General features: G+C 71.6%; 33 protein-coding genes and 1 pseudogene (1 of these 34 running past the window's edge). 13 read left to right on the top strand and 21 right to left on the bottom strand.

The features are described from left to right. From KBX21_RS13985 to eccD, 11 genes are all read right to left on the bottom strand, one after another. Nucleotides 1–2,601: the 5' portion of a right-handed parallel beta-helix repeat-containing protein gene (locus tag KBX21_RS13985; protein ID WP_049572035.1), read on the bottom strand. 684 nt of this gene lie to the left of the window's left edge; 2,601 of the gene's 3,285 nt are visible here — the first part of the coding sequence; the start codon lies at nucleotides 2,599–2,601; its stop codon lies off the left edge, out of view. Nucleotides 2,602–2,693: 92 nt separating this feature from the next. Continuing rightward, a complete protein-coding gene (locus tag KBX21_RS13980) occupies nucleotides 2,694–4,340 on the bottom strand; it encodes a hypothetical protein (RefSeq protein WP_210842163.1) in 1,647 nt (548 codons plus the stop codon). Between the two features lie 92 nt (nucleotides 4,341–4,432). Then, the gene (locus KBX21_RS13975) at nucleotides 4,433–16,708 is read right to left on the bottom strand and encodes a hypothetical protein (RefSeq protein ID WP_374225726.1); all 12,276 of its coding nucleotides are present in this window, start codon (nucleotides 16,706–16,708) and stop codon (nucleotides 4,433–4,435) included. A gap of 11 nt (nucleotides 16,709–16,719) precedes the next feature. Continuing rightward, a complete protein-coding gene (locus KBX21_RS13970) occupies nucleotides 16,720–17,076 on the bottom strand; it encodes a hypothetical protein (protein ID WP_017544370.1) in 357 nt (118 codons plus the stop codon). Nucleotides 17,077–17,163: 87 nt separating this feature from the next. Further along, nucleotides 17,164–17,469, bottom strand: coding sequence for a YbaB/EbfC family nucleoid-associated protein (locus KBX21_RS13965; protein WP_282104548.1), 306 nt, complete (start codon nucleotides 17,467–17,469; stop codon nucleotides 17,164–17,166). Continuing rightward, a complete protein-coding gene (locus KBX21_RS26940) occupies nucleotides 17,390–20,563 on the bottom strand; it encodes a hypothetical protein (protein WP_282104545.1) in 3,174 nt (1,057 codons plus the stop codon). Before KBX21_RS26940 ends, KBX21_RS13965 begins: the two co-directional genes overlap by 80 nt. A gap of 85 nt (nucleotides 20,564–20,648) precedes the next feature. Continuing rightward, on the bottom strand, nucleotides 20,649–21,107 hold the full coding sequence (locus tag KBX21_RS13945) for a hypothetical protein (protein ID WP_049578889.1): 459 nt from the start codon (nucleotides 21,105–21,107) through the stop codon (nucleotides 20,649–20,651). A gap of 131 nt (nucleotides 21,108–21,238) precedes the next feature. Continuing rightward, nucleotides 21,239–21,541, bottom strand: coding sequence for a WXG100 family type VII secretion target (locus tag KBX21_RS13940; protein WP_110050567.1), 303 nt, complete (start codon nucleotides 21,539–21,541; stop codon nucleotides 21,239–21,241). Between the two features lie 78 nt (nucleotides 21,542–21,619). Further along, a complete protein-coding gene (locus KBX21_RS13935) occupies nucleotides 21,620–21,949 on the bottom strand; it encodes a WXG100 family type VII secretion target (protein ID WP_110050566.1) in 330 nt (109 codons plus the stop codon). Between the two features lie 25 nt (nucleotides 21,950–21,974). Next, nucleotides 21,975–23,426 (bottom strand): type VII secretion protein EccB, encoded by a 1,452-nt coding sequence (gene eccB, locus KBX21_RS13930; RefSeq protein ID WP_210842160.1) that lies wholly within the window; start codon nucleotides 23,424–23,426, stop codon nucleotides 21,975–21,977. 25 nt (nucleotides 23,427–23,451) lie between these two features. Then, the gene (eccD, locus tag KBX21_RS13925; RefSeq protein ID WP_210842159.1) at nucleotides 23,452–24,849 is read right to left on the bottom strand and encodes a type VII secretion integral membrane protein EccD; all 1,398 of its coding nucleotides are present in this window, start codon (nucleotides 24,847–24,849) and stop codon (nucleotides 23,452–23,454) included. Between the two features lie 367 nt (nucleotides 24,850–25,216). Between eccD and eccCa the strand changes: the two genes are divergently transcribed. Together eccCa and KBX21_RS13915 are read left to right on the top strand one after the other, a co-directional pair. Beyond that, on the top strand, nucleotides 25,217–29,167 hold the full coding sequence (gene eccCa / locus KBX21_RS13920) for a type VII secretion protein EccCa (RefSeq protein ID WP_210842226.1): 3,951 nt from the start codon (nucleotides 25,217–25,219) through the stop codon (nucleotides 29,165–29,167). Between the two features lie 73 nt (nucleotides 29,168–29,240). Further along, nucleotides 29,241–30,419, top strand: a complete 1,179-nt coding sequence (locus tag KBX21_RS13915) for a S8 family serine peptidase (RefSeq protein WP_210842158.1) — start codon at nucleotides 29,241–29,243, stop codon at nucleotides 30,417–30,419. 213 nt (nucleotides 30,420–30,632) lie between these two features. Here KBX21_RS13915 and KBX21_RS13910 read toward each other — a convergent pair whose 3' ends face one another. Then, entirely contained in the window at nucleotides 30,633–31,499 is an 867-nt protein-coding gene (locus KBX21_RS13910; RefSeq protein ID WP_017544360.1) for an NAD(P)H-binding protein, read from the bottom strand. Then, nucleotides 31,496–31,642, bottom strand: coding sequence for a hypothetical protein (locus tag KBX21_RS13905; protein ID WP_160167876.1), 147 nt, complete (start codon nucleotides 31,640–31,642; stop codon nucleotides 31,496–31,498). The genes KBX21_RS13910 and KBX21_RS13905 overlap by 4 nt, the downstream gene beginning before the upstream one ends. Before the next feature lie 129 nt (nucleotides 31,643–31,771). Here KBX21_RS13905 and KBX21_RS13900 point away from each other — a divergent pair, with 129 nt between their 5' ends. Next, nucleotides 31,772–32,620 (top strand): helix-turn-helix transcriptional regulator, encoded by an 849-nt coding sequence (locus KBX21_RS13900; protein WP_049578910.1) that lies wholly within the window; start codon nucleotides 31,772–31,774, stop codon nucleotides 32,618–32,620. A gap of 235 nt (nucleotides 32,621–32,855) precedes the next feature. After that, nucleotides 32,856–34,004, top strand: coding sequence for a glycerol dehydrogenase (locus KBX21_RS13895; protein WP_049578904.1), 1,149 nt, complete (start codon nucleotides 32,856–32,858; stop codon nucleotides 34,002–34,004). Nucleotides 34,005–34,052: 48 nt separating this feature from the next. On the opposite strand, the gene KBX21_RS13890 is transcribed toward KBX21_RS13895, so the two are convergent. Beyond that, entirely contained in the window at nucleotides 34,053–36,023 is a 1,971-nt protein-coding gene (locus KBX21_RS13890; protein ID WP_210842157.1) for a M3 family metallopeptidase, read from the bottom strand. A 223-nt stretch (nucleotides 36,024–36,246) separates the two neighbouring features. Between KBX21_RS13890 and KBX21_RS13885 the strand changes: the two genes are divergently transcribed. Both KBX21_RS13885 and KBX21_RS13880 read left to right on the top strand, forming a co-directional pair. After that, nucleotides 36,247–38,013: an ABC transporter ATP-binding protein gene (locus KBX21_RS13885; RefSeq protein ID WP_210842156.1), complete on the top strand. Its 1,767-nt coding sequence runs from the start codon at nucleotides 36,247–36,249 to the stop codon at nucleotides 38,011–38,013. Further along, on the top strand, nucleotides 38,010–39,755 hold the full coding sequence (locus KBX21_RS13880) for an ABC transporter ATP-binding protein (RefSeq protein WP_210842155.1): 1,746 nt from the start codon (nucleotides 38,010–38,012) through the stop codon (nucleotides 39,753–39,755). The genes KBX21_RS13885 and KBX21_RS13880 overlap by 4 nt, the downstream gene beginning before the upstream one ends. 104 nt (nucleotides 39,756–39,859) lie before the next feature. On the opposite strand, the gene KBX21_RS13875 is transcribed toward KBX21_RS13880, so the two are convergent. After that, complete coding sequence (locus KBX21_RS13875) at nucleotides 39,860–40,363, bottom strand: GNAT family N-acetyltransferase (protein WP_247665730.1); 504 nt, start codon at nucleotides 40,361–40,363, stop codon at nucleotides 39,860–39,862. 207 nt (nucleotides 40,364–40,570) lie between these two features. On the opposite strand from KBX21_RS13875, the gene KBX21_RS13870 reads away from it, so the two are divergent. Continuing rightward, the gene (locus tag KBX21_RS13870) at nucleotides 40,571–41,137 is read left to right on the top strand and encodes a DNA-3-methyladenine glycosylase I (protein ID WP_210842154.1); all 567 of its coding nucleotides are present in this window, start codon (nucleotides 40,571–40,573) and stop codon (nucleotides 41,135–41,137) included. A 44-nt stretch (nucleotides 41,138–41,181) separates the two neighbouring features. Further along, nucleotides 41,182–42,006, top strand: coding sequence for an NAD(P)H-binding protein (locus tag KBX21_RS13865; protein ID WP_210842153.1), 825 nt, complete (start codon nucleotides 41,182–41,184; stop codon nucleotides 42,004–42,006). 287 nt (nucleotides 42,007–42,293) lie between these two features. Here the strand turns inward: KBX21_RS13865 and KBX21_RS13860 are convergent. Beyond that, a pseudogene (locus KBX21_RS13860) lies at nucleotides 42,294–42,428 on the bottom strand (ABC transporter permease); the annotation flags it as partial. Nucleotides 42,429–42,742: 314 nt separating this feature from the next. Here KBX21_RS13860 and KBX21_RS13855 point away from each other — a divergent pair. Next, nucleotides 42,743–43,519 carry a TetR/AcrR family transcriptional regulator gene (locus tag KBX21_RS13855; protein ID WP_210842152.1) on the top strand — a complete coding sequence of 259 codons (777 nt, stop codon included), beginning with the start codon at nucleotides 42,743–42,745 and terminating at the stop codon, nucleotides 43,517–43,519. A 31-nt stretch (nucleotides 43,520–43,550) separates the two neighbouring features. Here KBX21_RS13855 and KBX21_RS13850 read toward each other — a convergent pair whose 3' ends face one another. The 3 genes from KBX21_RS13850 to zwf form a co-directional block, all read right to left on the bottom strand. Then, nucleotides 43,551–44,189 carry a bifunctional 4-hydroxy-2-oxoglutarate aldolase/2-dehydro-3-deoxy-phosphogluconate aldolase gene (locus KBX21_RS13850; RefSeq protein WP_049579412.1) on the bottom strand — a complete coding sequence of 213 codons (639 nt, stop codon included), beginning with the start codon at nucleotides 44,187–44,189 and terminating at the stop codon, nucleotides 43,551–43,553. A 65-nt stretch (nucleotides 44,190–44,254) separates the two neighbouring features. Beyond that, the gene (edd, locus tag KBX21_RS13845; RefSeq protein WP_049579409.1) at nucleotides 44,255–46,090 is read right to left on the bottom strand and encodes a phosphogluconate dehydratase; all 1,836 of its coding nucleotides are present in this window, start codon (nucleotides 46,088–46,090) and stop codon (nucleotides 44,255–44,257) included. After that, nucleotides 46,087–47,562, bottom strand: coding sequence for a glucose-6-phosphate dehydrogenase (gene zwf / locus KBX21_RS13840; RefSeq protein WP_210842151.1), 1,476 nt, complete (start codon nucleotides 47,560–47,562; stop codon nucleotides 46,087–46,089). The genes edd and zwf overlap by 4 nt, the downstream gene beginning before the upstream one ends. 231 nt (nucleotides 47,563–47,793) lie before the next feature. Here zwf and KBX21_RS13835 point away from each other — a divergent pair, with 231 nt between their 5' ends. The 3 genes from KBX21_RS13835 to KBX21_RS13825 all read left to right on the top strand — a co-directional run bounded on the left by KBX21_RS13835 (nucleotide 47,794) and on the right by KBX21_RS13825 (nucleotide 52,364). Beyond that, a complete protein-coding gene (locus KBX21_RS13835; protein WP_210842150.1) occupies nucleotides 47,794–48,981 on the top strand; it encodes an ROK family transcriptional regulator in 1,188 nt (395 codons plus the stop codon). Nucleotides 48,982–49,339: 358 nt separating this feature from the next. Beyond that, nucleotides 49,340–50,041: a hypothetical protein gene (locus KBX21_RS13830; protein WP_210842149.1), complete on the top strand. Its 702-nt coding sequence runs from the start codon at nucleotides 49,340–49,342 to the stop codon at nucleotides 50,039–50,041. A 499-nt stretch (nucleotides 50,042–50,540) separates the two neighbouring features. Next, complete coding sequence (locus KBX21_RS13825; protein WP_210842148.1) at nucleotides 50,541–52,364, top strand: LCP family protein; 1,824 nt, start codon at nucleotides 50,541–50,543, stop codon at nucleotides 52,362–52,364. Between the two features lie 568 nt (nucleotides 52,365–52,932). On the opposite strand, the gene KBX21_RS13820 is transcribed toward KBX21_RS13825, so the two are convergent. Then, nucleotides 52,933–54,201 carry a hypothetical protein gene (locus KBX21_RS13820; protein WP_210842147.1) on the bottom strand — a complete coding sequence of 423 codons (1,269 nt, stop codon included), beginning with the start codon at nucleotides 54,199–54,201 and terminating at the stop codon, nucleotides 52,933–52,935. Between the two features lie 376 nt (nucleotides 54,202–54,577). Continuing rightward, nucleotides 54,578–55,426 (bottom strand): hypothetical protein, encoded by an 849-nt coding sequence (locus tag KBX21_RS13815; RefSeq protein ID WP_210842146.1) that lies wholly within the window; start codon nucleotides 55,424–55,426, stop codon nucleotides 54,578–54,580. A gap of 317 nt (nucleotides 55,427–55,743) precedes the next feature. Here KBX21_RS13815 and KBX21_RS13810 point away from each other — a divergent pair, with 317 nt between their 5' ends. Further along, a complete protein-coding gene (locus KBX21_RS13810) occupies nucleotides 55,744–57,480 on the top strand; it encodes a GAF domain-containing protein (protein WP_049579749.1) in 1,737 nt (578 codons plus the stop codon). The last annotated feature ends 191 nt before the right edge of the window (nucleotides 57,481–57,671 follow it).

Genomic DNA, 57,671 nt, shown 5'->3' with positions numbered 1-57,671 from the left:
CCCGATCGCCCGCCGCCGCTCGGCGGCGACCAGCACGTTGACGAGGTCGTTGACGGTGGACTTGACCTCGGACAGGCCGGTCAGCGCGTCGAGCTGGGCGCGCAGGCCCGCGACGTCGTCCCCGCCGGGCCCGCCGGACTGTGCGGCGACGGCGCCGAGGTCGTCGGGGTTGAGCACGGTGAGTTCGGCGGGGTCGGCGGGCGGGTCCTCGCCCAGTCTGTGGGCCTGGCGGTCCACCATCTCCTCGAAGACCTTGCGGGCCTCACGGCCGTTACCGAACGCGGGCCCCTTGGGCAGGGCCTCGAAGTGCTGGAGCAGCAGCGGGCGCAGGTCCGGCGAGAGCGTGTACTGGTGGACGGCGCCGAGGCGCTCGACGATGCTCACCAGCTCTTCGGCCTGGTAGTTGGGGAACATGACGGTTCGAGCGAAACGCGAGGCCAGACCGGGGTTCGAGGACAGGAAGCCGTCCATCTCCGCCGCGTATCCGGCGACGATGACGACCACCTCGTCGCGGTGGTCCTCCATCAGCTTGACCAGGGTGTCGATGGCCTCCTGGCCGAAACCGCCGTTGTCCTCGGAGGAGAGCGTGTACGCCTCGTCGACGAACAGCACGCCGCCCCGGGCCTTCTCGAACACCTCGCTGGTCTTGATGGCGGTGGCGCCGACGTACTGGCCGACCAGGTCCGCGCGGGCGGCCTCGACGACGTGCCCGTAGCGCAGCACGTCGAGGTCGGCCAGGACCCTTCCGTAGAGCCGGGCCACGGTCGTCTTGCCGGTTCCGGGAGGACCGGCGAAGACCAGGTGTCGGGCGACGGGCGGAGAGGGCAGGCCCATCTCGGCCCGGTGCCGGGCCATCTTGTTGCGGTTGATGAGGGTCGTGACCTCGTCCTTGACGCTCTCCAGGCCGATGAGGGCCTGGAGTTCGGCCAGCGGGCCACGCTCCTCGTCGTCGTCCTCCTCGTCCTCGGAGGACGTTCCCGGCGCGGTCTCGGCGACGGCGTCGGGCCCGTACAGGTCCTCCGCGTTGTTGCCCTCGCTGACCAGCGAGTTGGCCTGGACGTTTCCTCCGGCGACGGTCTGGCGCAGCCCGGCCCGGGCGTTCGCGCGCACGGTGCAGCCCTCGAGGACGACGTCCTCGCTGCTGCCGACAAGGACCCCGTCGCCGCCGTTGCCGACCAGTTCGCAGGAGCGCAGCACCGCGCGGGCGCCCGCCGCGACCAGGACGCCGTTGCGGGTGTTCTCGTGCGAGCGCACGCGCAGCGCGGTGATCTCCCCCTCGGAGTGCGCGGCCACGCCGTCGCCGCCGCACTCGGAGGCCTCGCTGTCGCGCAGGTCGAGCACGGCACCGCCGGTGGCGGCGAGCCCGTTCTCGCGGGCGCCGATGACCCGCACCCCGCTCAGGGAGGCGCGCGCTCCGGCCGCCGCGTACACGCCGGTCCGGCGCGAGCGGGTGACCTCGAAGTCCTCCACGCGTCCGCCGCCGCCCTCCCAGCGCACGCCGTGGCTCCGGGATCCGGTGACGGTGCCGTTGCGGAGGAAGGGCGCCGCCCCGGAGAGGATCTCGACACCGGGCCCCGCTGTACGTCCCACGTTGACGCGGTCGAACTCGGCGGTGGAGTCCTCGGTGACGTGGATTCCGGCGGCCTCCGTGCCGTGCACGGTCAGACCGCTGAAGGTGGTGGAGGAGCGGCCGGTGACGCTGACACCCTCCGCGCCCGCGTCCCGGACCTCGCAGTCCCGGAGGTGTCCTCTTGCTTTGTCCTCGGCCAGGATGCCCACGCCGCCGCTGCCGGTGACGCGGACCCGCTCCACGCGGGGGTCGGTCCCGGCGCGCAGGACCAGGCCGCGGCCCGCCGCCTTCTCGACGACGAGGTCGCTGACCGTCACGGGGGACCGGGTCGAGATCACGACGCCGTCGTCGGCGACCCCGCTCACGCGCAGGTCGCTCAGGCCCGTGGCCGCGTGCTCGTCGACCACCACGGCGGCCTTGGTCGTTCCCGATACCGTGCAGTCGCTGATGTGCCCGGCGCCGCTGCCCGCCGCGTAGACGCCGTTGGCGCCCGCGTCGCGGATGGTGCACCGGCGTACCTCGGGGGCACCCTTGTCGTTGATGACGACACCGCTGGTGCCGACGTCCTCGATGACGCAGTCCTCGATGACGCTGGTCTGGGGGGAGGTGACGACGATGCCCGCCCCCGCGCTGCACCGCACGGTGCAGCCCCGGAGCGCCAGGGCTCCCTCGCCCCGGGCGAGGACGGCCGCCCAGGCGGCCCCCTCCACCTCGCAGTCGGCGAGTTCGACCTGACCGGCGGCGGCGTCCACGACCGGGGCTTCCGAGTCGCGGCCGCGCAGGACGAGGCCGGTGAGTTTGACCGCCTCGGCCACCGAGGTGACGGCGGTGCCCGAGGAGCAGAGGATCTCGACGGTTCCGGGGCCCTCGGCCGCCATCAGCGTCACCACGCGTGAGAGCACGAGTTGTTCGTCGTAGCGTCCGGGGGCCAGTGACAGTACGGCGCCGTCACTGGCGCCGGCGAGGGCTTCGCCGATGGTGCGGAACTCGGCTCCGCCGGTGGGGTCGACCGCGCGCACGTGACGGTTCATCGCCTGTCGTCTTCCTTTCTGTGCCCGCGGGCCGGTGAGGCCCGCGGGCTTGTCCAACTGCCGGTACGGGGTTACCGGCGGCTACTCTCCCGTCAGCGGCACTCGGCCTCGACCACCGACAGCGGGAGCTGCGGGGCCTCGCCGCCTTCGGGGATGGGGCCCCTGTTGCGTGCGCGCAGCGTGAACGAGTCCCCGACGTCCTGGAGCTCGGTCAGGGCCCAGTAACGGCCGTCGTCGGGCTGGGTGACCTCGAAACCGCCGCGGAAGGAACCGCCGGCGTTCTCGCCGTCGAACAGCTCGTAGTGGGTGGGGACGCCGTTCGCCCACAGCGGGTCGGGGCCGTTCTGCACGAGGATCTTGACCGTGCAGGTCGAACCGGCGCCGCCGGGCCAGAACGTCCACTCCGCGGAGGTGTTGCCACCGTCGGGGTCGCCGCTCACGGCCATGACATCGTAGCCGTCGTCACATCCGGCCCCGTCGTAGCCCGCGGGCCCCGAGCGCCAGACGCCGTCACCGTGGATCTGGTAGCGGGCCCCCTCGGAGTCACAGCCGGGACCGGCGACCGCGCGGAACGGCTCCGGCTCGGGCTCGGGCTCGGGCTCCGGCTCGGGCTCCGGCTCCGGCTCCGGCTCGGGAGCCGACTGGGGCTCCACCTCCTCGGCGGACCGGGGCTCGGGAGCGGACGTGGAACGCTGCTCCTCCGCCTCGACACCCTCGCTGAGCGGCTCCAGGCTCTGCCCGGTCTGGGCGCTGAGCGGCTCGGACCCCGCACCATCGGACGCGTCGCCCTCGGCGCCGTCGCCCTCGGTGTCGGCCTTGGAGCCGTCGCCCTTGGAGTCGTCCTCGGTGTCCTCTTCGGACCCCTTGCCCTTGCCGGACTCGGGCTCCTCGGACTTCTCCGTGTCCTCCTCGCCCTTGCTGTTGCGCTCGGTGAGCAGGGTCTCCAGCAGCGAGCCCTTCTCGACGGTCACGCCCTGGGGTTCGCCGACGCCGTCGCCGCCCCCGCCGGTGCCGTCGCCGCCGCGCTCGCCGCCGTCCTCGTCGTCATCCTCGGTCACTCCCGCGACCGGGGCGCCCGCAGGACCACCGGACGAGGGGTCCACGGGGCGTTCGGGCAGGCCTCCGCCGCCCGATCCCCCGGGGGCGCCCGCACCGGCCGAGGCCGGGTCCGGGACGGCACCGGGGTCCGCCCCGGTGTCCGCACCGGGGAGGACGGGGGCGTTCGGCTGTACCTCGGGAACGTATCCCTGGACGCCCGTCCCCGAGGCGGAGGCGGACGCGGAGGCACTGGACGGGTCCGCGAAGCTGCCGGAGGCGAGGTCGGTCTGGAGCGGCGCACCGGCCTGGTGTTCCTTGGCCGCGGAGAGGCCGAACGGGGCGGCGACGAGCATCAGACCGGCGATGGCCGCGACCGCGAGGGTCGGACGGCCCGGGCGGTAGCGCTCTTCGGCCTTCTCAGTGCCCTCGGCGTTCCGGGCGGCGCCGCCGCGCAGCGCCAGCGCCGCGAGCAGTGCGTTGCGGCCGCGTTCGGTGTCGGCCTTGGCCTCGACCGCTTCGGAGGTGGCCGCGGCCGGTACGGGGGCGGGGGTTGGAGCGGGGTGCGGCGCGGTCTGGCCTGGGCCGCGCTCGGACGGGGCCCCGATGGCGTCCCGGGCCGTGGCCTGGGGCACCTCCCCCGTCGAGCTCAGCACGGGCCCCGTGCGGTGGGGACCGCGCGGTGCCTCGGTGTTGTCGGTCATTCTTCGTTTCTTCCTTTCGGAAACCGGAGGTCCTCCGGCGTATCGGGGGCGGCCGCGAAAAGCGGCACTGGTGGGGATGGTCTGTGGGCCCGTCAGGTCGGGTTGAGGGCGGTCATGAAGTTCGCCTGCATCACCGGGTTGACGCCCGTGGTGTTGGGCGCTGGTGGCGGCGGGGGTGGCGGAGCGGGTGGCGGAGCGGGCGGACGGAAGGCGTCCCGCAGGGCCTCGAAGAAGGAGTCCAGGGAGGTCCGATGTGTGTGCAGGGCTTCGTGGAGCGCGTGGCGGCGCTCGACCAGCTCGCGCAGGGCCACCACCATCTCCTCTGACAGGTCCCGGGGAGTCCCGGCGTCGTCCCGGAGCGAGTCCAGTCCGTCCAGGGCGGCGCGGTGCTGCGCCGCGGTCACGTCAGCCGGACGGTTCCATCCGTGGTCGTCGGCTCCCGAGCCGAGGTACTCACGGATCGCCTGGACGCCGTCCACGGTCTGCTCCGACCATGACCTCGGGTTCATCTCCGGTCCGAGTGCGAGCAGGTCGGTGGCTTCCCGGGCGTGCGCACGGGAGTCGTCCGACCGGTCCAGCCCCAGCTCGTTGTCGAGCGCCGTGCCGAGCGCCTTCTCGGTGTCGGCGGCGGCGGTCTGATGCTCCGCGACAGTGTCCCACGCGGCGATGGATTCGGCACTCACGCCGGTGGCGATCTGACGGACCTGGTCCAGGCTCAGCCAGACGTCGACCGTTGAGGTGGTGCTCTCCGCCTTCGGTGGGGTACCCGACTTGGTGTCCTGCGCGACGACCAGCACATCGATGGGGAAGCGCACCAGGTACCCGGGCCCCTTCTCGGGGGCTTCCGCGCGGGTCTGCACGGTGGACACCGACTGCTTGTTGCCGCCCCCCGCGGAGCTCTTCGCTCCGGCAGTGTTGGCGCCGCCGCCGAGGAGTGCCAGGTTCTCGTCGAAGCCGGAGGCTGGCTGGTCCACACCCTTCATAACCGAGTGGTCCACCCCGGTGTTGATCGCGGTGGATCCGGCGTGGGCCACGGAGTCCTCGTCGCGGTGCGTGTCCTGGCTCTCCCTGCCGGCCCCCAGGTCCCCGACCGCCCCGATGATACGGGCGCCGTCGGGGTCGATCTGGGTGAACAACTTCGTCTCCAGGCCGGGCACGGCGAAGGGCCCCTGCTTGTCCAGGCCCACCAGGGTCGCGCCATCGCCCGTTGACGAGGAGTCGAACAGCGTGGTCAGCACCTGCTGGTCGATGGCGGCGCCGAGCATGGGCGCGCGCGATCCGGGACGCCCCTGGTGCAGGTGGTCGACGGCGTTGGAGACGTTCCGTCCGTTGGCGTCGGGCTGCCAGTCCAGGGCCCGTGCCTGGGCGATCACCGCGGCGTCCGCGATCGGGCCGCGTCCGACCGCCTCGACCGGAGGCAGGTTGGTCTGCGGGCGCCCGAGGCCGCCGAACCAGTCGTTGGAGATGGCCTGGACGTTGTTCGGCCCGGTGGCGGGCGGTGCGAACGGCTGGGAGGTGACGGGTGTCGGGGCGGGGGGCGTGGGCTGGAAGGTCCCCGCCTGGTACACCTCGGTTCGGGTCCCTACGTCGGTGTGCCCAGAGAAGACTTTGCCGTCGTCCACCGACAGGGTGAAGTCGAGCCTTGTCGGCGTGGCACCGGTGACTCCGGGGGCCTTGACCGTTCGGGTCTCCGACTCCGTGGTGGTGTCCGAGGTCAGGTGTGCCTTGGTGGTCCCGCTCTCCGCACCGGTGCCCGTGGACGGGATGAAGGACTGGTACCGGTCATTCGGGAAGGTGGCGGCCCCGCTGCTGTCGGTTCCGCTGGCCGGGACCGGGTTGACCAAGCCGTCCAGGCCGGCGGTCACACCGTGCTTCTTCTGCTCGCCCTCGGAGGCGTTGTGTTCGGTGGACTTCGAGACGGAACGCTCCGAGGACATCCCCGACTCGACCGGACCGAAGACGGGTGCGCCGTTGGGCACCAGCTTGAGCAGCAGCCACCCTCCCTCGCTGAAACGCTGTTCACCCATGAAATCGTGGCGGAACTTGACATCCAGGGCCAGGCCTCCGGACTGGTACCTGAGGTTGAGGCCCCTGGTGGTGGTGGGGGACAGGGCGGCCCTGATGACGCGCTGGCTCTGGTCGGTCAACTCGAAACCGTTCGCGCGCACCTCCCGGTTGATGCTGTCCAGGGCAGCGCGGGAGTCGATGTTGTTGAGGGCGTACCCGGAACCCTCCCGTCCGGGGATGACCCCGATGTCGTTGGGCACCGAGCGGGCGTTCGTCAATGCGGTGTCGAGACCGGCGGTGCCTGGCAGGGCCGCATTCTGGGCGAGGTCGAGGACGCGGTAACGCGCGTCGGTGTGACCGTTCGCGTCGTGGTGCGTGGGCGTGACCTGCTCCTGGACCTGCTCGCCCTGTGGGCGGTCGCGGTCGTTCCCGTCCTGGTTCTGTTCGTCCCCCGGACGGTTCTGGGTGTTCGGGGTGCGGTCGTCGTCGCCCTGCGTCCGGTTGTCCTGCGTCCGGGTGTTCGAGGTGCGGTCGTCGTCACCCTGCGTCCGATTGTCCTGCGTCCGGTTGTTCGAGGTGCGGTCGTCGTCGCCCTGCGTCCGATTGTCAGCAGGGCGGTTGCGGTCACCGGTGTCGTCACCTCCGGCAGGCCTCGTCACGACGTTGCCGTGCCCGTCGGTGGTGGTACTGAACGGCAGCGTGGCAACGGTTGCCCAGCGGGTGCGAATCGTTGTGTCCACGCTGTACCGGTCGACGGTCCTCACGTTCACGGTGCTGCCGGGCAGGGAGATCTTGTTCTCCTCGCCGAACGAGGTGGAGTCGCCCTGCGTCTGCGTCTGCTTCGTGGCGAAGGGGATGAAACCCAGGGTGCCACGCACGCGGTTGTACCTGGTGTCGCCCTGGTTGGGGGACGCTTCTCCCTTGAGGCCGATCGTCACATTGTGCGAGGAGCTCTCGCTCGTGCCCACGACCCTGTCTGACTCGGCCTTGAAGGTGAGGCCGACTTCGCTGTCGAGCAGCACTCCCGACGTGTGCACCGACACACGCTCGGCGTTGATGTTGAGCGAGAGATCGGCGCGTTTGGTCCAGGAGTCCTCGAACTGGCCCTGGAGCAGGAGGCCACCGTCGTGCACGTCCATCGAGTGGGCGGCCAGGGCCTGGGGCGAGCTGAGGACACGCCAGGTGCCCATGACGGCCTCGCCCGAGCGGGAGGCGGCGGTGAAGCCGGGAGCGGACCTCACGGAGTCCACGAGGTTGTCCCACAGGCCGGGAGACTCGGAGTGCTTGGGCGCGTGCGGCAAGCTGTCGAGATCGAGGTCCGGCCGAGGACGTGGCGTTCCGTCCCGGTTGTCGGCAGCCCGACCATCCTGGTTCTGCTGGTTGCCCTGGGCCTGATTGTCGCCCTGGGCCTGCTGATTGCCCTGGTCCCCCTGAACCGGTGCCGCGGGGGGGTTGTTCGTCGGGTTCGGTGGGCGCAGACGCGCGTCACGCTCCACGGCGAACCGGTGGTCCTCCCCCAGCCCGCGTGCCGTGGCGGCGTCGCCGTGCGTGCGCCGCTCAGTATTGCGCGCCTCGGTGAGCTCGCGCTCGCTGGCGGGAAGAGCGTCTCGGGCGTTCGTCGATGCGTTCCGGGCCCCCGTGGCGGTTTGCACGGCCTCCTGAGCCTCGTTCACCAGGGTCTGGGAATTGTCCACCTGTGTCTCTGCCCGGGTGACTTCCGCACTCAGCTCGGAGGGGGTCTGCTTGCTCAAGCGGGCCACGTTCTCCGGGTCCCTGGCAGACTCGACGGGCTTCGTGCCGCTCTCCCCCGCGGACTCGACGGGCTTCGTGCCGCTCTCCCCCGCGGACTCGATGGGCTTCTTGCCGATCTCCCCCTCGGACTTGTCGGCCTTCTTGTCCAGCTGATCGGCCCTGGTGTCGAGGTCACCCGCCTCCCGGACGGCTCTCAGGGCCCCTTCACGCTTCTCGCTGATGGCCTGGGGCGTCTCCGGCCGCGGCGGGGTACGAGCCGGATCGCTGGCGTCCGAGGGAGTCGGTTGTGTGGCCTTGTTGTAAGCCGCCTCAGCGTCCTCCAGCGCCCTGCGGGCGTCCTCTCTGGTCTCGACAGTGCGGTCCCAGTTGGCGGCAGCCGCTTCCCAGAGGCGGTTGGCGGTGGACAGATTCGTCGTCTCGGGCGTGGGCGTACCCAACGGCGTGATGAGGTCGGATGCTGCAGGCACCGTTGGTGTCGTGGCGCCGGTCGCCTCTCGGAGCGCCTTGACGTAGTCCCACATCCTCTGGACGGCGTTCGCGTTGCGATCAGCCGCCGCCTGCTGGGCGTGAGCAGCATCCAAGCGGTCCTGAACCGCCTGCTGTACCTGGGACAGCTCAAGATTCTTCTGCGTGAGGACCTCCCGGTCCTGAGCGAGTGTCTCGTTCCTGGTCTCCAGCGTCTTCTCGGCGGCGTCCAGCGTGTCCTGGTTGTTCGTGAGGGCGTCGGCGAGAGCTTTCAGACCGTCTCGCGCGGTCTCGGCAGCGGTAGCCGCCTCATGGTGCCGTCGGGCCTGATCGAGCGCCCGTTGGGCGGCGTCGCGGGCTGCTCTCTGGTCAGCCGAGCGGTCGGTGTTCGGGCCGGGACTGTCGAGTTCGCCCGGCACCGGTGTCGTCCTGGGGCCCTCCACCACGACACGGGGGCGCTGGGCGTCGGGGCCCGAGCCCTGCGGGGTGACGGAGATGGGCGCGTGGCTCCCGATCGAGGCCCGAAGGTCGAGCGCGTAGGACCAGGTCTCCAGGTCACCCTTGGCGCTGGAGGAGGCTTCGACCCCGCCCTTGCGGGTGCCGGAGAACGGCTTCGCGTTCTCGTGCTCGTAGGTGTATCCGGCACCCACTTCGAGGACGCCCTTGGGCAGACCGCCGGCCGTCGCCCCGAACCGGGCCTGGATCATGGCCGTGACCTCCGCGCCGTAGGCGATCGAGTTCTGTTCGCCAGACCCCTGGGCGGTCGAGGCGCTGAGCGCTGAACTCAGGGAGCCGCCGCCTCGCGTGCCCTCGAACCGGGCATCGCCGAACCGCCCGTCCAGCCGAACGGTGAGGAAGTCGGCGCCGTCCCGGTCGTCGGTGCGTACCGACGGCAGGAAGACACCGAGCGCGTCGCGGAGCTTCCCAGGGGCGGGCGTCAGCGCGTTGCCCAGACCGCCGGTACGCAGGATGATGTCGACGCCCCCGGTTGTCAGGCCATCGGACTCGGCGATCGCCCTCCCGGCCTGCTCGTAGATCTCCAAGGTGTTCTGTGCCCGAAGGTCCGGCCCCTTCCACACACTCCCCAAGAATCCTCGACGGTCTCCGGGGGCCCCGGAGGGGTCGTTGACCAGTTCGGGGTGAAGGTTGAAGACCTGCTGGTGGATGAGCTTGGCCGCGACGGTCATGGGCGAGTCGCCGTTGCCGTCCCTCAGACGCCCGTCTCCCCACTCGGCCCGCACCGGAACCGCCTCACCCAGGTGCTGCACGCGGTCGTTCTGGAGACCGGGAGTGGTGGGCGCGGCCGGGGGAGTCTGTGTGCCGCGGTTGTTGCCACCCGCAGCCAGGGAGACGGCGTCGGATGTCGAGACCTGGTCGAGGGTGATCAGGTCCAGGATTCCCTCCAGCACTCGTGGCTGGGGCTGGGGCTTGGACGAGCGACCACCGCGCTCCTGGTTGTTGTTACCGGTGTTGCCCGTGTTGTTGTTACCGGTGTTGTTGTTGCCGGTGTTCCCCGTGTCGGTGGAGTTCTCCGTCCTGGGCGGGGTGGGCTGCTGCTCGGTGGTCGTGACCCGGTAGATGCGTTCCACCTGATAGAAGGCGGAGTCACCCTTGGTGCCGGGCCCGAACACGCGCTCGCTGCCGTATTCGATGCTGCGCGTGTGCTTCTGTGCGCCCTTGACTCCACCACCCACCTCGGTACCGGCCCGAAGCGCCGCCCCCACAGCGGGGATGATGGTGCCGATGAATCCGATGCCTGCTCGGATCTCCTGCTTGTTGGTGCGCCCCGCACTGAACTGCGCGTTGCCGGACGACTTGTTGGTGTCGGAGAAGGACGAGTCCTTCAGCTCCGGTCCGATCCTCGTGTAGTTGACGGGGCCGCCGCTGAGCTCGACGAACTGCGCGTTCCCGGCGTCGTCCTGGTAGGGGAACCGCAGTACCTCCCCGTCGTCCGCGCGTCCCAGGTGGTCACGCAGCGTCCGCATGTCGACCGGGAACCTGTCGGGCAGTGTGCTGTCGACGACGGCCAGTGTGTGTGAGAACCGCGGGGCGCGGATCGGGATCCCGTCCCCGTCACCGTCGCGTGAGGCCGGATCGTCGGTGCGGAACTGTTGGGGCGCACGGTCGGTGGTGGTGCCCCCGTCACCGTTGTTGTCACTCAGATGACCCGCCAGGACCAAGTCGAACGCGTCGTTCAAGCGGTCGGAGAAGCTGACCCGGACCGGCGGCCCGGCGGGCTGCTGCACGCCGGTGCCCTGCTGTCCGGCGGGCTGCTGCACGCCGGTGCCCTGCTGTCCGGTGGGCCGCTGCTGTTGTCCGCCCGGTTGCCGCTGCCCACCCGTATGCTGCTGCCCGCCCGTATCCTGTTGCCCCCCGGCCGGTCTGGGCGGCTGCGGCAACGGCGTGACGTCCAGGGTCGCGTTCACGACGAGATCGCCGGCGAAGTGGGCGGGGCCGTCCCCGTCCACGTCGACCTTGCTCTTGTGTCGGCGTTCCGAGCTGGTCTGGTACTCGGTGCCGCGCTGTCGGACCGCGAACGACCCCTTCAAACGGGTGGTGATCAACGCCGGCTTGGCGAGGGCCTTGCCGATGATGGTTACGGGAGCCGCCACGTTGACGCTCTTGCGGCTCTGCTGGGATCCGCTGCCCACCGTCTTGGCACGGTTCTCGGTCGCGTCCCCGGCGTTGACGCGGTGGTCGGGGGAGTCCGTGATGTCGCGCCACGTGCGGTCCACCGTCAACCGCACGTTCCCTCGCGGGGGCGGAGGATTCTGGTCGTTGCCGTCGCCGTCCCGGTTGGGGTTGGGAACGTGCACGGGGACGTCGATCGCCTCACCCGGAACAGTGCGGCCTCCGCTGATGCGCTCGATGGCCTCCGTGAAGGCCCGGCCGTGCGGCTCCACGCCGTGCTGCGTGATCTGGCCGAGCAGACGCTGCTCCAACCCGTCGACGTCGGCGTCGGGGTTCATCCGCATGCCGGAGTAGCCGCCGTAGTCCACGTTGGGACCGACGTCGGCGAGAGCGTCGAGCACCGCCGTCGTCTCCTGCGTGACCGGCCTGGTCACGGGCGGCGGGTCCGGCGGTGTCAGGTCGGTCTGCGTGACCACGATCTGCGGCGGGTCCTGGCGCGTGTCGTCGCCGTCGACCTGCTGCTGCGTGTCGGGGGGCGGCACTGTCCCGTCCTGGACCCGCGGCGGTGGCGGGGGCGTCTCACCCGTGGTGGTCGGGTTGGTCCCGCGCGGTGCACGGGAGGAACCCTCGCCCCCGTCGTCGGTGACCCTGGGCCGACGAGGCCGCCGACGGTCCCCACGCTCACCTTCGTTGTCCCGCTGGTTGGTGAGGTCCTGCATCCGGTGGCTCTCGGGCCTTCGGCGGTTCCGTCCACTGCCTCCGCCGTCGCGGCTGCTGCCCCCGTTGTTCCGGCTGCTCCCCCCGTTGTTCCGTCCACTGCCTCCGCTGCTGCCGTCTTTGCTCCCGCTCTTGGACTTGAACGGGTTGGAGAAGGGTGACGCGGCCCGGTGGTCTCCGCCGCCTTGCGTGGTCACCGGAGTGGGTCCGCTCGGCATCTGCGACAACGGCGCGTCCATGCCCGCGTCGCGTGCGGTGTCAAGGGCCTGGTCCCAACGCCCGTCAGTGGTCCACTCCTGGACCGTACGGTCGAAATCGTCCCGCAGCCGGGGCGGGAGATCGGCGCGGACCTGGTCGTCGTCGCGACCGCGTACACGGCTGTCGTACGCGGCACCGAACAGGGCCACGTTGTCGGAGTGGTCCCGGTTCCCGTCGGGGTCGAGCACCTGGGACAGGTCCTGGTGCACGGAGTCGGGAAGGTCTCCCACGCGGGTGGGCGGGTCGTAGCGCGACGCCCCGTTCGCCTGGGTCTCGATCTGCTCCAGGTAGTGGTTGAGGATCTGCGGGGGCCGGTTGTCGCGCCCGCCGGGAGAGTCCATGTAGCCGCCGGCCTCGTGGACGGCGGTGGAGTCCGGTGAGTCACGGAGCACGGCACGGGGACGGCCGGACCCGTCCTGGGAACGGTCCTGGGACTCGTCGTTGAGGCCGATCTGGTGCAGGATCTCGTGCAGCCAGACGTCGGGGCCGTCATCCATGCGCCAGTTGGCGGTGTCACTACGCCCGGGCAGGTCCGGGTTGTCGCGGACCCAGGACACGTTGGAGTGCGGTCGACCGTCGGGACCGACCGGCTCCACACGGACGTGGAGCTGGTCCCCGCTGTCCGGCAGACGGTAGCGCTCGTTCACGACGTCATTCAGCCGGTCCAGGAAGATCCGCTGGGCCGTGTTCGCGTCTCCGCGGCTGACACCGGGACCGGTGTCGAAGTTGATCCGGACCGTGAGTTCGGTGACGTGCGTCGGCCCGTCGGGGCCGGGATCCGGCAGGGGGACGCGACGGATGTCGAAGCCGCGTTCCGCGACCGAGGTGATCGGGTTGTCCTTGGTGGACCCGTGCAGGATCTCGACACCGTCGGTGTCAACACCTGAGCGGTCGCGGTTGCCGCCCACCCGCGTGGGTTCGACGCTGTCGCGCGTGTCCTGCCAGTCCGTGGGCGGACGCGTCCGGTCGGAGACGGGGGCCGGGTCGTCGGGATTGGGGCGCGGGCGGGACACCGGTGGGGTGTTGGTCTGGTTGCGGCGCCCGTCCCCCGTGGACTCCTGGCCGCCCTGCGCGGCGGGGTTGAGCGGCGGGGCCATCACGACGGGCACGGGGGTGCCGTCGGGTCGCGCGGTCGCCTCGTTCGATCCGTCGTCCTGGCGGACGGGCGAGCCGGAACCGTCCTCGTCGCGCGTGGAGCCCTGGGAGCCGTCCTCGTTCAGCGGGCCCTGCTGCTCGCCGTTCTGGTGCACGGTCGCACCGGGGTCCTGCTCACCGGAGCGCTCGTCTCCGGGAGACCGGACGTCGGAGCCGGTGTCGTCCTGGGTGGTGCGGGTGTCGTTGGGTCCGGACTCGTTGTCCGGGGCGGTCTCGGAGTCGCCCTCGCGTCCGTTCGGGCGGTGGGTGTTCGTGTTGCCGTCGCTCGAACCCTGCCCGGTCGCGTTCGGGGTCGACCCGGGCGAGGGCTGCCCGTTGGTGCTGGTGTCGTCCGCAGTCCCCTGAGCCGGGGGGCTCTGGTCGGAGGACTGGTCCTGGTTGTCGATCGGTCGGACCGATCCGTCGGTGCCCGACTCCTGGTTCGGGGTCTCCCGGACCGGAGGGCTCTGGTCCGACTCCCCCGGGTTCGGGGTCTCCCGGACAGGGGTGTCCTCAGGCCCGGTCTCACGTTCAGGACCACCGGTCTCCCGCACCACACCGTCACCAGAGGACTCACCCTGCACCGGGGAGTTCTGATTCGGGGTCTCCTGAACCTGCTCACCCTGGTTCGGAGCGTCCTGGACCGGCCGATTCTGAGCCGGGGGCTCCTGGGTCGGCTGGTTCCGAACGGGGGTGTCCTCAACGGTGTTCTCACGCACGGGGCCATCCCCGTCACGCACCACACCGTCACCGGAGGAATCGCCCTGCACAGGCGGGTTCCGCACCGGCGAGCTCTGGTCAGCGCTCCCCTGGACAGGAGAGTTCGGGTTCGGGGACCCCTGGGACGGGGCCTCCTGGACAGGCGGGTTCTGGTCAGGATTTTCCTGAACGGGCTGCTCCTGGTTCGGCTGATCCCGAACCGGGGAGTTCCCGCCGTTCTCCTGCACGGGACCACCCCCGTCCCGCGCCACACCATCGCCAGAGGACTCATCCCGCACAGGAGACTCCTGGACAGGGGAATTCGGGTCCGGACCCGCCTGAACGGGCGGCTGCTCCCCGACCGGCGTTTCCCGCACCGGGGAGTTCCCACCGCTCTCCTGCACGGGACCACCCCCGTCCCGCACGACACCGTCACCGGAGGGCTCACCCTGCACCGGAGACTCCCGAACCGGCGAGCTCTGGTCAGGGCTCCCCTGGACGGGAGGGTTCGGGTTCGGGGACCCCTGGGGCGGGGCCTCCTGAACGGGCTGGTTCTGGTCAGGGCTCGCCTGCACGGGCGGGTTCTGGTCAGGGTTCCCCTGGACAGGCGGGTGGTCCTGGTTCGGCTGATCCCTGACAGGGGGGTTCGGGTCCGGGCTCCCCTGGACCGGCGGCCGCTCCTGGTTCGGCGTCTCCGGGGCAGGCTGGTTCTCGGCCCCGTCCTGGTTCCCGGGCGTCGTCTCGGGCCCGTCCACCACCGCCGGGCCCTGGCCGTCACCGGTCTCCTCGGGGGAGCGGTCCTGTCCCCCGGTGTTCTGGTCCTGGCCACCGGGGACGGGCCCGTCCCCGGCCCCGTCGTCCTCCACGGACGTGTTCTCCGGTCCACCCCGGTTCAGGTGGTCGGAGTCGTTGCCGCTCTCGTTCTCGTTCTCGTTCGAGGGATTGACGGGCCGTTCGGAACCCTGCCCGAAGGAGTCCTGCGTCGTGGGCGTCCCGTTCGAGGCGTCGTTCTCGTTGGTCGGTGTTTCGGGCAGGGAGGAACCGTTCTCGGACCGACCGTTCGTGTCGGAGGACTCGGTGGTGACCTGCTGGGGCGGTGGGGGAGGCGGTGGGTTCGAGCCCCGTGTGGGGTCGTTGGTCGAGTCGTTGCCCTGTCCGCGCGAGCGATCGCCCTCCCCTGACGAGGAGGAGCCGTTCGAGGAGGACGCGTCCGACTCGGAGTCGCCCGAAGAGGATCCGGAATCCGACGTGCTGACGTTCCCGTCCGGGGAACCGCCGACATCGCCACCGACGCTGCGGTTGTCGTTGACACCGTCGTCGGAAGGGCCGGGCTGCGGGGTGGGCGGGGGCACTCCGTCGGGGAGGCCCGCGTTCCGGAGGTGGTCGAGCAGCAGCAGTCCGCCCTGCGTGAGACTCTGCTGCACCGCACCGGAGACGAGTCCGGAGACCCCGGACAGCCACGTGACGGAGAAGGTCTTCTGGTCGCTGAAGAGCAGGTTGAAGAAGCCCTCGCTGAGGGTTCCCTGAGCGGCGTTGGCGATGCCCTGGCCGCCGAGCTGTGCCAGGAAGTTCTTCCAGTGCGTGCCCACGTCGGAGAGTCCGTCGCGCACCCCGGTGGGTACCCCCGTGGTCAGGAAGTCGCGCATGTTGGGGTCCAGGCCCCGCCCGTACTTGCTCACGACGTCGTTCAGGGCGTCGTTGAGTCCGTCCCTGCCCCAGTTCCGGGTGAAGGCGTCGGCGTAGCGCTCACCGAAGTCGCGGGCCTGGTCCTTACCCATCGAACCGCCCAGGGAGTTGGCGAACTGGTCTCCCATGTCGGTGCGGAAGCGTTCGCCGTCGATCGGGCGGTTCCACCCTGGCCGGTTGTCCATGCCGTACGGCCGCAGCAACTCGTCGCTGTTACGGCCCATCACGCCGCCGATGCCATCGGGCAGTCCGCCGGGGCCGCCGCCGACGCTGCCCGTGGGGAAGTTGTCGTCGAGCTGTTTGGTGATGGAGGGCCCGGTGGTGTTGCCGAGCAGCTTGTTGAACTGATTGGACAGCGCGCTGCCGCCGAAGACGGCGGCGGTGCCGAACAGGCCGTCCAGCATGGCGCCCTTGGCCGCGTCCTCGGTGAGCTTGTGGTCCCACCCGTCGCGGTTGCCCTGGTCGATCTGGATGCGCTGGATCAGCGCGTCCAGCGTGAGGGCGAAGAACTGGCTGATGGCCATCTGCTGGAGCAGCGTGGAGAGCAGCCGGAACATGACCCGTCCGATAACGGTGCGGGCGATCGCCTGGAAGATCGGGATCTTGGCCAGGGAGGCGCCGAAGGTGTAGGGCGCCATGGCGATCGCCCAGGCGATCTCCACGGCCAGCTGGACGAGCTGGCCGATGATCATCCACTTCGCGTACTGCACCTGTGTGCCCGCGTTGTGGACGTACTCCTGGAGACCCCGGGCGACCTTCGTCCCCTCACCGAGGTAGTTGTTCTGCCCCGCCGTGAACTCGTCCACCGACTGGTCGAAGAAGTCCGCCGCCGTGGCGTCGAAGTTCTCCCGCACCTTGTTCTTGATCCGGATGACGAGCTGGGGGAGCTCGATCTCCAACCGGTCAGCGGTGGTGCCGTAGACCTGGGCGAGCTCCCACAGCCGCGTCTCGTCGGCGGTGGGCCACTCCGAACCTGTCAGAACCGAGAACAGGTTGCGGAGTTCGGCGGGCAGTTCCATTCCCATGGGGGTCAGTGCCTCCCGCTGGTACCACCGGTACCGCCCTGGATCCCGCCCAGGCGCGTCGCGGTGTCGATGCCGTACTGCTCGGAGCGGCCGAACTGCTTCGCCGTGTCGATGGTGGCCTCGGCGGTGTCCTCGAACGCCGTACCGAGTGTCTTCAGGAAGACCGCGAACTCGTCGCGCGCCGGGAGGTAGTTGGACTCGAACGACTTGGCGACGGCGTCGCCCTCACCCCAGCACTCGCCCAGGGCGTCGGCCGAGGTGGTGTACCACTGGTCGATCGCCCGCACCTCGGCGGCGAGCTGGTGGATCTCGGCCCCGTCCCTGGCTACTGCCTCAGGGTCGATCGAGATGCGTTCCGACATGTTCCCCTCCTTGCTCGTCCTGTCCCGTCTCCGTCGTCGTGGCCCGGAGCGGGGAAGGCACGTCCCTCCCCCGCTCCCGGCCGTCCGTCACTTGGGCGCCCGCACGTTGCCCAGACCCAGTTCCTCCAGCAGCGCGGTGGGGTCGCCCGCCACCGCCTGCTCACGTGCCGCCGAGTCGCCCGGCACCAGTGCGCCCATGGCCGTGGAGACCTGCTGGGCCACGTCCCGCCGGGCTCGTTCGACGACCTCGATGATCGCGGCGGCGAGTTCGGCGGGGGCCATCATCCGGTACTTCTCGGTGTGGAACCGCATCTCAGCGATCTCGCCTCTCGCGTTCACCGTCACGCTGAGCATCCGGTCCTTGGACGCCGCTTCGGCGGTAACCGACTCCAGGTTTGCGCTTGCCTCCGCCAGCCGCTCCTGGCTCTGGCGAAGTTGTTCGAGTGACCTCTCCATCTGACCCTGCAGGGACATGTCCAACGCTGCTCACTCCCTTGTCTTTTCGTGTTCCGGGGCGTCCGAGTGAGGCGGGGCCGCCCCGTGCGGTGGTGCCCCACACCTTCTCGTCCTCCGAGAGCCACGTGGTGCGGCTGCGTTCCTGGCCGCCGCCACCGCCGCCGCCACCGGCACCGCCCATCCCGCCCGGAGGCATCATGGGCATGCCGGGGGTGCCAGGGGTGCCGGGCGTTCCGGGGGTGCCAGGGCCTCCGCCCGTGGCGGATCCGTCCGTTCCCTGGCCCCCGCCGTAGCCGCCGAACGGGCTGGTCCCGCCCGGACCGTTGCCCCGGCCGCCTCCGCCGCCGTCACCGTTGCCGCCCACGGAGCCGGAGTCCGAGCGGGGGGTCATGCCACCGCCCGAGCTGCCCGGACCGGAGCCGGACGAGGAGTTCACGTCGCCGGGCCCACCGATGCCGCCGATACCGCCGGGGCTGGGGAATCCGCTGCCGCTCCCCGAGCCGGAGCCCGAACCGGGGCCGGACGAGGAACTCAGGTCACCGGGCCCACCGATGCCACCGGGCGACGGGTAGCCGCTGCCTCCGCCGCCTCCGGAACCGCCGAGGACGGGGGGACCGGGGATCTCGGGGCGGTTCGAGCCGCCGCCGATCTCGCCGGAACCACCCGGGATGGGCGAGCCGGACCCGTTGCCACTGCCACCAGACCCGCCCATGATCGGCGCGTCCGGAAGCCCAGGCCGATCCGCGTTACCCGGACCACCCAGATCACCCACACCACCCGGAATGGGGGAACCCGATCCGTTGCCACTGCCACCAGACCCGCCCATGATCGGCGCGTCCGGAAGCCCGGGCCGATCCGCGTTACCCGGACCACCCAGATCACCCACACCACCCGGAATGGGCGAGCCGGACCCGTTGCCACTGCCACCGGAACCGCCCGAAGACAGGTCCAGGTCACCCTCGGTGGATACGCGACCCGGAGGCGGCGGCACGCTGCCGCCCCCCGCGCCACCCGTGGAGGAGGAGAGGTCGAGGTCCCCGAAGCCGCCGCTTGGCGGTCCCCCGGTAGAGGAGGACGGGTCACCGCTGCCACCGTCGGAACGCGAGCCGTCGGGGTTCAGGATGCTCCCGTCGGGAAGCCGAATGCTGCCGTCGGAGAGCCGGGCGCTCCCCTCCGGGAGCGGCGTACTCCCCTCGGGGATCTGCCCGCTGCCGTCCGGGGGCCGCGTGCTGCCGTCTGGGTTCACGACGGTGCCGTCCGGGAGACGTGTGCTCCCGTCGGGGAGCAGCGTGCTGCCGTCGGGGAGCGGGGTCCCCTGCTCCCGACGACCCGTGTTGTTCGGGCCGCCGCCGGTACCGCCGCCGCCCATACCCCCCATTCCCGGGGCCACCGGCGGCGGGAAGAACCCGCCCGGGCCTCCGCCGGACGAGGAGGGGTCGCCTCCGATCCCGTCGAACGACCCTCCGGACCCGGGACCGCCCAAGCCCTGCCCCGGACCGTCGAGGCCCCCCGAACCGGAGGAGATCGGCGGACCGCTGGGGCCGTTCAATCCCGGGGCGTCCGGGGGACCGCCGAACTCACCCGAGCCACCTGGCACGGGTCCTCCACCGCCCTCGGGCACGGGCCCGCCACCACCGGAGCCGGGACCACCACCGCCCTCGGGCACGGGTCCCCCATCATTGGGGATATCCGATCCGCCGCTGTTGGGTCCCTGGCCGTTCAGGTAGTCGTTGACGATCTCGTCGATGGTGCGGCCGTCGCCCAGAGGCCCGTTTCCACCACCACCGCCGCCACCGGCTCCGTCCCCATCTCCGGTACCGTCTCCACCGTCACCGCCGCCGCCCTCGCCGCTGCCGCCGTTGAGGTACTCGTCGATGATGTCCTGGATGGAGCGGCCGTCACCGTCACCACCGCCACCATCGCCGTCACCGCCGCCGCCCTCGCCGCTGCCGCCGTTGAGGTACTCGTCGATGATGTCCTGGATGGAGCGGCCGTCACCGTCGCCGCCGCCCTCACCACCGCCACCTCCACCCCCGCCACCGCCGCCGGGCGGGGTGACCGCGACGGGGACGAAGGGCAGGATTTCGGAGGAGGAGGTGCTGTAGGTCGAGGAGACCGTGGAAATACCCTCCGTGGCCGCCTTGCGCAGGTCGGCCAGGTTGTCCCACCAGCGTTCCTTGATCTCCTTCTCAAAGGTCTCCCAGGTGGCCTTCTCATCGGTCCGCATGCCGCGGATCTTGATGATGCCGTCCTCCCAGGTGACCTTGTCCCGCTGCTCCTCCCACCAGTTACGGATGGTTGTGCGGGGACTGCGATCGGAACTGTCCTGCCACGTGTTGAAGGCACTGATCACCGCTTGGAGGTAGGTGGGGTTGGAGGCGAGGCGCGCCGAGTTCACCGCGTCGACGGCGGGGTCGACGTAAGTAGCGATGTTCTGGAACTCAAGGGCCAGCTTTCTCAGGTACCCACGCAGAGCCTCGGCTCCCGCACCCTCGAACTTCTCGTTGCCCGGCTTCATATCCTCGGCCAGGGCCCACATCTCGTCGTAGCGGGCAGTCGCGAAGTCGCGGAAGTCGCCGAGGTCGGTCTCAATCCGGCTGAGGACACCGCTGTTGAAGGAGCTGGTGCCCACACCGGAGGTGGAGGCGGCGTTGAGGATGTCGCGCATCCGGTCGATGAAATTGCCCCACACCGTGCCGTCGGTTTCCTTGACGGCCTCATTGATGTGGATGCCCGAGTAGACCGCGAAACCCCACTCGTACCCGCCGAGCAGTTCCGCGTCGGAGGACCGGCTGTCGAAACCGAACCACTCGTCCGCGCTCTTGGGGTTGTTGACGTTCCAGAAGAACTCCTTGATCCAGCTGGTGTCATGCACCGCCTGGGCGGAGCCCATGGGAGGGGCCGATCCCTTGTCGTCTTTGTCGGCGAAGACGTTGATGGCGTGTGCCATCTCTTCGCTCCCGACGGCGCCACCGGACTCGGGGACCGCGGGATCGGTCCCCTCCTTCTCTGGAAGGTCCTCGTCAGCCATGCAAGTTCCTCAGGGCGGGTTCGTGGGGCGGAGGGGTAGTGGCCCAGGCGGCCGGTGCGCTCACCCGGACGGCGTCAGTCGGAGGTCAGGACGACTCGGGGGTCTCGTTGGGTGTGTCGTTGGGGCCGTTGCCGCCGCCGTTACCGCCACCACCTCCACCCCCGCCCGTGGGCGTGGGCGCACCGTTGGAGATGATCTGGCTGACCTGGGTGGCGTCCAGCTCCGCGTCGGACTCCAACTCCTCGTAGGTGATCGCGCTGTTGCGAATCCCGGCCGACATCCCGACCAGACGGGTCTCCAGGTCGGTGACCAGGGTGGTGAACTGCGTCAGCACGGCTCCGACCTCCTTGGAGAGCTCGCCGGCATTGGGGAGGAGGGCGGGGTTGCCGAAGGGCACGTTGGGTGCGGACGCGCCCTCACCGCCGGGGTAGTGCGTGGACGCCCGGGTCTTCATCTTCGAGACCTTCTCCCGAAGCGGATCGACATGCGCCGTCTGCAACGTCTTGAGGTAGTCCAGCGTGACCTTGGTCTTTTCCTCTGACACGTCCTGCCCCGTCCTCTCCTGTCCAGCTCTTCCTCAAGCCGCGGTGCGGCCTCGTCCGGCGTGGTGCGGTGTTCCCTCGACCGCGGCGTGGACCGACCGGCCGTGGCCGCGGCCGCGGCCGAGGGATTCGATCAGCGGCGGGCGTTCCAGTTGCCGGCTTCCTGGAGGTCGCCGCGGCGGTAGCGCTCGGTGATGTCGCCCAGGGAGACCTGGGCGTGGCCCAGCAGCGCGCGCATGTCGGCGACGTTGCGCCGCCAGGACAGGAGCCGCTGGTCGTACTGCTCGGAGGCCTCACCGATCCAGTCGGACTTGACGGCCTGGACCTTGGCGTCCAGCTCGTTGATGGCCTGCTCGATGATGTCGGTCTGCCTACGCAGGTCGATGCCCGCGTCGTCAGCACCGCTGTACTTGATCTCGAATCCGTCCATGGACATGGCTCCGGTTTCTCTCGGTGGTGCGCCCCCGGTCGTGGAGGCGTACGGATCGGGTCGGTCAGATCAGGTCAGGTCAGGTCAGCGAGCGACGTCGCCCTGGTTCGGGTTGAGCTGGGTGATCCAGTTGGCGGACAGCATGTTCTCGTCCTCCATGGCGTGGAAGTTGCGCTCGGTGCCGCCGAGGATGCCGATCATGTCGTTCATGTCGTTGGTGATCAGGCGCAGCTCTTCGAGCCACTTGACCAGCGCGGTGTCGTACTGGGTGGCCGCGCCGCCCTGCCAGTTGCCGCCGAGCAGGTCCCGCACGCCGTCCACGCTGGTGTAGACGCCGTTGCACGTGGTGTGGGCCGTCTCCATGGCGTCGCGGCCGGTCCGCATGGCCTGGTCGGTACTGCGCATCATCGACATGGGAGTCTCCTGGTTCTGTTGGGCGTCAGTCGGAAAGGCACCGGGGTTCTCCCGGTTCCGCGAGAGCGCCGACGGGTTCCGCGGCGGCCTGCGGGGTCAGGTCGGGCCCGGTGGGCAGCAGGTCCAACAGGGCGGTGGACACGGCGGAGGCCCCGCCGGGCGCGTATCCGAGCGTGTCGGCGTCCTGGGCTTCGGGCACCGGGTACTTGGCCCCGGTGTCGGTGACCAGGAAGTACGAGCCGCGCAGCGCCGCCCCTCCCGCAGGGGCCGCCCTGACCAGTCCGCCCTCCCCCGACGGGATGTCGATGAGGTCGGGTGCCGTGCAGGCGGCGGTACTGCCAGCCGGGGGCCGCGCGGCCCGCCCGCCGATGTCCGCCGGGGAGGTGAGCGCGAGCGCCAGCGCGCCGTCCCCCTGGTCGATGACGCACAGCGCCGCGCCCTGGGGGTCGGTCAGCTGCGGCGGGACGGCGGGCAGGCCGTCTCCGGTCACCGGATCCTCGCCCGACAGGTGCGCGCGCAGCTCGTTGACGGTGAGTTCGACCGGTGTGGGGTCGCCGCCCCCGTAGGCCTCCTCCGCCGTGAGCGGATGCCCCAGGAGCAGACGGGCGTGGGTGGCGTCGGTGGGGGTCAGGCCGTCCTGGGTGAGCACGTAGAACTGCTCGGGGCCGCCCTCCGTGGCCGGGACCGTGAAGACCTGCCCCACGCGGGTGTCCGCGCCGCTGAGACGCGGCCCCTCCTCGCCGCGGCCGTCGATGTCGAGTGCCGCGAGCCTCGGCCCGGCGGGAACGCCGTCCAGCACCGCCGCGGCCACGGGGTGGGGCACCGCGGTGCCGTACCCGAGGGACTCCAGAGCGCCGTTCTCCTCGTCGATGGCCAGGCGGTTGCCCTTCCACAGCAGGTGGCTCTCACCGCCGGGGCCCCGGACCAGGACACCCTCGTCCTCTGCGACCGGTGAGCCGAACGGGGACCGGCCCAGGGTGAGCGAGGTCAGGGTCTCGACGCCGTCGCCGGTGTTGACGGTGGTGGCGCACACCTGCCAGACCATGGAGCCCTCGGCTTCCGTGGGGGGAAGCCCGTCGGGGGCGCCCGCGATGCCGATGGAGGCTCCGACGGGGGTGCCCTCCAGCGAGTCCGCGGCGACCTGGACCGGTTTGGAGTTCGCGGTCAGCAGCACGGCCGACGCCTGGTTGGACACCGGCCAGAGGACGCCGTCGGAGTAGACGTAGCGGCCCGCGCCGCCCTTGACGGCGACGAGCGTTCCCTCGTGGCGCCAGGAGGTGGCGCCGCCGGGGAAGATCAGACCGAAGATGAGGAAGCCCACGCACAGCAGCACCGCGAGGATCAGCCCGATGAAGGTGCCGTTGCGGGTGCGCCGCAGGGGTGCCTCGACGGCGTCCGGGTCGGCGGCGGCCATGGCCGTGGAGAGTCGGCGCACCATGAACGAGTGCGCCTGTACCTGGTCGCGACGGGTCTGCATCAGACCACCCGCCTTCCGCTACGCGTCATCCGCCGATCCCCCTCAGCAGCGCCAGCAGCCCCAGGTTTCCGGGAATCAGGCACACCAGGACGATCGCGGCGAGGCTCTGGATGAGTTCCCCCGCGCGCCCCCAGTGCGGGATGGGACGGTTGCCCGGCACGGACCAGGCGGCGAGGAGCAGACCGAGCGCCGCGACCAGCAGCAGCCCGAACAGGACCATGCGGGCGGTGTCCCCGCCCAGGAGTCCGCCGCCGACCGCCAGGGCCACCAGCCCGTACACACCGGCGCCCAGCAGGCACACCCGGTGCCACACACCGCTGAGCCCGCGCGACTGGAGCAGCAGGATCAGCGCGACGCAGACGCCCGCCGTGGAGGCCAGGCCGCCGGGGTGGGCGGCCAGCACGGTCATCGAGGCCGCGCAGACCACGGCGACGACGGCCAGCAGGCCACCGAGGTAGTGGTCCGCGCGCTGGCTGCGGGTGCGGACGTCGCGGGCCGGGTGGGGGTCGATGTACTCGCCGAGCTGGCTGACCCCGTCGGGCAGCGGAGGCAGGCGCATCCCCGCCAGGCGGAAGGCCAGGGCCGGGGCGAACGAACAGAGCAGCAGCACCAGGGCGGCGGCCGAGACGGCCACCCCCGGCGGCGGGGCGCTGTCCCAGAACATGAGCAGGGCACCGGCGGCGGCGGTGAACAGGGCCGTGCCGATGATGGCCGTGAAGAACGGCAGGCAGGCGGCGACGGCGGCGATCGCCAGGACGGCGGCGCCGGTCGCCGTGGACGCTCCCGAGAGCATCCGCGCTCCGGTGAGGGCGTTGCTGGGGTCGCCGCCCGGGAGCGTGGCCCCGGCGAACGCCATGAACAGCACGGCGGCGCCGCCCGTGACGGCGGCCGCGATGGGCGCGTCGAAGGCGCGGGCGGCCGCCCCGGCGGCGAGCAGCAGGAGCAGCCCCGTCGCGGCGGCGGTGGCGCCCGCGATCCAGGTGGGGCCGAGCAGCGTCAGCAGGCCGAGGGCACCGGCGAAGCCCACGGCGGCGGTGCCGGTCAGAGCCCGCCTGGAGACCCGTGGCCCCCACCCGTCGGAGCGCTCCGACAGGGTGTCGGCCAGCCCGTCGACGAGGTCGTCGAAGTGGATCTCCGGCATCTGGTCGGCGCGTTCGCGCAGGTACAGGGTCTCGCCGTCGGTGAGGCCGAGCGTCTCGACGGTCTCGGACTCGTCGAGCGGGGGTGAGCCCAGACGTTGGAGCACCCACCCTCCGTGCTCGAGGCCGCTCTCGTCGAGGTCCTCGTGCTCGTTCTCGGCGTAGAGCAGGAACGTGGGCAGCAGCTCGGCCAGCGGCAGGTCGCACGGAACGGCGATCTCGAAGGAGGCGTTGGGCGCGCGCACGACCAGGCGGCAGAGATCGGCGGAGACGACGTCCGACATCGGTCCTCCTCGCTGGACGACAGTGGCTGGGTCGGTTTACGGGTGTGGGATAAAGACACCCGTGGAGGGGGAGAAGGCCGGGTTGCGCCATTCCTCGGCGGAACACCCGGGGGCAGGGGTACGGCGCACCCGAACTGGAAATGCTGAGCTAGACTAGCATCACTTCCGGAATTCCGGTCATGACGTTTCGGAAAACTCTGCCCCGGGGATACCGTTGCTCATTTGAGCGCCCCAGCCCCCTCACCCGGAGACCGAATCCGGCTCTAGGGTTCCCCCATCCGAGCCCGTCGGAATTGCCCCCGGTCGGTCCGCCCGCCGCCCCTGTCACAAATGGCACCTGACCAGGGGAAAGAGAAGGGATACGCTGATCAGCACCATCCTCGTCCGCAGGCCGGCGCGTCGACCCGGCCCCGAGCCGCCCGACGGCGAGCTCTCCCTCCAGGAACCCCCGGTCCTCCCTGAGCAGGAGAACAGCATCTCGGGGGTCTTCATGTACCTCCCGATGGCGCTGAGCTCGCTCGCGATGGTGATGATGTTCATCCGCCCCGGAGGGGGCGGTGCCCTGGGCACGGCCATGCCCTTCATCGCGGGCGGCATGATGCTCGTCGGCGCGGTGGCGATGGTGGGCGGCCAGATCCTGCGCGTACGGATCGAGCGCAGCCGACGACTCTCCGGTGACCGTCGCGACTACCTGCGTTATCTCGGCCAGATGCGCGGCCGGGTGCGGGGCGTCGTGGTGGCCCAGCGCGAGGCGCGGGCGTGGAACGGCCCCGACCCGGAGGCACTGTGGTCGCTGGTGCGCACGAGCAGGCTCTGGGAGCGCCGCGGGGCGCACGACGACTTCGCCGAGATCCGCATCGCCGTGGGCGAGCAGCCGCTCCAGACGCGCATCGCCCCGTTGTCGACCAAGCCGGTGGAGGACCTGGAGCCGCTCAGCGCGCACGCGCTGCGCCGTTTCATCAACGCCTACGCCACCGTCGCGGACTTGCCGGTCTCGCTTTATCTACGGGGATTCGCGCATCTGGGTCTTCGCGGCGACGCGGAATCCAGCCGTGCAATGGTGCGCGCACTCGTGGGTCAGGTCACAGTTTTTCACGCGCCGGATGAATTGCGTGTTGTCGGCTGTGTGAACGATGAGCGAATGGCCGACTGGGAATGGATGAAATGGCTTCCGCATTGCATGCACCCGACGGAGCGCGACGGCGCGGGCCCGGTCCGGCTGATCGCCTCCGACGCCATTGAGCTGGAAAGACTCGTCGGTCCCGCGCTGGCGGACCGGCCGCCCTTCGACCCTCAGGCGGCGCCCGGTCGTGACGAGCCGTTCACGGTCATCATCGTCGACGGCGGAACCGTGCCGCAAGGGTCGAGATTGCTCAGCGGCGGCTTTCGCAACGCGATCGTGATCGAAGTGGGCACCGAGCGCATGTGGGACGGAGCGCCTCACACACTCTCACTACGGGTCGAAAAGGATTCCGTGGAGATGAGTGAGCTGGACCGTACCGGACGCGAGTCCTTCTCCCACCTCGGACGACCCGACTCCCTGGACCTGCACCGGGCCCGTTCGCTGGCCCGCATGATGGCCCCCTACCGGGTGAGCGTCGCCGCCGACGTCGTGGAGCCGCTCACCACCGACTTCGACCTCACCACCCTGCTGGGCATCCCGAACCTGCACACCTGGGACGCCGCCCGCGAGTGGGAGCGGGAGCGCCCGGAGAGCCGACTGCGGGTGCCCATCGGCATCGCGGCCTCGGGTGCGCCCCTGGAGCTGGACCTCAAGGAGTCGGCGCTCGGCGGGATGGGCCCGCACGGGATGCTGATCGGCGCCACCGGTTCCGGCAAGAGCGAGCTGCTGCGCACGCTCGTGCTGTCGCTCGCGCTGACCCACTCCTCCGAGAAGCTCAACTTCGTCCTGGTGGACTTCAAGGGCGGCGCCACCTTCATCGGCCTGGACAAACTGACCCACACCTCGGCGCTGATCACCAACCTGGCCGACGAGACCTCCCTCGTGGAGCGCATGCAGGACGCCCTGCACGGCGAGCTGATCCGCCGCCAGGAGCTCCTGCGCTCGGCGGGCAACTTCAGCTCGGTGCACGAGTACGAGAAGGGCCGCCGGAGCGACCCGACCATGGAGCCCATGCCCACGCTCTTCGTGATCGTGGACGAGTTCAGCGAGCTGCTCGCCGCGCACCGGGACTTCATGGAGCTGTTCGTGATGATCGGGCGCCTGGGCCGAAGCCTGGGCGTGCACCTGCTGCTGGCCTCCCAGCGGCTGGACGAGGGCCGCATGCACCAGTTGGAGAGCCACCTCTCCTACCGGATCGCGCTGCGCACGTTCTCGGCCATGGAGAGCCGGGGCGTGCTCGGTGTGGCCGACGCCCACCAGCTCCCTCCCGCACCGGGTTCGGGTTACCTCAAGTCCGACACCGAGGAGCTCACCCGGTTCAAGGCCGCCTACGTGTCCGGGCCCTACCGCGCCAAGCGGCGTGCGGCGCGGGCGTCGACCGCCGCTCGTGAGATCACCCCCTTCCTGCCCGGGTACGTGGCCGGTCCCCCCGTCTCCGCCGTGGAACCCGAGCCGGAACCGGTGCAGGAGTCGGACACCAGCCTGCTGGAGACGGCCCTGGAGGCGGTGCGGGACGTCGGTCCGCCCGCGCGACAGGTGTGGCTGCCGCCCCTGGACCAGGCCCCCACCGTGGCGGAGATGCTGCGGTCGGAGGGCGCGACCTCACTGCCCGCATGGGGAACCGACCCGGTGCTGACCGTGCCGGTGGGTCTGGTGGACCGCCCCTTCGAGCAGCTGCGCACCCCGCTCACCGCCGACCTGCGCGGCGCGGGCGGGCACACGGCCGTCATCGGTGGTCCGCAGAGCGGCAAGAGCACCCTCCTGGTCTCGCTGATCAGCGCGCTGGCGCTGACCAACACCCCGGAGCAGGTGCAGTTCTACATCCTGGACTTCGGTGGCGGCACACTGCGCGGTGTGGCGGACCTGCCGCACGTGGGCGGTATCTGCGGGCGCATGGACCTGGAGCGGGTCACGCGCACCGTCGCGGAGATGACGGCGCTGCTGGGGCGCCGTGAGCAGTTCTTCGCCGAACACGGCATCGACTCGATCGGCGCCTACCGGCGTCGGCGGGCGGCCGGGGAGTTCGCCGACCAGCCCTACGGGGACGTGTTCCTGGTCATCGACGGCTGGGCGACGGTCCGCGCGGACATGATCGACATGATCGCCGAAATCACCCAGATCGCCCAGCGCGGCCTCAACTACGGCATCCACCTGATCGTGGCCTCCCCGCGCTGGGCCGACGTGCAGTCCAGCCTGCGCGACCTGCTGGTCACCCGGTTCGAGCTCCGGCTCGGTGACGCGGTGGACTCGGCGATCAACATGCGCCAGGCCGAGAAGGTCCCCCGGATTCCCGGGCGGGGTCTGACCGCCGAGTACAAGCACTTCCTGTCGGCACTGCCGCACCTGGAGGAGGGACCCGAGGCGTCGGTGGCCGACGTGGTGGCCGCCGTCAAGCAGCGGTGGGACGGCCCGTCCGCTCCCCAGGTGCGGCTGCTGCCCCTGTCTCTTCCGGCGTCGGACCTGCCTCCCCCCGAGGACGGCCCGAAGATCGCGCTGGGTCTGGAGGAGCGTCGTCTGGAGCCGCTGTGGCACGACTTCTCGGTGCTGCCGCACATGCTGGTGGTCGGGGACAACGAGAGCGGCAAGACCAACCTGCTGCGTCTGGTCACCCGCACCATCCGGGAGCGGTACAGCTCCACGGAGGCGCGTGTGGTCGTGGTGGACCCCCGACGCGGCCTGTTCAACGCGATCCCCGAGGAGCAGCGTCTCGGCTACGCGGTGACCGGCGAGAGCGCACGCGAGATGATGATGGCGGCGGCGCAGGCGCTCAAGCCCCGGTTGCCCGGCCCGGAGGTCACTCCGGAGCAGCTGCGCGAGCGCTCGTGGTGGACCGGCCCCGAGCTGTTCGTGGTCATCGACGACTACGACCTGCTGAGTTCCGCGGGCGGCGGCGGGCCGCTGTCCCCGCTCATGGAGATGCTGCCGCACGGCGCCGACATCGGGTTCCACCTGATCCTGGCGCGCGGTGCCGGTGGTTTCAGCCGTGCCATGGGCGAACCGGCGCTGCGGATGCTCATCGACGCGAACACGCCCAGCATGGTGCTCTCCTGCCCGCCCTCCGAGGGTGTGCTGTTCGGATCGCTGCGACCGCAGCGCCTGCCCCCGGGCCGTGCCCTGCGCTTCGACCGCCGCGACCCGGTCAAGGTGCAGCTGGCGCTGGACCCGGAGACAGAGGAGGCGGCCGCCCGCGACTGACGGGTGTCCGGCAACGAGGAAGCGGCCGCCCCGCTGGACGGGGCGGCCGGAGGTGAGAGGAACGGGAGGCCCCGTGTCGAACGGAGCGGAACGGAAGCGGCTTCGGTTCGGGGCCGGGGTGTGCCTGACGGGCGCGCTGTTCCTGGTGGCGGTCGCGCCCGCGGCGGCGGACGAGGTCCCGCCCGCGCTGCCGCAGGTGGCGCCCGAACTGGACGGGGACGCGTGTGCGCCCTCCTCCGAGGAGACGGTGAGCCAGGAGCTCTGGACCGAGAACGCCCTGGGGCTCCCCCGCGCCCGGTCCACCTCCTCGGGGGCCGGGATCACCGTGGCCGTCGTGGGCAGCGGGGTCGACGACTCGTCGGCCGCCCTCGAGGGGGCGGTGGACGGGGCCGGTGAGGACTGCACCGGGTTCGGGACGTTCCTGGCCGGGGTGGTCGCGGCGCGACCCCAGCAGGGCAGCGGGCTCATCGGGGTGGCGCCCGAGGCCGGCGTGCTGGCGGTCCCGGTCACCGACGACTGGGGCGGCGCGAACGCGGACGCGCTCGCCGAGGGCATCACCGACGCCGTCTCAGAGGGAGCGGACGTCGTCCTGGTGGGTGTGGCCATCCCCTTGGGCAGCTCCGCGCTCGAAGCGGCGGTGGACACCGCCGTCGAGGAGGACGTCCTGGTGGTGGCGCCGTCGACGGCCATGGTCGGGCGGGACGCCTACGCGGCCGTTCCGGCGACCCGCGGTGAGGTGTTGGGGGTGACGGCGACCGGCACGGAGGGCGCTCCGCTGATGCCGCCGCCCGCCACGGCGGACGGCCGGATCTCGACACCCGACCTCAGCGCGCCCGGCCAGTCCGTTTTGAGCCTGGCCCCCGGCGGTGACGGGCACGCCGTCGCCGAGGGGGACGCGGTCGCGGCGGCGTTCGTGGCCGGGGTGGCCGCGCTGGTGCGCGCGCAGCACCCGGAGCTGAGCGCCGCGCAGACCTCCGAGCGCCTGGTGATGTCGGCCTATCCGGACGCCGGTGCCGCGTTCGGCACGGGGTTCCTCGACCCGGTGGGCGCCCTGACCAGGTCCATGGGCCCGCGTTCGGGTGACGGGGCCGAGGCCGAGGAGTTCGCGCTGAACCTGCCCGCCGAACCGCAGCGCGGCCTCGTCATGGCCGTGGTCGGCGCGACCGCGCTGCTGGTGTTGATCTGTTCGGTCGGAGCCGCCGCCGTCCGTCGCCGCAAGGCCAAGGCCGAGGCGGCCGCAGCCACCGCCTGAGCCCCTCAGCGCGCTCGTGCGACGGGCCCCACCGGAACTTCCGGGTGGGGCCCTTCGCGTTCAGGGGCGGAGCGGGCCGAAACTCCCCCTCCAGCGCGTCGGGGGTGAACTCGCCCGTTCCCACGCGCCGAAAGTGCGGCCCATTCCCTGTTCAGCTTCTTGCAGTCCGCCCTGAAGCGGGGAGGGTAGCGCCTCCCCCTGCCGGTCCGCCCTTCAGTGCTCAAACCCTCCGTTCCCACCCAGCCCGATTCGGTGCTCCCGGACGAAGGCGTCGAAGCTGCGGGGCGGGCGCCCGGTCAGATCCAACACCGCTGTGCTGACCTGGTCGTGCAGGCCGCGTCTGATGCCGTCCTCGACAGCGGCGACGGCGGCGGCGAACTCGGAGGGCATGCCCGCGGCCCGGTAGGCGAAGGCCTGCTCCTCGGTCCCGACCGTCACCACCCGGACCGTCCGACCGGTGCGGGCGGTGATGATCGCCGCCGCGTCCCGGTAGCTCAGGGCCTTCGGCCCGGTGAGCAGGTAGTCACGCTGGCTGTCGGGCTCCACACCGGGATCGGCCAGCAGGGCGGAGGCGGCGGCCGCGACGTCCCTCGCGTCGATCCACCCCACCGCGCCCTCACCGGCGGCAGTGTGCACCTCACCGTGCCGCAGGATCCGCTCGCCCACCGGATGGGGGCTCAGGAAGTTCTGCATGAACCCGGAGGCCCGCAGCACGACCCCGCCCGGCCGGGCTCGTACCCGCGCGGCCATCTCCACAGCACTGGGAGCGTTCGGCAGCACGATGGCGGAGCCAAGGAGCACGACCCGGCGCACACCGAGGCGTCGCGCCTCGGCCAGGAACGGACCGACAGACAGAATCGGGTCCACGGAGTTCACCGGAGGGACGAGGAAGATCCGATCCATCCCGCGCAGGGCGGCAGGGTGGGTGGTCGGGTCCGCCCAGTCGAACCGGACCGCGTCGGGGTCGTCGGCGGACGGGTGGCGGCTGGCCACTCGGACCGGTACGCCGTTGCCGCGCAGTAGTCTCACCAGCGCGCCACCCGTCTTCCCAGTGCCGCCCGTCACCAGGACGCCGGTCATCGGACAGCTCCCCAGCGCAGCGAGGCCCCGGAGGCGGGCAGGGGCACGGCGGTGCCGTCTTTCTCCAGGTCAGCGACGTTCGTGTCCTTGATCAGCATCAGGTTCAGCGGTCGGCGCATCGTTTCCTCGGGAATTCGAGGCATGGTGTTCTCCCGTGTTCAACGGACTGTGCAGACCACACTGGACGCGGACCAGCGGTCGGGGAACGGACGGCTGATCCCCGGACCGCCAGTCCGTGGCTGGACCGACCGCCCCGTGCCACCATGACCCGGGTGAGCAAAGATGACCTGGGCGACTTCCTGCGCCGTCGGCGGGACTCGCTGCGCCCGGACCAAGTGTCGGCGGCCCACCCGCCAGGACGACGCGCCCGGCGCGCTCCGGGGCTGCGCCGCGAGGAGGTCGCCGAAGCGGCCGGCGTGTCGGTCAACTACTACGAACGCCTGGAGCAGGCCCGCGCCTCGCGCCCCTCCCCGGAGGTGCTGACGGCACTGAGTCGGGCACTGCGGCTCACCGTCGCGGAGCGTGAACACCTGGCGCGGCTGGCCGGCCAGATCCCCCTCAGCACGAACACTGATCGGGAGCCGGTGCCCGCCGACGCCCGACGGCTGTTGGAGCGGCTCGGGCCGATCCCCGCCTACCTGGTCGACCAGCGTCAGGACATCGTGGCCTGGAACGGCACGGCGGCCGTGTTGGTCACCGACTTCGGGCTGCTGCCCACCGAGGAACGCAACGTCGTCAGGCTGGCCCTTCGACTGCGGGACACCCTGTGCTCGGCGCCAGCGAGCACGGAAGGCGAGTTCATCCGGCGGTCTGCGGCCCAACTGCGTGCGGCCAGCGCCCGTCACCCCGCCGACAGTGCCCTCAGTGAGCGGGTCAACGAGTTCGCCGCGCTCAGCGCGGACTTCGCCGCCAGCTGGCGCGACCACGACGTACGCCCGCTGTCCACGCTGCGCAAGCGCCTGCACCACCCCTGGGCGGGCGAGGTGGAGCTGGAGCGCCAGATCCTGCTGTTGCCCGGCACCGAACTGCAACTGGTGATGTACACCCCGGACCCCGGCAGCCCGAGCGCCGCCGCGATCGCCCGACTCGCTGCCCGGGGCGAGGGAGTCCAGCACGTGTGACTCGACGTCGCCGTGGGCGGCCCCCCTCGTTTGCGTGGGACCCGGACCCGCGCTTTCAGCGGGGAAGGGGCTCAGCGTCCGGGGGCCTCGTGCGCGGGGCACTCGGGCCGGGTCCCCGGAACCCGGCCGGACGGGGTGAGGCAAAGAACAGGGCAACCTGCGGTGCGTGACGTTTGGGTCCCCCGTCCACCGGCCAGGCCGGGGGGAGGAACCACCAACCACAGGGGGAACTTCCATGGCCCAGAACACACCGTCCCTGCGTGTCTTCGCCTCGCCCGGTCGTTACGTCCAGGGCCGTGGCGCGATGGAGCAGCTCGGCACACTGGTCGGAAGGGTGGGAAGCAGGCCGCTGGTCCTCGCCGACGACGTCGTACGGAACCTGGTCGGCGCGACCCTGGAACGCTCCTTCGCGGAGGCCGGGATCCCGCTCACGTTCGAACGCTTCGGGGGCGTGCCCACCAGGACCGAGTCCGAGCGGGTCGGCGAGGTCATCGAATCGCAGGACCACGACGTGATCGTGGGCCTGGGCGGCGGCGCCGCGATCGACGCCGCGAAGGCAGCGGGCGCCAACGTCGGGGTCCCCTGGGTGAGCGCCGCCACGGTGGCCTCCACCGACGCGCCCACCTCCGCCCTCTCCGTGGTCTACACCGAGAAGGGCGCCTTCGAGTCCTACCGCTTCTACGACCGCAACCCCGCGCTGGTGGTGGTCGACACCCAGCTGGTGGCCCAGGCTCCCACGAGGTTCCTCGCCGCGGGCGTGGGCGACGCCCTGGCCACGTGGATCGAGGCCCGCGCCCTGCGCGGCACCGACTCCACGAACATGGTGGAGGGGCTCCCCACCCGCGCCGGGACCGCCCTGGCCCAGCTGTCGTGGGACATCCTGTGGGAGTCCGCGCTCCCCGCGCTCGACGCCGTGGACCGCGACCTGGTCACCCCCGACGTGGAGGCCGTCGTGGAGGCCACCACGCTGCTCTCCGGCCTCGGCTTCGAGTCCGGCGGCCTCGCCGCCGCGCACGCGGTGCACGACGGCCTCACGGCGGTGGACGAGACCCACCACCTCGCCCACGGCGAGAAGGTCAACATCGGCTCCCTCACCCAGCTGTTGCTGGAGGGCGCCGCCACCGCCGAGGTGGAGGAGTTCGCCGAGTTCACGGCCAGGGCCGGACTGCCCACCACGCTCACCGAGGCCGGGTTGGGCAACGCCGACGACGCGCTGCTGGACCGGGTGGTCGAGGCCGCGACGGCCCCGGAGGAGACCATCCACAACCTGCCGTTCACCCCCTCCCACCGGGACGTGCGGGACGCCCTGCGCGCGGTGGAGGGGGTCGGCCGCCGGGTACGCGAGCGCGCCGGGCTGGGCGAGCCCCGCGCACCCAAGCAGTGAGGCCGTCCCCCGCGGTCCGCCGCCGAGCGGGCCGCGGGGGGACGCTCCCTAGTTCAGGCCCTTGCGGGTGAGGAGCGGGCCCATGCCGGGCTCGCGGCCGAGGAAGTCGGTGACCGCCTCCATCGGGTCGACGCTCCCGCCCCGGGAGAGCACCTTCTCCCGGAAGCTGTCGCCGCCCGCACGGGTGAGCCCGCCGTGCTCCTTGAACCAGTCGACGCTCTCCGCGTCCAGCACCTCGCTCCACACGTAGGAGTAGTAGCCCGCGCTGTAGCCGTCGTCGGAGAAGATGTGCTGGAAGTACGTGCTCCGGTACCGGGGACGCACCAGCGGGTGCAGCACACCGGCCGCTTCCAGGGCGCGCGCCTCGAAGGCGGCGGGGTCCTCGACGGTCTCGCCGGGCGCCAGACGGTGCCAGGCCCAGTCGAGCAGCGCCGCTCCCAGGTACTCGAAGGTGCCGAACCCCTGGTTGAACTGGCTGGCGGCGGTCAGCCGCTCCACGAGCTCGGCGGGCACCGGCTCACCGGTCTCGTGGTGCCGGGCGTAGTGGGACAGGACCTCCGGCCACAGCGCCCACATCTCGTTGACCTGGGACGGGAACTCCACGAAGTCACGCGGCACGCTGGTGCCCTCGACCCGGGGGAACCGGACCGCCGACAGCAGCCCGTGCAGGGCGTGGCCGAACTCGTGGAAGGCCGTCTCCACCTCGTCGAACGTGAGCAGGGTGGGCCCGGAGACGGGCTTGGCGACGTTGAGGTTGTTGACCACCACCGGCCGCTCGTCGAGCAGGAACGACTGGTCGACCAGGTTGTGCATCCACGCGCCGCCGCGCTTGGTCGGGCGGGCGTAGGGGTCCAGCAGGAACAGGCCCAGCGCGGTGCCGTCGCCGTCGAACACCTCCCACACGCGCATGTCGGGGTGGTAGCCCTTCAGGTCCGGCCGCTCGGTGAACGTGACCCCGTAGAGCAGGGTCGCCGCGTGGAGGACGCCGTCCTCGATCACCCGGCCGAGCTCGAAGTAGGGCCGCAGCACGCTCTCGTCGAAGTCGTACCGGGCCTTGCGCACCTGCTCCGTGTAGTACGGCCAGTCCCACGGCTCGATGTCGTGACCGGCGTACTCGGCGAGCGCCTCGGCCTCCTTCTCGACGTTGCGACGGGCCGGACCGACCAGCTGGCCGAGCCGTTCCTCGACAGCCTCCACGGTCTTCGCCGTCTGGTCCGCGACCTTGTAGGCGGCGTGGTCGGAGTAGCCCAGCAGCCGGGCGCGCTCGGCGCGCAGCTCGGCCATGCGGGCGCCGATCTCCAGGTTCTCCGGGGCCCGTTCGGCGCTCAGCGTGTACAGGCGCTCGCGGGTGGCGCGGTTGGTGAGCTGGGCCAGGGCGGGCTGCACGGTGGTGTTCAGCAGCGGCAGGACGTACTCGTCGCCCTGCTTGATGGCGCCCAGGCGCGCCTCGTCCAGGCCATCGAGGTCGGAGACGTCAGTGGTGACCAGCGCGGACTCCCCGGTGGCGCGGACGACGTTGCGGGAGAACTCGGTTCCGAGCTCGGCGAGGCGCGCGTTGAGCTCGCGCAGCCGCGCCTGGTCGTCCTCACCGAGGTCGGCCCCGGCCTTGACGAAGTCGAGGCGGTACCGCTCCAGCAGCCAGGCCTCCTGCGGGTCGTCCGTGCTGACCTGCTGGATGCGTGCCCACAGGTCGCGGTTGAGGGAGATCGCGTCCCGGTGCCGGGTGGAGCGCGGCGCGATCTCCTTCTCGATCTCGCGGATGCCGTCGCTGGCGTCGGAGCCGGTCAGTGTGTGGAGGACGACCTCGACTCGCCCGAGGGTCGCGCCGGAGCGCTCCAGCGCGGCGATGGTGTTGTCGAAGGTCGCGGGCTCCGGGTCGCGGGCGATCGCGTCCACTTCGGCGAGGTGTTCGGCCACGCCCTGTTCGAAGGCGGGCAGGAAGTGCTCCTCGCGGACCGCCGCGAAGTCGGGAAGACGGTAGGGCAGTTCGCTGGGTGACAGGAACGGGTTGGCGGTCAAGGGGTGGTGCTCCTCGGTTCTTTGAGGGTGGGGCGCTCGTGCCGTTCTACCGTGCCGCCGACCACCTGTCACCCCCTTACCCAGGGGGGACGCCGCGTCACCGTTGGCGGCGACGTTCCCGGGCGGTCCGACCTGGACCGCGCCCCTCTGCCGGGGGTCCGCCCCGGGCGCGGTCCGGAGCCCTGGTTACATGGGCGTGATCCAGTGCACACGGAGGTGCCAGTTGCCCGAGACCACGGGTGTTCCCGGCCCCTGGGGAACCCGCCCGCTCCCCCGCTCGGCCCTTCCCCCCACCGGAACACCCGACCTGCGCGGCCCCCTGCGCTACGTGTGGTGGCTGATCACCTCCCAGCCGTGGCGGGTGCTGCGCGGCTCCTTCTACGGCACCCTGTGGATGGTCGGGCTGGTGTTCCCGCCCTACCTGCTCGCCCGCGCCATCGACGACGGTCTGCGTGCCGAGGATCCCCGCGCCCTGGTCCAGTGGGCCGGGATCACCGCCGTGGTGGCGGTGGTGACCGCGACCGTGTCGATCCTGCGGCACCGGACGATGTCCCTGGTCCGGGCGGACGCCGCGCACCGGACCATGCGCGTGATCACCCGGCACTCCACGGTGCTGGGCGCCTCTCTGTCCCGCCGCGTCTCCTCGGGCGAGCTGTCCACGGTGCAGGCCTCGGACGTCCTGCGCATCGCCCAGATCCTCACCATGACCGGCCCCGGGGTGGGCGCGGTCGTCGCCTACGCGGGCGTCTCCGTCCTGCTGTTCACCATCTCGCCGCCCCTCGCCGCGATCGTCGTGCTCGGTGTCCCGGTGCTGGCCGCCGTCATCGGCCCGCTGATGGGGCGGCTGCACGGCCACCAGAGCGTCTACCGCGAACACCAGGGGCGCACCACCGCGCTCGCCGCCGACATCGTCTCCGGTCTGCGGGTCCTGTGCGGCGTCGGAGGCAGGGCGCACTTCGCCCGCCGCTACGAGGACCGGTCCAGGGACCTGCTCCACCAGGGCTACCGGGTCAGCGAGACCACCAGCTGGTTCCAGGCGGTGAGCGCCTGCCTGCCCGTGGTCTTCCTCGGGGCGGTCACCTGGGTGGCCGCGCGTCTGGCGGTGAACGGGCAGATCACCGTGGGTGAGACCGTCGCCGTCTACGCCTATGTGGCCGTCCTCATCCTCCCGGTGTTCTTCATCATCGAGGGGGCCAGTGCCATGATCGAGGGCCTCGTCTCCGTGCGCCGGACGCTCGACCTGCTCACCCTCGACCCCCCGCCCACCGGCAGCGGCCGGGACCTCCCCGGCCCGGAGGAGGGGGCCGAACTGGTCGAACCCGACTCCGGGGTGCGTGTCCCGCCTGGCCTGACCACCGCTCTCGTCTCCGCCGACTCCGGGGCCGCCGCCGTGGTGGACCGGCTCGGGCGCTACACGGCCTCCGAGACCCTGTGGGGCGGAGTGCCGCTGCGCGACGTGGGGATCGGGGAGGTGCGCCGACGCGTGCTGGTCTCCGACAACGAGTCGTACCTGTTCGCCGGGTCGCTGCGCGAGGTCATGGACCCGCACGGCGGACACCCCGACACCGGGATCAGGGCCGCCCTGCACGTGGCGGGCGCCGACGACGTGCTCACCTCGATGCCGGACGGGCTGGACTCCGCCGTCGAACCGCAGGGCCGCAACCTCTCCGGCGGTCAGCGCCAGCGGGTCCGGTTGGCCCGGGCGCTCCTGGCCGACCCCGAGGTGCTGGTGCTGGTCGAACCCACCTCGGCCGTGGACGCGCACACCGAGTCCACCATCGCCGAGCGGCTGCACGAGGCCCGCACCGGGCGCACCACCGTGGTCGCCGGGACCTCGCCGCTCCTGCTGGACCGGGCGGACCGGGTGGTGCAGCTCGTGGACGGGCGGGTCGCCGCGGTCGGCACCCACGGCGAGCTGCTCGCCGACCGGCCCGACTACCGGGCGCTGGTGTTCCGTGGCGCCTCCGAGAACGAAGGGGACCCGGAATGAGCCTGCCCGTCGCCGACCGCGCGGAGGTCCGCCGCGACACCGTCCGGCTGCTGCGCTCCGAACGCGCACGCGTGGTCCGGGTGATCCTGCTGACCTGCCTGGCCACCGGTGCCGGGCTGGTCGGCCCCTATCTCCTGGGCCGGATCGTCAACCTGGTGGAGGCGGGCACGGCCACCCTGGGGACGGTGGACCGGTTGGCCGCCGGTGTGCTCGCGGCCGCCTTCGTGCAGCTCCTGCTCACCCGGTACGCGCGCCGCGCCGTCTACCGGTTCGGGGAGCACGTCCTGCGGCGGCTGCGGGAGGACTTCGTGGGCCGGGTGCTGTCCCTGCCGCCCCGGGTGGTGGAGCGTTCGGGCACCGGCGACCTCACCACCCGTGTCTCCGCCGACGTGGGCAACGTGGGCACCAGCCTTCGCGGGGCGCTGCCGGAGATCAGCATGGGCGTGCTCCAGGTCCTGGTCCTGGTGGTCGCGATCACCTGGCTGCACCCGCTGCTGGGCCTGTGCGCCCTGCTGGGATTCCCCCTGGTGTGGCCCGCCGCGCGCTGGTACCTGAGGCGTTCGCGCGAGACCTACCTGGCGGAGGGCGCGGCCCTGTCCACCGCGTTGGAGGGCGCCACCGCCACCGCCGAGGGCGGCCGCACCGTGGAGGCCCTGCGCGTCCAGGAGGACCGTCGAGGGGTGACCGACCGGGACGTCGGTGTCCTGTACCGGGCCCGCCGGGGCAGCCTGCGGCTGCGGTCGGTGTTGTTCCCTGTCGCCGAGGCGGTCTTCGTACTGCCCGTCTCCGTCACCCTGATGGTCGGCGGGGCGATGTACCTGAACGGCGGGATCAGCCTCGGTGTCCTGGTGACCTGCCTGCTGTACGTGCAGCAGATGGTGGACCCGACGATCGGCGTCACCCAGAGGTTGGAGGAGCTCCAGCGCGCCGGTGCGTCGTTCGCGCGCCTGCGGGGCGTGCAGCGGCTGCCGGAGGAGTCCGCGGGCTCCGGCCGGGTCCCGGCGGACGACCGGATCGAGCTGTCCGGGGTCCGCTACTCCTACGTGCCCGGCCACGACGTGCTGCGCGGGATCGACCTCAGTGTGCACCCCGGGGAACGGCTCGCCGTGGTGGGCCCCTCCGGCGCGGGCAAGACCACGATCGGCCGTCTGCTGTCCGGGGCGGACGCGCCGGGAGCGGGGCGCGTGCTGTTGGGCGGGGTTCCCGTCGCCGAGCTGGCCCCCGAGGTGCTGCGCGAGCGGATCGTCCTGGTCAACCAGGAGCACCACGTTTTCACCGGCACCCTGCGGGAGAACCTGGCCATCGCGGCTCCCGAGGGCGTCGACGTCGACGACACGGCTCTTTCGCGCGCGCTGGACGCGGTGGACGCCGACTGGGCGCGGGGGCTCGCTGACGGACTGGACACCCGGGTGGGTTCGGGCGGCGAGGCCCTGTCCCCGGCCCGGGCGCAGCAGGTGGCGCTGGCCCGCGTGGTGCTGTTGGACCCGCACACGGTGGTGCTGGACGAGGCCACCTCGCTGCTGGACCCGAGGACGGCGCGGCACACGGAGCGGTCCCTGGCTGCGGTGTTGGAGGGCCGGACGGTGATCGCGATCGCGCACCGCCTGCACACCGCGCACGACGCCGACCGGGTGGCCGTGGTCGCGGACGGGCGCGTCACCGAGCTGGGCACGCACGACGAGCTCATCGCGGCGGGCGGGGCGTACGCGGCGCTGTGGAGTTCCTGGCACGGCACCGACTGAACCGGTGCTGTGCCGGACCGGACGAGGTCGGCGGTCCGGGGTGCACCTGATCCGTGTCCCTCGGGCGGCTGCGGGGTCTCGGGACGGGCTGCGGGGGCCGACCCTCAGGCCCCCGACTCCGGGCGCGGCGACGGGCGCTCGTGGATGAACTCCAGACCGTCGATATCGTCCCACTGCTCGCCCACGTGCTCGAAGCCGAACCCCGCGATGGTCGCCAGCGAGGCGGAGTTGTCCGGCCGGATCGACGCCCGCACCACAGCGACCTCCGGCTCCGCGTCGGCCCGGCGGAGCAGCTCGACCACGCAGGCCCGCGCGTAGCCCCGGCGCCGCATCTCCGGCACCACGGAGTACCCGATCTCCACCATCCGGCGTTCGTCCGGCGGCCCGTGGAAACCGGCGTGCCCCACCGCCCAGCCCTGGTCGGCGTCCACGACCACACTGGTCAGCCAGCTGGCCCGGCCGGGCACCGCCTGGATCTGCCCGAGACGGTAACGGCACAACCAGCGCATCTCCTCGGTGGCGAAGTGCTCACCGAGTTCGACGCCAATGAGGGCACTGGCTGTCTCCGTGTCCCCCTCCGCCAGGGCGGCGAGCACGGGTTCGGACATCGCCACCAGCCGCACCCTGGGTGCGCCGGGACGGGCTCGTGGTGCGCTCGGCGTGTCCCGAGGCGTGTCTGTGCCTGTCACCCTCCCATCCTTTCCCCACCGATCCACTCGATCAACGTGTTTCCCACCCGGCACACGACTCCCACCAACCGTCACCGGTCTCCGGGACGATGGAGGCCACCCGACCACCGCACCGAGGAGCACCCCGTGACCGACACCCACCGCTGCGCCTGGGCCCGGAACGCGTCCCAGCTCATGACCGAGTACCACGACCACGAGTGGGGGCGTCCCTCGCACGCCGACGGGTACCTGTTCGAGATGCTCGTCCTGGAGGGCGCCCAGGCCGGTCTCTCCTGGTCGACGGTGCTGAACAAACGGGAGAACTACCGGCGCGCCATGGACGGCTTCGACTTCGAGCGGATCGCCGCCTACGGACAGGCCGAAACGGATCGGCTCCTCTCCGACCCGGGCATCGTCCGCAACCGCCTCAAGGTCGGCTCAGCGGTGCGCAACGCCCAGGCCTTCCAACGGGTGCGCGGGGAGTTCGGCACCTTCGACGCCTACCTGTGGGGGTGGGTCGAGGGCGAACCGGTGGTCAACCACTGGACCGCCCTCGAGGAGGTGCCGGTGACCACCGAACTGTCCGACCGGCTCAGCCGGGACCTGAAGAAGCGCGGCTTCAACTTCGTGGGCAGCACCATCGTGTACTCCTACCTCCAGGCCACCGGCGTGGTGGACGACCACCTTGAGGGCTGCCCGGCCAAGCCCGTCTGATCCTCGCCGTACGATGTACTGTACGCACTACGGAAGGATGCGTCTTGACCTTTCTCATCGCCGGGGCCACCGGCACCGTCGGCCGCGAGATCGTCCGGCAACTCGTCGCCGCAGGCCACCCCGTGCGGGCCCTCACCCGCGACCCCGAACGCGCCCGAGGAGCACTGCCCCAGGGAGCCGAGGCGGTCCGGGGCGACCTCACCGACCCCGAATACCTCGTGCCGCACCTCAGTGGCGTCGAGGGCCTGCACCTCATCACCTTCGGCGGGGACGACTACGCGCCGCTGGAGACCGGACCGCGACTGGTCGAACTGGCCGAGGCCGCGGGCGTGCGCCGGGTGACGGTGCTGTCCGACTTCTACGAGGGCGGCGTCCAGGAGGCCCTGCGTGCGAGCGCGCTCGCCTGGACCTTCCTCAACCCGGTCGAGTTCATGGCCAACCTCCTCGCGCACGCCGAGGAGATCCGCACCGAGGGCCTGATGCGGGTGTCCCGCGACCAGCCGAGCGCCATGGTGCACGAGGCCGACATCGCCTCGGTGGCGGTCAGCGCGCTCACCGAGGACGGCCACGGCGGACAGTCGTACCTGATCAGCGGCCCGGAGTCGCTGACCCCGGCCGAGCAGGCCACGCGGCTGTCCACGGCGATCGGCCGGGAGGTCAGCGTGGTCCTGCTCTCCCTGGAGGAGACCGCCCAGCGCCTGCGCACCCAAGGGCACGACGAGGAGTACGTGACCTTCGCGCTGGAGCTGGCCAGCAACCCCCCGGAGGCCGGCGGGCAGGTCCAGGACACCGTCCAGCGCGTCACCGGCCGCCCGGGGCGCACCCTGGCCCAGTGGGCCGCCGAGCACGCGGCGGAGTTCACCGGGTAGCGCCCGGGCCACCCGACCGGGCCTGATGCCCGCCCTCACTGCGGCGGACACCTCCTTCCCCGGCCCGTCGGGCCGCCCCCCGCGACACCACGGACACACGCCCACCTGACCAGCCCAAAGCCAGCCACCGAGCGCGCCCATCCCCATCCCAAGGTGCTCACAGCCCCCCGTGCCACGAACGGTCCCCCGCGCGACCCCGCTGCCCGACCAGCCCAAAGCCAGCTACCGAGCGCGCCGACCCGCCCCCGCCACCCAGGAGGCTTACGGGCACCCGTCCGGGGGAGCGATCAGCCGCCCAAAGAGCGGTACCGGTACACGGACAGCGGAGCGAACACCGCGACCAGCAGCGGCCAGACCACCGCCATCAGCAGCGGGTTCTGCGCGATCCAGGTGTCCCCGGCCACGGTCGGGTTGCCGAACAGTGCGGGTGGCGGGTGTTCGTGGTGTCCCGAGGGGGCCTTCCGGTCTCGGAACCACCGCGCCAGCTGTGAGCGGTACGCCCGGTCGTCGCGGAGGAACCGCTCGCGGCACGGGGTCTCGGCGCCCTTCGGGGCGGTCCACACGCTCAACGGTTCGCTTCGGTGCCTGGGCACTTGGCTGGTCGGGCGGCGGAAGTTCTCGTGGTGTCGCGCGGGACCGTCCGTGGCGCCCCCGCTCCCCGTCGGCCGTGGGGGCGGGGGCCTCGCGGACGTACACTGGCCCGTACGCCCTACGGACCCAGTACCAGGACGGACCGATGTCCCCGCAGAACAGCAAGAGTGGCGATCCCGCGCGCAGCCTGGCCCTGTTGTGGCGCACACAGGAACCCGCGAGCCGCCGCAGGGGCAAACCGGGGCTGAGCATCGACCGGATCGTGGTCGCGGCCACCGAACTGGCGGACTCCGAGGGGATCACCGCGCTGTCCATGCGCCGGGTCGCCGAGACCCTGGACGTCGGCACGATGTCCCTGTACACCTACGTGCCCGGCAAGGGCGAGCTCATCGACCTCATGGTGGACGCCGCCTACGCCGATCTGGACACCACGGAGCGGTCCGGCACCTGGCGGGAGCGTCTGCACCGGATCGCGCACGCCAACCGCGACCTCTACATCCGCCACCCGTGGATGCTCCAGACCGTCACCACGCGTCTCCTCGGTCCCAACCTCATCGCCAAGTACGACCACGAGCTCTCCGCCGTGGACGGGCTGGGGTTGAGCGAGGTCGAGATGGACTCCACCGTCAGCCTGGTCAACGGCTACGTGGAGAGCACCGCCCGGCAGACCGTCGACTCCGAGTGGATCGCCCGGGACTCGGGGATGGACGACCAGCAGTGGTGGCGGACCGCCGACCCCCTGCTGTCCGCGCTGATCGACGACTCCAGGTACCCGACGGCCGCGCGGGTGGGCGTGGCGGTCGGCACCACCCACCAGGCGCTCTACGAACCCGACCACGAGTTCGCCTTCGGGCTGGAGCGGGTCCTGGACGGGGTGCAGGTCCTGGTCGACGCCCGCTCCTCAGGCGCCGACCAGCCCTGAATCCGATCGGGCCGACCGAACCCGGCCCGGTTCAGCGCTCCAGCGCCGCGGCCTCGCGCGCGAGCTCGGTGACCTCGTCCCAACGGCCCTCGCCGACCAGCGCGGCGGGGGTGAGCCAGCTGCCTCCCACACAGCCCACGTTGGGCAGCGCGAGGTAGCTCTGGGCGCTGCGCGCGGTGATTCCGCCGGTGGGGCAGAACCGGACCTGCGGCAGCGGGCCGGTGAGCGACTTCAGGAACGCCGCCCCACCCGAGGCCTCGGCCGGGAAGAACTTGAGCTCGGTCAGCCCGAGCTCCAGCAGCGCCATCGCCTCCGACACCGTCGCCACCCCCGGCAGGGCGGGCAGCCCGGTGTCGGCCATCGCCCGGGCCAGCGACGGCGTGCACCCGGGGCTGACGAGGAAACGCGCCCCCGCCTTGGCGGCGGAGCGGGCCTGCTCGCCGTTGACGATGGTCCCGGCGCCCACCACGGCCTCCGGCACCTCCTGGGCGATCCGCTCGATGGCGTCCAGGGCCGCCGGGGTCCGCAGGGTCACCTCGATGCCGGGCAGACCGCCCGCCACCAGGGCTCGTGCCAGCGGGACGGCGTGTTCGGCGTCCTCGACCACCACTACGGGCATCACCGGTGCGAGGTCGAGCACGTCCGCACCTGAGCGGGGGATCGTCGTCATGGCTGTCTCCAAGTGGTCAGTGGGTACGTGCGTCGCGGACGGCGGGCCGGGCGGCCCGCCCGCGCTCAGTGGCCGAAGACCCCGGCGCCGGTCTCGGCCGGGCCGACCGCCCCGCGCAGGGCGGCGAAGAGTTCGCGTCCGGTCCCGGCGGAGGAGTCCACCGTGGGCCGGGCGTCCTCGCGCCCGTCGAGGTCGGCCAGGACCTCCAGTGTGCCCCGGACCGCGTCCAGCCGGATGCGATCGCCGTCCCGGACCCTGGCCAGCGGGCCGCCCGCCTCCGCCTCGGGTGAGACGTGGATGGCTGCGGGCACCTTGCCGGACGCGCCGGACATGCGCCCGTCGGTGACCAGGGCGACCTTCTGGCCCCGGTCCTGGAGCACGGCCAGCGGCGGGGTGAGCTTGTGCAGCTCCGGCATGCCGTTGGCGCGCGGGCCCTGGAACCGGACCACGGCGACGAAGTCCCCGGTCAGCTCTCCGGCGGCGAAGGCCGTCTGGAGTTCGGCCTGGTCCCCGAAGACCCGGGCGGGGGCCTCGACGACGTGCCGCTCGGGCGCCACGGCGGACACCTTGATCACGGCGCGGCCGAGGTTGCCCTCCAGCATGCGCAGTCCGCCGTCGGGGGCGAAGGGGTCGGTGGCCGGGCGCAGCACCGTCGTGTCCGCGCTCTCCGTGGGGCCGTCCACCCAGGTCAGCTGGCCACTCTCGGTCAGCTCGGGGACCTGGCGGTAGCGGTTCAGGCCCGGACCGGCGATGGTCCGGACGTCCTCGTGCAGGAGCCCGGCGTCCAGCAGGGTGCCGATGAGGAAGGCCATGCCGCCCACCTCGTGGAACCGGTTCACGTCGGCGGCGCCGTTGGGGTACATGCGGGTGAGCAGCGGCACGGCCTCGGACAGGTCGGCGAAGTCGTCCCAGGTGAGCTGGATCCCGGCGGCACGGGCGATGGCGACCAGGTGCAGCGTGTGGTTGCTGGAGCCGCCGGTGGCCAGCAGCGCGACCACGGCGTTCACGATGGCCTTCTCGTCGATCTGCTCGCCGACCGGGGTGTGGTGTTCGGTGAGGGAGGTCAGCCCGAGCACGCGGCGGCCGGCCTCGGAGGTCAGGGCCTCGCGCAGCGGGGTGCCGGGCTGCTCGAAGCTGGCCCCGGGCAGGTGCAGGCCCATGACCTCCATGAGCATCTGGTTGGAGTTGGCGGTGCCGTAGAAGGTGCAGGTGCCGGGCGAGTGGTAGGCGGCGGACTCGGCCTGGAGCAGCTCCGTGCGGCCGACCCTGCCCTCGGCGAACTTCTGGCGGACCCGCGCCTTCTCCTTGTTGGGCAGGCCGGAGTGCATGGGACCGGCGGGCACGAAGGCCACCGGCAGGTGACCGAAGGACAGGGCGCCGATGAGCAGGCCGGGCACGATCTTGTCGCACACGCCGAGCATGAGAGCGCCGTCGAACATGTCGTGGGACAGCGCCACGGCCGCCGACATCGCGATCACGTCGCGGCTGAACAGGGACAGTTCCATGCCCGCCCGCCCCTGGGTGATGCCGTCGCACATGGCGGGCACCCCGCCCGCGAACTGGGCGACCCCGCCCGCCTCCGCGACCGCCTTCTTGATGACGGCGGGGTAGGTCTCCAGGGGCTGGTGGGCGGAGAGCATGTCGTTGTACGCGGAGACGATCGCCAGGTTGGGGGTGACGTCACCAGCCAGCGAGAGCTTGTCTCCGACCCCGCAGGCGGCGAAACCGTGCGCGAGGTTGGCGCAGCCCAGGGAGGTGCGGGACGGGCCCTGGCCGACCGCTTCACGGACACGGGTCAGGTAGGCGGAGCGGGTCGCGTCGCTGCGCTCGGTCAGGCGCCGGGTGACCTCCGCGATCACCGGGTGGACGACGGGGGTGGTGCCGGGGGTGTGCGCGGTCATGCCTGCTCCTCTTCGTGCCACGTGCTGCCGGAACGGCCGATGAGCCGCTGCGCTCCTGCGGGGCCGGAGCTTCCGGCGGGGTAGGTCTCGGGTGGGGTGTCGAGGCCCTGCCAGGCCTCGATGACGGGGTCCACCCACCGCCACGCGGCCTCGACCTCGTCGCGGCGCATGAAGAGGGTGGAGTCCCCGGCCAACACGTCCATCAGCAGCCGCTCGTAGGCCTCGGGAGAGCGGGTGGCGAAGGTGTCGGCGAAGCTGAGCTCCAGCGGGACCGGCCGCAGACGCAGCGCACCGGCGCCGGGCGTCTTGGCCAGCATGGTCAGGTGTATGCCCTCGTCGGGCTGGAGGCGGATGACGAGGCTGCCAGCTCCGGAGGCCGCGGCCCCGGGGAAGATGGTGTGCGGGACGTCGCGGAAGCGGATGACGATCTCGGAGCGGGCGTGCCCCAGGCGCTTGCCGGTGCGCAGGTAGAAGGGGACTCCCGCCCACCGCCAGTTGGCGACCTCGGCGCGCAGGGCCACGAAGGTCTCGGTGTCGCTGGTCGCCGGTCCGCCCGCCTCGTCCAGGTAGCCGAGGACCTCCTCGCCCTGGACCGTCCCCCTCGTGTACTGGCCGCGCACGGTGTGTTCGGCGACCCGGTTCCCGGAGAGGGGTCTCAGGGACTGGAGGACCTTGAGCTTCTCGTCCCGGACGGCGTCGCGGTCGTAGCTGGCCGGGGGCTCCATGGCGGTGAGGCAGAGCAGCTGGAGCAGGTGGTTCTGCACCATGTCGCGCATGGCGCCGGAGGAGTCGTAGTAGCCGCGCCGTCCGCCCACGCCCACGGTCTCGGTGGCGGTGATCTGCACGTGGTCGATCCACCGGGAGTTCCACAGGGGTTCGAGGAAGACGTTGGCGAACCGCAGCACGAGCAGGTTCTGCACGGTCTCCTTCCCCAGGTAGTGGTCGATCCGGTAGGTGCGGGACTCCTCGAAGACCGCGCCCACGGCGTCGTTGACGGCCTTGGCGGAGTCGAGGTCGCGGCCGAGCGGCTTCTCCATGACGACACGGGACTCGGGGGTGACCAGGCCCGCGTCCTGGAGCCCCTGGCAGATGGCCCCGGAGATCATCGGCGGCACGGCGAGGTAGAAGACGCGGTCGCGGCCGGGGGTGAGGGCGGCGGCGAGGTCGGTCCATCCGGAGGGGTCGCCGCCGACGTCGACGGTCACGTGGGAGAGGCGGCCGAGGAAACGACGCAGGACCTCGGGTTCGACCACCTGGACGGCACTGTGGCTCCCGACTGCGGAGGAGGCCTTGTCGCGCAGGTCGGCGTCGGTGAGGCCGTCCTGGGAGACCGCCACGACCCGGGTGTCCCCGCCAAGGTGGCCGTCACGGTCCAGGAGGTAGAGGGAGGGGAGCAGTTTACGCATGGACAGGTCACCGGTTCCGCCGAAGACCACCAGGTCGGTGGGGCGGGGCACGGGCTGCTGCGGCATTCGGTTGGCTCCTGCGAGAGGGGAGGACGTGCGAGGGGTGAGACGGGGGGCGCGGAGGTGGTGGCGGGGGGCTACCGCCGCACTGGGGGCGAGTGGCCCTGGACGAGGGGTCCATGGTCCGGTTTCGACCCTAATCGCACTATGGTAAAAAACCAAGCACACTTCATAACATTAGTTTACATAAGTGCACGAACTTCAAGCCACACCGCCAAGCGAATGGTTGAATGAGGCATGGCCAGAACCCCGGGACGCCTGTCCTCCACCGCCACCAGCGGACACATCCTGGAGATGATCCGCACCGGCAGCGCCACCAGCCGCTCCGAGATCGCCCGCGCCACGGGGCTCTCCCGTCCGTCCGTGGCCCTGCGGGTCACCGAGCTGATGGACGGCGGACTGGTGACTGAGGGGACCCGCGCCGCCTCCAGCGGGGGCCGACCGCCCACACTGCTGGAGTTCAACGCCTCCAACGGGCTGATCCTCACCGCGGCCCTCGGCATGGCCCGCAGCCAGGCGGCCGTGTGCGATCTCGACGGGCGGGTGCTGCTGCGCGCCCCCGGAACCCCCCACATGGAGCAGGGCCCGGACGCCACCGTGCCCTGGCTGTTGGACACGTGGTCGGAGCAGATCTCCGAGCTGGGCCGCTCCCCCGACGAGGTGCGCGGGGTGGGCATCGGACTGCCCGGCACCGTGGAGTTCCACGCCGGACGCGCCGAGGACCGCCCGGTCCTGGGCAAGTGGGCGGGCGTGGCCCTGGGCCCGATGGTCGCGGAGCGCTTCCCCGTCCCGGTGATGGTGGACAACGACGTGAACGTGATGGCGCTCGGGGAGCACATCGCGGGCGGTCACGGCCACACCGACGACATGGTGTTCGTGAAGGTCTCCACGGGAATCGGCGCGGGTCTGGTCTCCGGCGGCCGCCTGCTGCGCGGCGCTCTGGGCGCGGCCGGGGAGATCGGCCACGTCCCCGTACGGGACGGCGGCGGCCTGCCGTGCCGCTGCGGCAACACCGACTGCCTGGAGGCGGTGGCGGGCGGGCGCAGGCTCCTGGTCCAGGCGGCAGAGCAGGGCCGCGAGGTGACGGGGCTCAAGGAGCTGGTGGCGCTGGCTTCGGAGGGCGACCCGGTGGCGGTCACCCTGGTGCGCGAGGCCGGGCGGCGACTGGGCGAGACCCTGGCGGGCGCGGTGAACCTGCTCAACCCGGAGCTGATCGTGCTCGGCGGCGACCTCTCGGAGGCCTACGACCACCTGGTGGCGGGCGTGCGCGAGGTGGTGTTCCAGCAGTGCACGGCCCTGGCCACGCGCCAGCTGAGGATCGTGGCGAGCACGCTGTGGGACGACGCCGGGGTGCGCGGCTGCGCGGCGATGGTCAGTGAGGAGATCCTCTCGCCGGAGGCCGTGAACGGACTCCTGGCCGGTTAGGTCCGTCGGGGCCTCCGGACGCCGCGGTACCCCCGCGATCGCCCGACTCCTCCGGGGAGAGTCGTCCGACTGTCCACAGGCTGTGGACAGCGATGTTTACCCGGATCGGGGCCGGGCAGGCGGTAGTGAAGGCGAACTGTCGATCCTGCCCCCATCTGTCCTGAACTGGGAAGGCGCCGCGTCCGCGAGCGCCCGCTCCGTCGTGACACTTGACAACGAGCACCGAACTGCCGAATAGTCACGCACCCGAGTACCAGCTGGCACTCGAACACCCTCCGTCACCCCCGCACCCGCAGCCCCCGTCAACACCGTGGCCATGTCCCGTGCGGACCACCGCCCGGAAAGGTCTCCCGTACACATGCTGCTCGAAAACCCCGCCGTGCTCGTCGTGATCGGCGCCGGGATCAGCCTCGTCACCAGCGTGGTCGTGACCGCGCTGCACTCCCGGCAGATCCGCCGCGCCGAACTGCGCACCGGCACCCGAACCTCCGCCCGCAACCTCACCAGCGCCTTCATCGCGGAGCGCGACGGCACCGGCGATGGCACCGACTTCCTGCGCGAGGCGGAACTCACGGTCATGTCGATGACCGACCGCAAGGCCCGGGAGCGGCTCAGCGAGGTCGTCCGTCTGCTGCGCGAACACGACCTGCCCGAGGTCGAGCAGCTGAGCGGGGTCAGCGCGGCCACCGCCAAGCGCGTCCTGTGCGACCACGCCCTGGAGGTCCTCGGCGCCCACCTGCGCGCGGACCGTCTGCCCGAGGTGCCCGCCCTGATGCGCAAGATGCTCAGTGTGGAGGAGGAGGCCCTGAGCATCCACTCCGGCGAGGCCCCCAGACCCAGCGCGCCCATCGAGAAGAGCTCGGTCACCCCGCGTCCGCGCCACACCGGCACCGCCAAGGCCGCCAGCGGCTCCGGAAGCACCGGCGGCACCGCGCGCAAGACCACCAAGAGCACGAGGACCAGCGCCAAGCCGAGCGGCAAGGGCGGCGGCCGTGCCGCGACCGCCACCGAGGAGGAGCCCGAGAAGAAGGAGAAGGAGAGCGGCTTCTGGGACGACTGATCCCGGTCGGGCCGCGAGCGATCCCCGGGACCGAAGGCTCCCAGGCCCCGCAGAACGTGACATCAGGCCCTATCCCACCTCCTCACCACCAATAACCCGTGTCGTACCGGCGCGTCGGAAGTGGTTCCCAAGGGAACAGATGAGACAGTCAGACAGAAAACTCGCAGACGACTGCCACCCGGCGAAGGAATTGTACGGCGCAATTGTGGTCAGGAACCGCGCGCATGGACAACCCGAGCACGCACTCAACGAGAACTTCACCTAGGATCACTGCCACGCGCAGGTTCCGGTGTACTTGGCGAACCCAGTCCGTTGGTGTCCCGGCTTTTCACCATGCCTCGGCACTCCCCCTCGGCGATTTTTCGGTCAGGATTCCGGTCTGCCCGCGTGTTTCCCCCGCGCGACCCCCGCCCTCCCCCGGACTCGGACGCGTGACCCTTCAGGGTCGGTGTCCGGCCGTTGGCACGCCCAGCCGTCCGAACTCACCGAGATTGTCACGATGCCCGCTGACGAGAACTCCGCCGATTCCGGCGCGGACCAGACACCAGACGAGAACTCCGAGCCCTCCGCTCAGGCCGAGGGCGCCGAGGAGCAGGACGTGAGGCGGGAAGGGCCGGACGATAACGGCCCCGACTCCGCCGGTCCCGCCGACTCCGACGTGCCCGGCGAGGCCAACGAGCCAACCGAGCCCGATGCTCCCACCGAGGAGCCTTCGGCCGAAGGCGAGCCCGCGACCAACGGGGAGGACGCTCCGGAGACCGTCGCCATAGACGTCGACGCGCCGGTCGCGACCACGGGGTCCGGTTCGGGGGACACCGAAGCCGAACCCGGGGAGTCCTCGGAGCACAGCCCGGGTGAGGGCCCGGACGAGGCCGCGGACAAGGCCGCGGACGAGGTCGCACGGGAGGACGGGGAGAAGGGCTCGGAGGAGGACGGCGACGAGACCGGCACCGCCGCCGCCTCGGTGCCGGACACCGACGGCCCGGACACCGAAGGCCCGGACACCCCGGAGCCGGGCGCCAAGGCCGCGCCGGACGGTGACGCCGAGGGGGCCGGGAGCGGGGACGACCCGGAACCGGACGCCTCGACCACGGTCGCGGCGGCCGCGGCCACGTCGGGCAAGCAGAACAAGCGCAAGCGCAGCCGCCTGCGCAGGGTGGTCATGTGGACCTCCGCGTCCCTGGCGCTGATCCTGCTGGTCGGGGTGGGCACCGCCTACGCCTACTACTACTCGCTGCGCTCCGACATGGTGCAGCACGACATCGAGGCACTGCTCGGCGACGAGGAGCGGCCGGACAAGATCAGCGACGCCGTCAACATCCTCTTCATCGGATCTGACGGCTATGAGGAGGACAGCCCCGCCTACTCGACCGAGTTCGAGGGCGAGCGCTCCGACTCCCTGATGCTCGCGCACATCTCGCCCGACAAGCGCGTCTCGGTGGTCAGCTTCCCGCGCGACTCACTGGTGCAGCTGCCCGAGTGCGACTCCTACGGCAAGACCGAGGGCACCTACGGCTACTTCGGCATGATCAACGCCGCGATGTACCACGGCGGACCGCCCTGCGTGGTGAGGACCATCGAGACCCTCACCGACATCCGGGTCGACCACTTCGTGCACCTGAGCTTCGCGAGCTTCCGCGACGTCGTGAACGCCATGGGCGGGGTGGACATGTGCATCCCGGAGCCCATGCAGGACCGCCGCGCCAAGCTGGACCTCGACGCCGGTGACCAGACGCTCGACGGCGAGCAGGCGCTGTCCTTCGTTCGCGCCCGCTACGACATCGGCGACGGCGGGGACATGGGCCGCATCGACCGCCAGCAGATGTTCCTGGCCGCCCTGGCGGACCAGGTGACCAGCAGTGACGTGCTCAGCAGCCCGAGCAAGCTCAACGGCATACTCCAGGCGGTGGCCCAGCACAGCGCCACCGACCGCGAGCTGTCGCTGGACCGGATGCTGTCCATCGCGGTCACCATGGCCGACGTGGACCTGTCCGACATCGAGTTCCACACGGTTCCCTGGTACCAGGCGCCCTACGACCCGAACCGGGTCATGTGGCACGAGGAGGAGGCCGCCGAGCTGTTCTCCGCCGTGCGTGAGGACCGCCCGCTGCCCGAACTGCTCGCCGACGACTCCCCCGTGCCGGAGGAGCAGCCCGGGGACGAGCCCACTCCGGTCGACACCGGCTCCGAGGGCACTGAGGAGGAGGCCGAGTCCGGCGCCGCCTCCCCTGAGCCGTCCGCGCGTCCGGGCGAGGGACGCGACGCCACGTCCAACCCGTGCCAGGACGGCCTCGGCTTCGGTACCGGCGAGGACGGCTGGTAGCCACGCGCGACCGAACCGTTCACACAGAGGGCCTCCACCGCGGACAGCGGCGGAGGCCCTCTCGTCTGCGGTGGCGGGGCGCCCCGGCGGAGGCCCCGTACACGCCGCCGAGGGTCGTCCACCACCGCGTCGCGGGGGTCGTGTCCTGCCACTGCGCAAGGGTTCGTATCCGCCGTCCCGCGTGACCGCCGGTGGACGAGGTCCACACACCCGGAGGGTCGTCTCCCCGCAAGGCCCCCTCCCGCCGTCCCGCGTGACCGCCGATGACCGAGGTCCGCACACGCGCAGGGTGTCCCGCCACCCCGCAAGGCCCCCTCCCGCCGTCCCGCGTGACCGCCGGTGGACGAGGTCCGCACACGCGGAGGGCCCCCGTCGCGATCCGCGACGGGGGCCCCTTCATGCCCCTGGCAGGGCAGGTGCCCCGGGCGGCGGGAACTCTGGCTCTCCGCTGGTACGTGCCGGGAAACCCCCACAGTCCCCACTGGCACCACGGTCAACGGAGATGGTCCCGCTCACCGCCCGAGGCGTGGTGCGCCCGCCACGACCGACGGGCGCACGTTCGTGGTCCCTACAGTCCGAGCGGCAGTTCGAGGGGCAGGTCGCCGCCGGTCAGCTCCTCGGTGCCCAGCTCGGAGGCGAGGGGCAGCGGGGCGACCTCGGGCTTGCCCAGCTCGGGCAGGCCCTGGACGTCGACCAGGTCGCCGCCGGGCGTCTTCGGCAGCAGGTCGCCGACCAGGTCCGTTCCAGCGCCGGACATCGACAGGGTGTCCTCGACCCCCAGGCCGCTGACAGCCCCACGGACCTCACCCACGGTGTCGGTCACGGCGTCCTCAGCGGCACCCACCGTCTGCAACTCCGAGGCCCCGGACATCGGCAGGGTCTCCCCAACCCCCAGGCCGCTGACAGCGCCACGGACCTCACCCACGGTGTCAGTGACCGCGTCCTCAGCGGCACCCACCGTCTGCAACTCCGAGGCCCCGGACATCGGCAGGGTCTCCCCAACCCCCAGGCCGCTGACAGCCCCACGGACGTCACCCACGGTGTCAGTGACCGCGTCCTCGGCCGCACCCACCGTCTGGAACTCCGAGGCCCCGGACATGTGCAGCTTGTCCTTGACGTCCTTGGGCAGCAGGGTGGTCAGACCCCCGGTGAGGTCGGCGTTCTCGCCCGCGTCCAGACCGACCGGCCCGCTCATCGGGACGGTCTCGCCCAGCTGCTTGACGCCGAGGTCGTCCAGGCCGACCACGTCGAGGCCGGGCTGGTGCAGACCGCTCTGGGCACGGGTGCCCAGCTCGGTGACGGTGTCGTCGACGACGGAGGCACCCTCGGCCAGGTTGAGGGGGGAGCTGGGGGCGCTCAGCGGCAGGGTCTGGCCGCCGTCCAGGGAGAGGCCGTCGAGCAGGCCGGTGCTGCCGAGCAGCATGGAGACCGGGTCCACCGCGCCGCCGGCCTCGCTGAGCGGCAGGGTCTCCGTGGCCTTGCCGAGGTCCAGCGGGCCGACGTTCCCGGCGTTGTCCTTGCCGGTCGTGATCGGGGTGTCGGCGGAGACGGTGTCACCGACGACCGTCCCGACGGGGTCGCTCTGGCCGGACTGGTGCTGGATGTCGGGCTGGGCGGAGATCTTGCCGGGCTGGACCTTGACCAGGTCGCCGAGCGGCGTGGAGACGCCTTCGGTCAGGGCGGCGGGGACGTGGTTGCCCAGGTCGCCCAGGGGGAGGCCGTCCGTGACACCGCCGAGTGTGTCGGCCCCGGCGACGCCGGCGCCGAGGGCGACGAATCCAGCGGTCCCGGCGGCCACGAGCAGGGTCCGAGCAGAGGTACGGGCGGTGTGGAACATGAGTTTCCTTCCGGAGTGAGCGTGTGTTCTGTTCGAGGGGGCGCGACGGAGCGGGTGTCGTGCCCCGTCGCGCCGAACCGTCTCCCTGGCCAGGGGTTTCGGTCCTGAGGGTGGTACGGGCGAGCTCTCCGGTCGGTGAACCCCTGCGTCCCTGGTGGGGGCGAGTGGGATCGATCCGGATCCAGTCGGTCGGTCTGGCGGACCACCGGCTGACGTGAACCTCGCGATCGAGGTGCGGGATTCACGTCAACCCCCAGAAGGTCACCGAGTGGCTGGTGCCGCTGGGAAGGGTGTGGCTTGGAAAGCCGTGCCGGGCTGATCGCGTGCGGCGCGGGACGCTCGTGGCGTGCGGCGCGGGACGCGGTCCGGTGGTCCGCTAGTCCGGAGAGAAGGTCGGCTCGTCCGCGGAGTCGGCGGGAGCCGAGCGCAGGACGTGCCGGGCGGCCTGGAACAGGCCGGGGGCGGGCGCCGGGGCGCCGGTAACGGGCAGGAACCCGGCGACGGCGGGCGCGGAGGGGGTGCCACCGGACGCGGGGGCGCTGCCGCCCGCGATGGTGGTGAGCGCCTCGGTGGAGCGGGGGGCGGAGTCGGTGGCCCGGTCGCGCTCGGTGGTGCCCTTGGCCCGGTACTCGACGGAACCGAGCTCCTGGGCCGCGGCCAGCGCTTCGGCGGCGGGCCGTTCGGCCACCGCACGGTGCTCTTCCGGGGCCTTGGCCTCGGTCTCGCGGTCCTGGCGGTCGTCCGCGGAGGGGGCGTCGTCCTCGGTTCCCGGCGCGGGTTCGGTGTCCTGCGCGGGGTCCGTGGCGACCAGTTCGGACAGGTGGTCAGGGCGCGGAAGGGAGGTTTCCCGAACCACGTCCCGCACCTGCTGGACGGGTGCGGAGGCCTCGGTCTCGACCGCACGCGCGGCCTCCGAGGCACCGTTCACCGCCTCCGTGGCGTGCTGGGTGGCGCGCTCACTCACGGTGGTGACCGCGCCGCTGAGGGAACCCCCGAGCGTCTCGGTGCCCGCCACCAGGCCGGAGGAACTCCCCACCACACCGGCGGTGAGGGGGTTGTCGGCGCCGGGCAGCTCCGAGGAGTGCGCCGGGGCGGCGGAGACGAGCCACACGGTGAACAGGACCCCGGTGAGCAGACCGGCGAGCGTCAGCGCTCGTCGGAGCGGTTCCGGGCACACGGTGGGACGGACGCCGATGGCGCCGACCGTACCGTGATATCCAGACACCGGGGCTTCCTTCCGCCGTGTGAGCCGGTCCGTTCCGGTGAGGTACCGGGGGGACGACGGGCTCGAGGGGTTCGTGTGAGTGGCACCCCGGAACCTGGGGGTGCGGGGGCGGGGCGCGAGGTCACAGAGTGCCTTCCTGCGCCGACTGACGGTGACGTTAGCATGAATTGCCGGGCCCCTGTCCTCGATTCCAAAGGAATTCCCAGCACCTCGAACAAGCTTCCTAGCAGCAAGATGTGGCAAACCGGGAAAAAACCAACGACAATTCGAGTATTAGCCCTCAACCCCTCAACGGCTCTGCGGAGGTTGAACCACACATGACCAAGATCCCCCAGAGCCACCGGTGGTCCCCGAAGTCCCTGGACGAGCTCCTCGCGGATGTGCACTCCCAGATGAACCCGGGGCTCTCCGCTCAGGGGAGGATGCACTCTCTGCTCCAGGCCGTCCTGGACATCGGTGGCGACCTGGACCTGGCGACCGTACTGCGACGGCTCACCGAGGCCGCCGCCCACCTGGCCGAGGCCAGGTTCGCCGGGCTGGGCGTGATCGGTGAGGACGGCGGTTTCACCGAGTTCATCCCGGTCGGGTTCACCCAGGCGCAGGCCGAGCGGATCGGCCGGTTCCCGCACGGCAAGGGCGTGCTCGGCACTCCCTCGTTCGAGCAGGCCACGCTCCGCCTCTCCGACCTGCGCGACCACCCGGACTTCGGCGGTTTCCCGGAGGGCCACCCGAGGATGTCCAGCTTCCTCGGTGTGCCGATCCAGGTACGCGGCGAGGTGTTCGGCAACCTCTACCTGACGGAGAAGGAGAACGGCGGGGAGTTCGACGAGGAGGACGAGACCATCGTGACCGCGCTGGCGACCGCCGCCGGTGTGGCCATCGAGAACGCCCGTCTGTACGAGGAGACCCGGCTGCGCGAGCGGTGGCTGGCCGCCTCCACGGAGATCACCACCCGACTGCTGTCGGGCGCGGACACCGACGAGGTGCTGGCCTACCTCGCCGCCCAGGCCAGGGAGATCGCTGGCGCGGACACCGCCGTGGTGATGCTGCCGGACCCGCACGCGCGGGGGCACCTGTTCGCGGAGTTCGCGGACGGCCCGATCGCCCAGGAGATCCTGGGGACGCCCGTGGAGATCCAGGACTCCGCCTGCGGCTCGGTGTACGAGTCGGGTGAGGCCGCGGCCATCCCCGACCTGCGCCAGGCCAACTGCCCCATGCTCACCCACCGCGGCTACGGCCCCGGGTTGCTCGTGCCGTTGGGCACCCCCGGCAACACCCGTGGGGTGCTCCTGCTCGGCAAGCTCTCCGAGCGGGCGCCGTTCGACTCCAACATAAGACGCATGCTGAACTCCTTCTCCGTGCAGGCGGGGGTGGCGCTGGAGCTGGCCGAGGCCCGGCGGGACAGCGAGCGGATCGTGGTGTTGGAGGAGCGGGACCGGATCGCCAAGGACCTGCACGACGTGGTGATCCAGCGGCTGTTCGCGTCCGCGATGACCCTCATGAGCACGGTCCGGCTCATCGGCTCCACGGAGGCGGAGGAGCGGGTCCAGCGCACCATCGACGAGCTGGACAGCACGATCCGGGAGATCAGGTCGACCATCTTCGACCTCCAGCACCCGCCGAGCAGACGGGACACGTCGCTGCGGGGGCAGATCCTGCGGCTGGCGGAGAACACCGCGCACAGTCTGGGCTGCCACCCGGGTGTGAGCCTGGACGGCCCGATCGACGCGTCCGTGCCCGACGAGGTGGGCGAACAGCTGCTGGCGGTCCTGGGTGAGGGGTTGACCAACGTCGCCCGGCACGCGCGCGCCACGGAGGTGCACGTCTCGGTGACGGTGGAGGAGCAGTCGACCACCGGCCGACCCACCACCCTGGTCCTGACCATCACCGACAACGGGGTGGGGCTGCCCGAGGAGGGCCGCCGCAGTGGCCTGCGCAACCTGGACCAGCGGGCCCAGGCGCTGGGCGGCGGGTTCAGCGCGGGCAGGGGCGAGGAGGGTGGCACCGTGCTGGTGTGGAGGGTGCCGGTCCCGGGCTCCAACGCACAGCCGTGAGGCAGAAGCCCGGCAACACCCTGCCGGGGTGGAAGGTACCCGTCCCGGGCTCCAACGCACAGCCGTGAGACACAACCCCGGCAGCACCCTGCCGGGGTGGAAGTACCGGTGCCGGGCTCCGACGGCACGCAGGTGTGACGCACGATCGGCTGCATCCAATCCGGTCGGCGGCCCGGACCCGGGAAGTACCG

Source organism: Nocardiopsis sp. B62, assembly GCF_018070675.1.
Taxonomy (GTDB): Bacteria; Actinomycetota; Actinomycetes; order Streptosporangiales; family Streptosporangiaceae; genus Nocardiopsis; species Nocardiopsis prasina.
The sequence above is the reverse complement of the archived record's forward strand: the minus strand, read 5'-3'. Positions and strand labels throughout refer to the sequence as shown.

What these genes read in the sequence shown, in the direction of transcription:
- KBX21_RS13835 (WP_210842150.1), top strand. Translation starts at nt 47,794, where the DNA reads ATGGCCAGAACCCCGGGACGCCTGTCCTCCACCGCCACCAGCGGACAC.
- KBX21_RS13905 (WP_160167876.1), bottom strand. Translation starts at nt 31,642, where the DNA reads ATGCCTCGAATTCCCGAGGAAACGATGCGCCGACCGCTGAACCTGATG.
- KBX21_RS13825 (WP_210842148.1), top strand. Translation starts at nt 50,541, where the DNA reads ATGCCCGCTGACGAGAACTCCGCCGATTCCGGCGCGGACCAGACACCA.
- edd (WP_049579409.1), bottom strand. Translation starts at nt 46,090, where the DNA reads ATGACCGCGCACACCCCCGGCACCACCCCCGTCGTCCACCCGGTGATC.
- KBX21_RS13895 (WP_049578904.1), top strand. Translation starts at nt 32,856, where the DNA reads ATGGCCCAGAACACACCGTCCCTGCGTGTCTTCGCCTCGCCCGGTCGT.
- KBX21_RS13935 (WP_110050566.1), bottom strand. Translation starts at nt 21,949, where the DNA reads ATGTCGATGATGCGCAGTACCGACCAGGCCATGCGGACCGGCCGCGAC.
- KBX21_RS13875 (WP_247665730.1), bottom strand. Translation starts at nt 40,363, where the DNA reads ATGTCCGAACCCGTGCTCGCCGCCCTGGCGGAGGGGGACACGGAGACA.
- KBX21_RS13820 (WP_210842147.1), bottom strand. Translation starts at nt 54,201, where the DNA reads ATGTTCCACACCGCCCGTACCTCTGCTCGGACCCTGCTCGTGGCCGCC.
- eccD (WP_210842159.1), bottom strand. Translation starts at nt 24,849, where the DNA reads ATGTCGGACGTCGTCTCCGCCGATCTCTGCCGCCTGGTCGTGCGCGCG.
- KBX21_RS13850 (WP_049579412.1), bottom strand. Translation starts at nt 44,189, where the DNA reads ATGACGACGATCCCCCGCTCAGGTGCGGACGTGCTCGACCTCGCACCG.
- KBX21_RS13855 (WP_210842152.1), top strand. Translation starts at nt 42,743, where the DNA reads ATGTCCCCGCAGAACAGCAAGAGTGGCGATCCCGCGCGCAGCCTGGCC.
- KBX21_RS13910 (WP_017544360.1), bottom strand. Translation starts at nt 31,499, where the DNA reads ATGACCGGCGTCCTGGTGACGGGCGGCACTGGGAAGACGGGTGGCGCG.
- KBX21_RS13940 (WP_110050567.1), bottom strand. Translation starts at nt 21,541, where the DNA reads ATGTCCATGGACGGATTCGAGATCAAGTACAGCGGTGCTGACGACGCG.
- KBX21_RS13880 (WP_210842155.1), top strand. Translation starts at nt 38,010, where the DNA reads ATGAGCCTGCCCGTCGCCGACCGCGCGGAGGTCCGCCGCGACACCGTC.
- KBX21_RS13980 (WP_210842163.1), bottom strand. Translation starts at nt 4,340, where the DNA reads ATGACCGACAACACCGAGGCACCGCGCGGTCCCCACCGCACGGGGCCC.
- zwf (WP_210842151.1), bottom strand. Translation starts at nt 47,562, where the DNA reads ATGCCGCAGCAGCCCGTGCCCCGCCCCACCGACCTGGTGGTCTTCGGC.
- eccB (WP_210842160.1), bottom strand. Translation starts at nt 23,426, where the DNA reads ATGCAGACCCGTCGCGACCAGGTACAGGCGCACTCGTTCATGGTGCGC.
- KBX21_RS13830 (WP_210842149.1), top strand. Translation starts at nt 49,340, where the DNA reads ATGCTGCTCGAAAACCCCGCCGTGCTCGTCGTGATCGGCGCCGGGATC.
- KBX21_RS13970 (WP_017544370.1), bottom strand. Translation starts at nt 17,076, where the DNA reads ATGTCGGAACGCATCTCGATCGACCCTGAGGCAGTAGCCAGGGACGGG.
- KBX21_RS26940 (WP_282104545.1), bottom strand. Translation starts at nt 20,563, where the DNA reads ATGGCTGACGAGGACCTTCCAGAGAAGGAGGGGACCGATCCCGCGGTC.
- KBX21_RS13975 (WP_374225726.1), bottom strand. Translation starts at nt 16,708, where the DNA reads ATGGAACTGCCCGCCGAACTCCGCAACCTGTTCTCGGTTCTGACAGGT.
- KBX21_RS13810 (WP_049579749.1), top strand. Translation starts at nt 55,744, where the DNA reads ATGACCAAGATCCCCCAGAGCCACCGGTGGTCCCCGAAGTCCCTGGAC.